Annotated in this window: 48 protein-coding genes (1 of these 48 running past the window's edge); 23 read left to right on the forward strand and 25 right to left on the reverse strand. The window is 60.8% G+C overall.

Annotation, left to right across the window (positions count from 1 at the left end; translation table 11 throughout):
* Window positions 1-188 precede the first annotated feature (188 nt).
* The 6 genes from fhuB to hrpB all read right to left on the reverse strand — a co-directional run bounded on the left by fhuB (window position 189) and on the right by hrpB (window position 11,420).
* Window positions 189-2,177, reverse strand: coding sequence for a Fe(3+)-hydroxamate ABC transporter permease FhuB (gene fhuB / locus GT753_RS15930; RefSeq protein ID WP_160125762.1), 1,989 nt, complete (start codon window positions 2,175-2,177; stop codon window positions 189-191).
* Window positions 2,174-3,082, reverse strand: a complete 909-nt coding sequence (gene fhuD, locus GT753_RS15935) for a Fe(3+)-hydroxamate ABC transporter substrate-binding protein FhuD (protein WP_160125763.1) — start codon at window positions 3,080-3,082, stop codon at window positions 2,174-2,176. The genes fhuB and fhuD overlap by 4 nt, the downstream gene beginning before the upstream one ends.
* Window positions 3,082-3,879, reverse strand: a complete 798-nt coding sequence (gene fhuC, locus GT753_RS15940; protein WP_015379019.1) for a Fe3+-hydroxamate ABC transporter ATP-binding protein FhuC — start codon at window positions 3,877-3,879, stop codon at window positions 3,082-3,084. The genes fhuD and fhuC overlap by 1 nt, the downstream gene beginning before the upstream one ends.
* 47 nt (window positions 3,880-3,926) lie before the next feature.
* On the reverse strand, window positions 3,927-6,119 hold the full coding sequence (gene fhuA, locus GT753_RS15945; protein ID WP_015379020.1) for a ferrichrome porin FhuA: 2,193 nt from the start codon (window positions 6,117-6,119) through the stop codon (window positions 3,927-3,929).
* A 251-nt stretch (window positions 6,120-6,370) separates the two neighbouring features.
* The gene (mrcB, locus tag GT753_RS15950; RefSeq protein ID WP_015379021.1) at window positions 6,371-8,863 is read right to left on the reverse strand and encodes a bifunctional glycosyl transferase/transpeptidase; all 2,493 of its coding nucleotides are present in this window, start codon (window positions 8,861-8,863) and stop codon (window positions 6,371-6,373) included.
* 118 nt (window positions 8,864-8,981) lie between these two features.
* Window positions 8,982-11,420, reverse strand: coding sequence for an ATP-dependent helicase HrpB (gene hrpB, locus GT753_RS15955; protein WP_174242149.1), 2,439 nt, complete (start codon window positions 11,418-11,420; stop codon window positions 8,982-8,984).
* Between the two features lie 190 nt (window positions 11,421-11,610).
* Here hrpB and thpR point away from each other — a divergent pair, with 190 nt between their 5' ends.
* The 6 genes from thpR to folK all read left to right on the forward strand — a co-directional run bounded on the left by thpR (window position 11,611) and on the right by folK (window position 16,712).
* Window positions 11,611-12,153: an RNA 2',3'-cyclic phosphodiesterase gene (thpR, locus tag GT753_RS15960; RefSeq protein WP_021504743.1), complete on the forward strand. Its 543-nt coding sequence runs from the start codon at window positions 11,611-11,613 to the stop codon at window positions 12,151-12,153.
* The gene (gene sfsA / locus GT753_RS15965; RefSeq protein ID WP_004937572.1) at window positions 12,150-12,857 is read left to right on the forward strand and encodes a DNA/RNA nuclease SfsA; all 708 of its coding nucleotides are present in this window, start codon (window positions 12,150-12,152) and stop codon (window positions 12,855-12,857) included. The genes thpR and sfsA overlap by 4 nt, the downstream gene beginning before the upstream one ends.
* Before the next feature lie 183 nt (window positions 12,858-13,040).
* Window positions 13,041-13,496 carry an RNA polymerase-binding protein DksA gene (dksA, locus tag GT753_RS15970; protein WP_004937569.1) on the forward strand — a complete coding sequence of 152 codons (456 nt, stop codon included), beginning with the start codon at window positions 13,041-13,043 and terminating at the stop codon, window positions 13,494-13,496.
* 195 nt (window positions 13,497-13,691) lie between these two features.
* On the forward strand, window positions 13,692-14,603 hold the full coding sequence (gene gluQRS / locus GT753_RS15975; protein ID WP_015379024.1) for a tRNA glutamyl-Q(34) synthetase GluQRS: 912 nt from the start codon (window positions 13,692-13,694) through the stop codon (window positions 14,601-14,603).
* A gap of 61 nt (window positions 14,604-14,664) precedes the next feature.
* Window positions 14,665-16,212, forward strand: a complete 1,548-nt coding sequence (gene pcnB, locus GT753_RS15980) for a polynucleotide adenylyltransferase PcnB (RefSeq protein ID WP_075201870.1) — start codon at window positions 14,665-14,667, stop codon at window positions 16,210-16,212.
* On the forward strand, window positions 16,212-16,712 hold the full coding sequence (folK, locus tag GT753_RS15985) for a 2-amino-4-hydroxy-6-hydroxymethyldihydropteridine diphosphokinase (RefSeq protein ID WP_015379025.1): 501 nt from the start codon (window positions 16,212-16,214) through the stop codon (window positions 16,710-16,712). The genes pcnB and folK overlap by 1 nt, the downstream gene beginning before the upstream one ends.
* 5 nt (window positions 16,713-16,717) lie before the next feature.
* Here folK and qseC read toward each other — a convergent pair whose 3' ends face one another.
* Entirely contained in the window at window positions 16,718-18,076 is a 1,359-nt protein-coding gene (gene qseC, locus GT753_RS15990) for a quorum sensing histidine kinase QseC (RefSeq protein WP_160125764.1), read from the reverse strand.
* Window positions 18,073-18,735 carry a quorum sensing response regulator transcription factor QseB gene (gene qseB, locus GT753_RS15995; protein ID WP_004937550.1) on the reverse strand — a complete coding sequence of 221 codons (663 nt, stop codon included), beginning with the start codon at window positions 18,733-18,735 and terminating at the stop codon, window positions 18,073-18,075. The genes qseC and qseB overlap by 4 nt, the downstream gene beginning before the upstream one ends.
* A 166-nt stretch (window positions 18,736-18,901) precedes the next feature.
* Between qseB and panB the strand changes: the two genes are divergently transcribed.
* The 3 genes from panB (at window position 18,902) to panD (ending at window position 21,100) form a co-directional block, all read left to right on the forward strand.
* On the forward strand, window positions 18,902-19,696 hold the full coding sequence (panB, locus tag GT753_RS16000) for a 3-methyl-2-oxobutanoate hydroxymethyltransferase (RefSeq protein WP_004937548.1): 795 nt from the start codon (window positions 18,902-18,904) through the stop codon (window positions 19,694-19,696).
* A 23-nt stretch (window positions 19,697-19,719) separates the two neighbouring features.
* Window positions 19,720-20,574, forward strand: coding sequence for a pantoate--beta-alanine ligase (panC, locus tag GT753_RS16005; protein ID WP_015379028.1), 855 nt, complete (start codon window positions 19,720-19,722; stop codon window positions 20,572-20,574).
* A 145-nt stretch (window positions 20,575-20,719) separates the two neighbouring features.
* The gene (panD, locus tag GT753_RS16010) at window positions 20,720-21,100 is read left to right on the forward strand and encodes an aspartate 1-decarboxylase (RefSeq protein WP_004937544.1); all 381 of its coding nucleotides are present in this window, start codon (window positions 20,720-20,722) and stop codon (window positions 21,098-21,100) included.
* A 34-nt stretch (window positions 21,101-21,134) separates the two neighbouring features.
* Here the strand turns inward: panD and GT753_RS16015 are convergent, their stop codons facing one another.
* The 3 genes from GT753_RS16015 to GT753_RS16025 all read right to left on the reverse strand — a co-directional run bounded on the left by GT753_RS16015 (window position 21,135) and on the right by GT753_RS16025 (window position 24,283).
* Complete coding sequence (locus GT753_RS16015) at window positions 21,135-22,415, reverse strand: polysaccharide deacetylase family protein (protein ID WP_015379029.1); 1,281 nt, start codon at window positions 22,413-22,415, stop codon at window positions 21,135-21,137.
* A 177-nt stretch (window positions 22,416-22,592) separates the two neighbouring features.
* Window positions 22,593-23,363, reverse strand: coding sequence for an ABC transporter permease (locus tag GT753_RS16020; protein ID WP_004937535.1), 771 nt, complete (start codon window positions 23,361-23,363; stop codon window positions 22,593-22,595).
* A complete protein-coding gene (locus GT753_RS16025) occupies window positions 23,360-24,283 on the reverse strand; it encodes an ABC transporter ATP-binding protein (RefSeq protein WP_004937534.1) in 924 nt (307 codons plus the stop codon). Before GT753_RS16025 ends, GT753_RS16020 begins: the two co-directional genes overlap by 4 nt.
* A gap of 210 nt (window positions 24,284-24,493) precedes the next feature.
* Here GT753_RS16025 and can point away from each other — a divergent pair, with 210 nt between their 5' ends.
* Complete coding sequence (gene can / locus GT753_RS16030) at window positions 24,494-25,150, forward strand: carbonate dehydratase (RefSeq protein WP_160125765.1); 657 nt, start codon at window positions 24,494-24,496, stop codon at window positions 25,148-25,150.
* 38 nt (window positions 25,151-25,188) lie between these two features.
* Here the strand turns inward: can and hpt are convergent, their stop codons facing one another.
* Entirely contained in the window at window positions 25,189-25,725 is a 537-nt protein-coding gene (gene hpt / locus GT753_RS16035; protein WP_048234659.1) for a hypoxanthine phosphoribosyltransferase, read from the reverse strand.
* A gap of 98 nt (window positions 25,726-25,823) precedes the next feature.
* Complete coding sequence (cueO, locus tag GT753_RS16040) at window positions 25,824-27,491, reverse strand: multicopper oxidase CueO (RefSeq protein WP_015379033.1); 1,668 nt, start codon at window positions 27,489-27,491, stop codon at window positions 25,824-25,826.
* A 217-nt stretch (window positions 27,492-27,708) separates the two neighbouring features.
* Here cueO and GT753_RS16045 point away from each other — a divergent pair, with 217 nt between their 5' ends.
* The 3 genes from GT753_RS16045 to speD all read left to right on the forward strand — a co-directional run bounded on the left by GT753_RS16045 (window position 27,709) and on the right by speD (window position 29,867).
* Complete coding sequence (locus GT753_RS16045) at window positions 27,709-28,056, forward strand: YacC family pilotin-like protein (protein ID WP_004937515.1); 348 nt, start codon at window positions 27,709-27,711, stop codon at window positions 28,054-28,056.
* A 125-nt stretch (window positions 28,057-28,181) separates the two neighbouring features.
* The gene (gene speE / locus GT753_RS16050; protein ID WP_004937512.1) at window positions 28,182-29,045 is read left to right on the forward strand and encodes a polyamine aminopropyltransferase; all 864 of its coding nucleotides are present in this window, start codon (window positions 28,182-28,184) and stop codon (window positions 29,043-29,045) included.
* 27 nt (window positions 29,046-29,072) lie between these two features.
* On the forward strand, window positions 29,073-29,867 hold the full coding sequence (speD, locus tag GT753_RS16055; protein ID WP_004937510.1) for an adenosylmethionine decarboxylase: 795 nt from the start codon (window positions 29,073-29,075) through the stop codon (window positions 29,865-29,867).
* Window positions 29,868-29,899: 32 nt separating this feature from the next.
* Here the strand turns inward: speD and yacL are convergent, their stop codons facing one another.
* From yacL to pdhR, 6 genes are all read right to left on the reverse strand, one after another.
* Window positions 29,900-30,262: a protein YacL gene (gene yacL / locus GT753_RS16060; RefSeq protein ID WP_004937507.1), complete on the reverse strand. Its 363-nt coding sequence runs from the start codon at window positions 30,260-30,262 to the stop codon at window positions 29,900-29,902.
* A gap of 139 nt (window positions 30,263-30,401) precedes the next feature.
* Complete coding sequence (gene acnB / locus GT753_RS16065) at window positions 30,402-32,999, reverse strand: bifunctional aconitate hydratase 2/2-methylisocitrate dehydratase (RefSeq protein ID WP_004937504.1); 2,598 nt, start codon at window positions 32,997-32,999, stop codon at window positions 30,402-30,404.
* Between the two features lie 513 nt (window positions 33,000-33,512).
* Window positions 33,513-34,937 (reverse strand): dihydrolipoyl dehydrogenase, encoded by a 1,425-nt coding sequence (gene lpdA / locus GT753_RS16070; RefSeq protein WP_004937500.1) that lies wholly within the window; start codon window positions 34,935-34,937, stop codon window positions 33,513-33,515.
* A gap of 233 nt (window positions 34,938-35,170) precedes the next feature.
* Entirely contained in the window at window positions 35,171-37,054 is a 1,884-nt protein-coding gene (gene aceF / locus GT753_RS16075) for a pyruvate dehydrogenase complex dihydrolipoyllysine-residue acetyltransferase (protein WP_004937497.1), read from the reverse strand.
* Between the two features lie 13 nt (window positions 37,055-37,067).
* Window positions 37,068-39,731 carry a pyruvate dehydrogenase (acetyl-transferring), homodimeric type gene (gene aceE / locus GT753_RS16080; RefSeq protein WP_004937495.1) on the reverse strand — a complete coding sequence of 888 codons (2,664 nt, stop codon included), beginning with the start codon at window positions 39,729-39,731 and terminating at the stop codon, window positions 37,068-37,070.
* 165 nt (window positions 39,732-39,896) lie between these two features.
* The gene (pdhR, locus tag GT753_RS16085; RefSeq protein ID WP_004937490.1) at window positions 39,897-40,661 is read right to left on the reverse strand and encodes a pyruvate dehydrogenase complex transcriptional repressor PdhR; all 765 of its coding nucleotides are present in this window, start codon (window positions 40,659-40,661) and stop codon (window positions 39,897-39,899) included.
* A gap of 631 nt (window positions 40,662-41,292) precedes the next feature.
* On the opposite strand from pdhR, the gene GT753_RS16090 reads away from it, so the two are divergent.
* Window positions 41,293-42,669, forward strand: coding sequence for an amino acid permease (locus tag GT753_RS16090; RefSeq protein WP_004937488.1), 1,377 nt, complete (start codon window positions 41,293-41,295; stop codon window positions 42,667-42,669).
* A gap of 66 nt (window positions 42,670-42,735) precedes the next feature.
* Here GT753_RS16090 and GT753_RS16095 read toward each other — a convergent pair whose 3' ends face one another.
* From GT753_RS16095 to GT753_RS16105, 3 genes are read right to left on the reverse strand one after another with little or no spacing between them, the layout of a single operon-like run.
* On the reverse strand, window positions 42,736-43,971 hold the full coding sequence (locus GT753_RS16095; RefSeq protein ID WP_021504749.1) for a cytochrome c: 1,236 nt from the start codon (window positions 43,969-43,971) through the stop codon (window positions 42,736-42,738).
* Complete coding sequence (locus GT753_RS16100; RefSeq protein WP_015379038.1) at window positions 43,968-44,522, reverse strand: (2Fe-2S)-binding protein; 555 nt, start codon at window positions 44,520-44,522, stop codon at window positions 43,968-43,970. The genes GT753_RS16095 and GT753_RS16100 overlap by 4 nt, the downstream gene beginning before the upstream one ends.
* A complete protein-coding gene (locus tag GT753_RS16105; RefSeq protein ID WP_160125766.1) occupies window positions 44,519-47,308 on the reverse strand; it encodes a xanthine dehydrogenase family protein molybdopterin-binding subunit in 2,790 nt (929 codons plus the stop codon). The genes GT753_RS16100 and GT753_RS16105 overlap by 4 nt, the downstream gene beginning before the upstream one ends.
* A gap of 208 nt (window positions 47,309-47,516) precedes the next feature.
* Between GT753_RS16105 and GT753_RS16110 the strand changes: the two genes are divergently transcribed.
* The gene (locus tag GT753_RS16110; RefSeq protein ID WP_160125767.1) at window positions 47,517-48,101 is read left to right on the forward strand and encodes an NTP transferase domain-containing protein; all 585 of its coding nucleotides are present in this window, start codon (window positions 47,517-47,519) and stop codon (window positions 48,099-48,101) included.
* Window positions 48,102-48,109: 8 nt separating this feature from the next.
* Complete coding sequence (locus tag GT753_RS16115; protein WP_015379041.1) at window positions 48,110-49,162, forward strand: XdhC family protein; 1,053 nt, start codon at window positions 48,110-48,112, stop codon at window positions 49,160-49,162.
* Here the strand turns inward: GT753_RS16115 and GT753_RS16120 are convergent.
* Entirely contained in the window at window positions 49,086-49,952 is an 867-nt protein-coding gene (locus tag GT753_RS16120) for a helix-turn-helix domain-containing protein (protein ID WP_015379042.1), read from the reverse strand. The two genes, GT753_RS16115 and GT753_RS16120, sit on opposite strands and share 77 nt — an antisense overlap.
* Before the next feature lie 153 nt (window positions 49,953-50,105).
* Window positions 50,106-51,752: a class I fumarate hydratase FumA gene (gene fumA, locus GT753_RS16125; RefSeq protein WP_075684626.1), complete on the reverse strand. Its 1,647-nt coding sequence runs from the start codon at window positions 51,750-51,752 to the stop codon at window positions 50,106-50,108.
* 349 nt (window positions 51,753-52,101) lie between these two features.
* Here fumA and GT753_RS16130 point away from each other — a divergent pair, with 349 nt between their 5' ends.
* From GT753_RS16130 to ruvX, 6 genes are all read left to right on the forward strand, one after another.
* A complete protein-coding gene (locus GT753_RS16130) occupies window positions 52,102-52,614 on the forward strand; it encodes a SprT family zinc-dependent metalloprotease (protein WP_004937462.1) in 513 nt (170 codons plus the stop codon).
* Between the two features lie 101 nt (window positions 52,615-52,715).
* Window positions 52,716-53,411, forward strand: coding sequence for a deoxyribonuclease I (endA, locus tag GT753_RS16135; RefSeq protein ID WP_160125768.1), 696 nt, complete (start codon window positions 52,716-52,718; stop codon window positions 53,409-53,411).
* A gap of 69 nt (window positions 53,412-53,480) precedes the next feature.
* The gene (gene rsmE / locus GT753_RS16140; protein WP_015379044.1) at window positions 53,481-54,212 is read left to right on the forward strand and encodes a 16S rRNA (uracil(1498)-N(3))-methyltransferase; all 732 of its coding nucleotides are present in this window, start codon (window positions 53,481-53,483) and stop codon (window positions 54,210-54,212) included.
* Between the two features lie 10 nt (window positions 54,213-54,222).
* Window positions 54,223-55,173, forward strand: coding sequence for a glutathione synthase (gshB, locus tag GT753_RS16145; protein ID WP_016930084.1), 951 nt, complete (start codon window positions 54,223-54,225; stop codon window positions 55,171-55,173).
* Between the two features lie 133 nt (window positions 55,174-55,306).
* Window positions 55,307-55,870 (forward strand): YqgE/AlgH family protein, encoded by a 564-nt coding sequence (locus tag GT753_RS16150; protein WP_004937452.1) that lies wholly within the window; start codon window positions 55,307-55,309, stop codon window positions 55,868-55,870.
* Window positions 55,870-56,292, forward strand: coding sequence for a Holliday junction resolvase RuvX (ruvX, locus tag GT753_RS16155; protein WP_015379046.1), 423 nt, complete (start codon window positions 55,870-55,872; stop codon window positions 56,290-56,292). The genes GT753_RS16150 and ruvX overlap by 1 nt, the downstream gene beginning before the upstream one ends.
* On the opposite strand, the gene GT753_RS16160 is transcribed toward ruvX, so the two are convergent.
* The gene (locus GT753_RS16160) at window positions 56,289-57,311 is read right to left on the reverse strand and encodes a type IV pilus twitching motility protein PilT (RefSeq protein ID WP_075684624.1); all 1,023 of its coding nucleotides are present in this window, start codon (window positions 57,309-57,311) and stop codon (window positions 56,289-56,291) included. The two genes, ruvX and GT753_RS16160, sit on opposite strands and share 4 nt — an antisense overlap.
* A 20-nt stretch (window positions 57,312-57,331) precedes the next feature.
* On the opposite strand from GT753_RS16160, the gene GT753_RS16165 reads away from it, so the two are divergent.
* A protein-coding gene (locus tag GT753_RS16165; RefSeq protein WP_015379048.1) for a YggS family pyridoxal phosphate-dependent enzyme crosses the window boundary here: on the forward strand, window positions 57,332-57,671 show its 5' end (the start). The gene runs 368 nt beyond the window's last position; 340 of the gene's 708 nt are visible here — the first part of the coding sequence; it begins with the start codon at window positions 57,332-57,334; the stop codon falls past the right edge of the window.

Raw genomic sequence — 57,671 nt, forward strand, 5'->3', positions numbered from 1 at the left:
ACCCATGTTGGTGATTTCCTTCTTACTTGTGGTGAGTAAGCTGGAATATTCCGGCATGGGTTTCCTTCAGGCTAGAGCCTCACAGGTTCAATCACCACCTCCTTAGGAGGTGGTTTAAGGCTTACAATAAAAAAAGGCTCAGCGACGCTGAGCCTTTGATGGCAGAAAAAGCACGGCCGAAATGCCGATTACGACGTCTGCTTACGCAACAGATAAACGAAGTACGGCGCGCCGATAAAGGTCGCCAGTAACCCGGCGGGGATCTGATACGGGAACAGCAGCATCCGCCCGCACCAGTCGGCAAACACCATCAGCAAGCCACCCAACAGCGCGGCGATCACCATCTGCGGCAGCGCGCGGCGGAAGCCTAGCATGCGCGCCATATGCGGCGCCATCAGCCCGACAAAGCTCAGCGGCCCCACGGTCAGGGTCGCCATGGCGGTCAGCGTAGCGGCCAGCAACAGGATGGTCAATCGCGCAGGTGTCAAGGCGATCCCCACCGAACGAGCGGTAGCGCCGCCAAGCGGCAGGATGGTCAGCCAACGGCGGCACAGCGGCGCCAATACCATCAGGCAGGCGGCCACCAGCGCGGTGCGCAGCGCCTGCGCCGGCTCCACCGAATAGGTCGAGCCAGAGAGCCAGGTCAGCAAGCCCCCCATACGCGGATCGCCGCTGGCCAACAGCAGGAAGATGACGGTGGTAAAGGCGGTGCTGAGCGCGATACCGGCGAGCAGCATGCGTTCCGTCGAGAAACCGCCGCGGCCTGCGGCGATCATGATGATCAGCAGCGTAACGGCCGCCCCCAGACTGCCGGCGGGCAGCAGCCAAACGAAGGCGTCGCCCGGCACCATAAACAACATCATCACGACGCCAAAAGCGGCGCCGGAACTGATGCCCAACACTTCCGGGCTGGCCATCGGGTTGCCGGTCAGTTTCTGAATCAGCGTGCCGGCGACCGCCAGCATCATGCCCGCGGCCAACGCCGACAGCACCCGCGGCCAGCGCCACGGCAGCAGGGAGTCCAGTTCTGCCCCCAGGCTCCAGTGCCAGCCGCCGGCATTTTTACCCAGCATCAGCGCCAGCGTCAGGCCGATCAGCAATACGAGGCCACCCAGCAGGATCCAGCCGGGCAGATTCCCGCGCTCGGCAGGCACCTTATCGCCCAGGTTCATCGGCGGCGGCGTGGCGGCGCTGCGCAAACGCGGCAACAGCCACAGCAGCAGCGGCGCGCCGAACAGCGCGGTGGCCGCACCGGTCGGGATCTCGCGCCACACCTGCGTCACCCCGAGCATCACCTGATCGGTCAGCCACAGCAACAGCGCCCCCAGCAACGGCGCCAGCATCATGCGGTGCGCCAGACGGCGCGCGCCCAGCATCTTCGCCATCAGCGGCGCAAACAGGCCGATAAAGCCGATAACGCCCACGGCGCTCACCAACATGGCGCTGAAGATGATGGCCAGCCCCAGGGCGCAGAAGCGCGCCATCGACAGCCCCAACCCCAGGTTGCGCGCCACGCCGTCGTCCAGCCCCAGCAGCGTCAGCGGGCGCAGCAATAGCGCCGCCAGCGCACCGGCCACCAGCAAACGCGGCAGGATAAACTGCACCGTGCTCCAATCCTGTTGGTTCAGCGCGCCGGTGCCCCACAGGAACATGCCCTGCAGTTGATCGTAATGAAACAGCGCCAGCAGGCTGTTGACCGCGCCGCAGTAAAGTCCCAGCACCAGCCCGGCCAGAATCAGCGTCACCGGCGACATCCGCTTGCCCCAGGCGACGCCGAACACCAGCCCGCCCACCACAATCGCCCCCACCATAGCGGCCAACTGGCGGGTGAACTCGCCCCCCGGCAGCACCCACAGCGTGGCGATGGTCAGGCCGAGCTGCGCGCCGGCGGCCACGCCGAGCGTCGACGGTTCCGCCAACGGATTGCGCAACACCTGCTGGAACAGCACGCCAACCAACCCCAGACCGGCGCCGGCCAACAGCGACACCGTCAACCGCGGCAGCAGGCTGTAATGGAACAGCATTTGCCGCACGTCGTCGATGTTCGGCGCGCTGAGCGCCCGCACCCATTGCGCCGGCGGCAGCTGCTGCACCAGGTTATATATCGTCAAACCGCCTGCCGCCGCCAGCAACAGCAAGATCAGCGTCAGCGGCAATTTCCGGATGCCCGCATTCATGACGCACTCTCCTGAGCCTGCGCCAACAGGCGGCAAAACCGCATCGTCGACAGCGTAGCGCCATAGAACCACACCGCCGGCACCTGCCGCAGCTGGTTTTGCCGCACGAAGGGCAACGACTGCCACAAAGGCGTCGCGCTGACCTTGTCCATCATCGCCTGATTGCCGTGATCGAGATAAATGACCCGGGCGTTACGCACCGTGGCCAATCGTTCAATCCCCACCACCGCCGTGCCCCAAAAGTCGGTTGGCTCCTGCCAGGCATTGCGAATGCCGAGTTGATCCATCGCTTCCTGGAACAGACTTTTCTGGCCGATGATCAGCGCATGGCGGGTGTCGATCAGCGAAAACAACAGCAGCGGTTGCCGGGTGTAGCTTTGCAGGCGCTGACGCGCGTCCTGCATAAAGCTGTCGAACTGCGCCAGGTGGTTTACCGCCCGGCTTTCTATGCCCAACCGCTGGCCCAGCGCCAGCAGCGACTGGCGGGCGACGGTCAGCGGTTTGCCGCTGCCGTCGTTGAAGCCGAAGCTCATGGTTGGCGCGATGGGTTGGATTTTGCGCGGCGTCGGGCCATAGCCTTGCGACAGCAACACCAGCGAAGGCCGAAGCTGCTGCAGCAGTTCGAGGTTCGGTTCGGTGCGCTGGCCGACGTCGACCACCGTCGCCGGCAGCGTCGGCTCCGCCACCCACAGGTTGTAGTTATGCACATCGGCCACCGCCAGCGGCGTCACGCCCAATGCCAACAGCAGCTCGATCGGCAACCATTCCAGCGCCGCAACGCGCGCGATATCCGGCGGCGCATCCGCCGCTCGGCCGGGCAACGAACCCAACAGCGGCGACAGCGCCAGCGCCATCAACAAACGGCGGCGCAGCGGATCGTGAGAAGAAGTGAATGTAGAGGACATCAGTAGACAAAACTCACCGGCGCGCCGCCGCTCGGATGCGGCAACGTGCCCATAGGAATACCGTAAATTTGCTCCAGCACCGGCCCCTGCATCAGCTCCAGCGGGCCGCCCTGGGCGATCATTTCACCGCCGCGCAGCGCCACCAAATGGTCGCAGTAGCGCGCCGCCATGTTGATGTCGTGCAGTACGGCGATCACCGTAAGATCGCGTTCGCGGCTCAAGCGCTGGATCAGCGCCAGCACCTCGACCTGGTGCGCGATATCCAGCGCCGAGGTCGGTTCGTCGAGCAGCAGGCAGCGGCTGTCCTGCGCCACCATCATCGCCAGCCAGGCGCGTTGGCGCTCGCCGCCGGACAGGCTGTCCACCAGCCGGTTGGCGAACGGCTTCAAGCCCACCAGCGCGATGGCCTCTTCCACCTGTTGACGATCGTTGGCGCCAAAACGCCCCAGCGCGCCATGCCACGGATAACGGCCGACGGCCACCAGCTCGCGCACCGTCATGCCTTCCGCCGCCGGCAACTGCTGCGGCAGGTAGGCCACCTGGCGGGCGAAGGATTTGCTGTCCCACTGCGCCAACGGCTGCTGATTGAGCAAGACCTGGCCGCCGCTGGGCGCATGGTGCCGCCCGAGCAGTTTCAACAGGGTGGATTTACCGGAACCGTTATGGCCGATCAGGCCGCAGACTTTGCCCTGGGGAAAACTGAGCGACAGCGGTTGCAGCAGCACCCGGCCGGGGACGGCGAAACTGGCGTTATCCAGCGCGAAGGTCGCGCCGGGATTAAGAAGTTTGTCCTGCATAGATCCTGCTTTGTCCGGGGCGACGCGGTGCCGCCCCGGCTATCCGGTTAGAAACGGAAGGTTGCGGTGGCGACCACCTGGCGTTCTGCGCCCCAGTAGCAGGCGTAGTCGCGGTAGCAGCTCGACACGTAGGTCTTGTCGAACAGGTTGTTGATGTTGACGCCCACGGACGAACCCGGCAGGCCAAAGCGCGCCAGATCGTATTTAATGGTCGCGTCCACCAGCGTGTAGTCCGGCACTTTGAAGGTGGAGTTATCGCTGTTGAAGCTCGAGCTGGAGCCGACGTAACGCACGCCGGAACCCAGCGTCAGACCGCTCACCGCCGTTTCGTGGAAGGTATAATCCGCCCACAGCGACGCCATATGTTTCGGCACCTCGACGGTCGGTTTGCCCTGATAGGTATTGTCCTTGGTGTACTTCGCATCGGTATAGGTATAGGAGGCGATCAGGTTGACGTTGGCATTCAACGCCGCCTTGGCTTCCAGCTCCACGCCGCGCGAACGGATCTCGCCGCTCTGCACGCTGAACTGCGCGTTATCCGGATCCGGCGTCAGGTTGTTGTTCTTGGTCAGCTGATACAGGGCGCCGGTCAACACGATTGGGCGATCCTTCGGCACGTATTTCACACCGGCTTCATACTGCTTGCCGATCGAGGGCTTAAAGGTCTGGCCGTTGATTGACGTATCGAGGGTCGGTTCAAACGACTCGCTGTAGCTGAAATACGGCGTCACGCCGTTGTCGAACAGGTAATTCAATCCGCCGCGCCAGGTAAACTGCCCATCGGAGCGTTCGTTGGTGTACCCGAGAACGCGGTTATTGGCCGACGTTTTCGCCCAGTCATAGCGCCCGCCCAGCGTCAACAGCCACTGGTTCCACTCCCCTTGCTCCTGCACATACAGGCCGGTTTGCTCCTGACGGTTCAAATACTTGTATGGGAAGTTGATGTTGACCACATCATTGCCATACTGCGGCTGGGTCATGCTCAGGCCGTCTGCGGAACCATAGTCGGAATTGATATCGTTGCGCATACGCGAATAATCTACGCCAAACAACAGCGTATGGTCGATATCGCCGGTTTTCACCTTCGCCTGCGCCTGAGTATCAACCGCAAAATTGTTCAGGTGCTCTTTCGACTGAACATAAGCGCGATTGATCGTCGTCGGTGATGACAAGCCAAATCCGTAGATGCTCTTCATATCGGTGTCCACCTGCATATAACGCAGGTTCTGGCGCACCGCCCAGGTATCGTTGAAGGCGTGTTCGAAACTGTACCCAATCATCCGCTGCTTGCGCGCCATATAGTTGCTGGCTTCGCCTTCGTTGAAATCGGTCGGCAGTTTGCTGCCGTCCGGCAACGGGATCAGCGTGCCCTGCTTCGGCAGCCAGCCGTAATAACCGGTATAGGGATCGTTTTGAATGTTGGCCAGCAGCGTGAAGTTGGTTTTGTCATCCGGGCGCCAGCTAAAGGACGGCGCGATCGCATAGCGCTTCTCTTTGCTCATGTTTTGCTGCGTATCGCTGTCTTTCGCCAGGCCGGTCAGGCGATAGGAATAGATGCCCTGATCGTCCAGCGCGTCGCTGAAATCGAAACCGGTCTGGAACAGGTTGTCGCTGCCCATCTTGAACTGGATTTCGCGCAGCGGCTCGGTGGTTGGCCGCTTGCTGACCATCGAGACCAAACCGCCCGGGTTGCTTTTGCCGTACAGCACCGAGACCGGGCCGCGCAGCAGCTCGGCACGCTCGAGGAAATAAGGATCGATGGACGCTTCGCTGTAGTTGTCGCCCAGCAACCGCAGGCCATCCAGATACTGGGTGGTGTTGGTGGCCGGGAAGCCGCGGATTGCCACCGCGTCATAGGTCGTGGAGCTGCCACGGCTGGCGAATACGCCCGGCGCATAGGCCAGTGCGCCCTTCACCGTATCCGGCTGGCGCATGTCCATCTCTTCACGCGTTACCACGGAAACGGACTGCGGGTTCTTCTCGATCGGCGTATCGGTTTTGGTGCCGGTGGCGCTGCGCTTGGCGACATAGGTGCCGACCGGCCCCCAGGCGCTTTCCTGCTGGGCGGTGTTGCTACCGCCCACAACGGTAATCGTGTCTTCCTTGGCGGCCGGCTTGGCGTCGGCGGAAAAAGCCGGCATCGCCAGCGTGCCCAACGCCGCAGCGACGGTGATCGCTAACGCGTTGACGGGGAGACGGCCCTGCTTGGCCGCGGATGATGAAAGACGCTTGGTCAGCATGATTTATTTCTCTGATGAATTATTAAATGACGAATGTAAACGATAATAATTATTATAAGCGTCGCATTTTATGCAGAAGCCAAATTAAACTGCAAGCCGAATTCATAGGGCAAATAGGTTAAGGATTAGGCGCTTAGCCTTGCAGTTAACAGGGAAATAAAACGAGCGGAAAAATAAAAAAGCCCGCAACCAAGGTTACGGGCTTAATAACAAAGAAAAAACTTTCACCGGGGCCGACGCCCCGGTAGCGATTACTGGCCGAACATATCCTTGATCCAGCCGGCGACGCCATCGCCATCTTTTTGCTCACCCGCCGCCGGTTGTTGCTGTTGCTGCACCGCCGCCTGGCTGGCCTGGCACAATCCCTGCGGATTGTCGGTCCAGACCGGGATGGTGCGCCAACTGCCGCCGCCGCAGATAAAGTTGCCGGCGGAGTCGATGCTCATCTGGTTAATGCCTTCCGGCGGCTGCAGCATCAGCGGCAGCGGCGTCTGGTTTTCCAGATAGCGGCGATACAGGGTCAACGCGCCGTTGGCGCCGGTCAGCTTGGCCGGGCCGTTGTTATCGCGCCCGACCCAGGCGATCGCCACTTCCTTGCCGTCGATGCCGGCGAACCAGCTGTCGCGTAGATCGTTAGTGGTACCGGTTTTCGCCGCCAGGTTGTAGTTCGGGAACTTCACCGACAGCGATCGGGAGGTCCCGCGCGCCACGCCCTGCTGCATCGCGTACAGCGTCAGGTAAGCGGCCTGCGCCGGCACCATGCGCTCCGCCTGCGGGAAGCTCTGGTACAGCACCGTGCCGTCTTCGGCGATCACCGAACGCACCGCCGACAGCGGCGCACGGTTACCGCCGCTGGCGATGGTCTGGTACTCCTGCGCCACTTCCATCGGCGTCAGGCCGATCGCCCCCAGCAGCATCGAAGGCACCGGGTTGATCTCCGCTTTCGGGATGCCCAGGCGTTGCAGCGTGGCGCTGATCTGATCCAGCCCGACCGACAGGCCGAGGTTCACTGTCGGCACGTTCAGCGAGTTGGCCAACGCATCCACCAGCATCACCTGACCGCGGAATTTGCGATCATAGTTGTTCGGCTGCCAGACGGCGCCGTTCGGCTGTTTCAGCGACAGCGGCGCATCCGCCAGCCAGGTGTTGAGGCGGTATTTATCCGGTTCGGACAGCGCGGTCAGATACGTCGGCGGCTTGGCCAACGAGCCGACCAGACGGCGCGCCTGCATGGCGCGGTTGAAACCGGCGAACTGCGGGTTGGCGCCGCCGACCATGGCGCGCACTTCACCGCTGAAGCGATCGACAATCACCATCGCCGCTTCCAGATCCTGCAGGTGACGCGCGGCGCGCAGCGCCGGGATGCCGTCTTCGACCGCTTTTTCCGCCGCGTCTTGCGACACCGGATCCAGCGTGGTGAAGATCTTCACGCCGGACAGGTCATTGACCTTATCGCCCAGCCTGGTTTGCAGTTCCTGACGCACCATCTGCATAAACGCCGGCTGTGGCGTAATGACGCCGCCTTTCGGCTGTACGCCCAGCGGACGCGCGCTCAGCATGTCATACAGCTCGCCGTCGATCACACCCTGGTTCTGCAGCAGTTTGAGCACCAGGTTGCGGCGTTCCAGCGCCAGTTTCGGGTTACGCCACGGGTTGTACAGCGACGCGCCCTTGACCATGCCGACCAGCAGCGCCTGCTGATCGAGGCTCAGCTCGTCCACCGGGCGGCCAAAGTAATACAGGCTGGCCAGCGGGAAGCCGCGGATCTGGTCGCTGCCGCTCTGGCCGAGATACACCTCGTTCAGATACAGCTCCAGAATGCGATCCTTGCTGTAACGGTAATCGACCAACAGCGCCATATAGGCTTCGTTGGCCTTACGCCACAGCGAACGTTCGTTGGTCAGGAACAGGTTCTTCACCAGCTGCTGCGTCAGGGTACTGCCGCCCTGCACCGCGCGGCCGGCGGTCAGGTTGGCCAGCACCGCGCGGCCGATGGAGTACGGGCTGATGCCGTCATGCTCATAGAAGTGGCGGTCTTCCGTGGCGATCAGCGTATCCACCAACAGATCCGGGAAACCGGAGCGCGGCACGAACAGGCGCTGTTCACCGTTCGGCGACTGCAGCATGGTGATAAGACGCGGATCGAGGCGGAAGAAGCCGAAGCTGCGGCCGCTGTCCAGGTTTTCGATCTTCGCCAGGCGGTTGTTCTGGAAATCGAGGCGGGCGCGGATCTGCCCTTCTTTACCATCCGGGAAGTCGAACGGGCGGCGCAGCATCTCGATGCTGTTGGCCTGTACGGTAAACTCGCCCGGACGCGTCATGCGGCTGACCTGACGGTACTGCATGCCTTCCAGCAGGTTGACCATCTCCTTCTTGCTGTACGGCATGCCCGGTTCCAGGTTGACCATGCGGCCGTACACCGCCGCCGGCAATTGCCAGACTTTGCCGTCGATGCGGCTGCGGATCTGGGAATCCAAATAGACGCCGTAGATCGCCAACAGGACGGCGAGCACCAGGATCAGTTTGATAATCAGGCCGAGCCAGCGGCGTTTTTTACGCGGCGGAGTCGCTTTTACCTTACGCGGCATGCGTTCCTCCTCCTCTTCATACTCATCATCGTCATACTCGTCTTCTTCGTAATCGTCATAATCGTCGTCTCGGCGACGGCGCGGCGGCTTGCGCGACGCGGTGCTTTTTGGTTGTTTTCCTTTGCGCCCGATGGGCTCGCGGTCATCCCCAGCCATGGCTGTTGTTCTCCGAGCTTGCCGACACTGCCGGCCATGATTAGTCGCTTAATCTGTGCCGACGCCGCAGCGCTGACCAGAAGAAACATCTGAATTCCAAACCTTGAATGATCGCGACCTACTGATATTTCTTCGTTCGGCGCGTCGGTACCGCCGTGGCCGGATCGTCCGGCCACACGTGTTTCGGGTAGCGGCCCTTCATCTCTTTTTGCACCTCGCGGTAGGCGCCTTGCCAGAAGGCCGCCAGATCGCCGGTGATTTGCAACGGCCGGTGCGCCGGTGAGAGTAACTCAAGCACCACCGGGATGCGACCCTCCGCCAACATCGGGCTGCGCTGCTCGCCGAACATCTCCTGCAAACGCACCGCCAGCGCCGGCGGTTTGCCGGCCTCATAACGGATCGGCAGGCGGCTGCCGGTCGGCACAGTGTAATGAGTGGGTAGCGCATTATCCAGCCGCTGCTTTTGCTGCCAGTCCAGCAGGCGGGACAACGCCTCGGCGAGGTTGACCTGCTTCAAGCCGCGCAGATCGCGCACGCCGTTCAGCGACGGCAGCAGCCACTGATCCAGCGCCGCCAGCAGCGGCTCTTCATCCATCGCCGGCCACTCCGCCTCCGGCAGCCAGGCTTGCGCGCACTGCAGGCGCACCCGCAATTGTTCGGCGGCGCCCTCCCAGTTGAGCACCGCCAGCCCCTGCGCGCGCACCCAATCGAGCAGCGCCTGCTGCAGCTCTTCGTCCGCCGGCTTGGCCAGCGGCTGAGCGCGCAGCGTCAGACGGCCGATCTGCTGGCGCTTCCAGGCGCGCAGCGTGCCCTTCTCTTCATCCCATTCCACCGCCGTGCGCTGCATGACCATCGCCGGCAGCTGCGCCGCCAGCGCTTCGATGTCCACCGGCAACGCCAACAGGATACGCGCATCGGGGCTGTTGTGGCCCTGCAACAGGCTGGGGACGATCAGCCAGGGCGCGCGCGACAGCGCCTCATCCTGGTTCATCGCCGCCCCCATGCCGTTAGCCAGCAAGTAGCGACCGTCCTGGCCACGGCGCTGGGCGATGCGATCGGCAAATGCCGACGCCAACAGGTGCGGTGCCAACTCGACGTCGACTTGCCCCGCACGTTGCGGCAGGCGTTTGGCCAACTGCGCGGCGCGCTGCCGCCAGTTCGCTTGCGGGCGGCTCAGCCAATAACCGATATCCATCTGCCCGCCGCGCGGCGGTTCTTCCAGCAACGCTGCCAACAACGCCGCCGTCGCCAGGCCGTCGGCGCTCAGCGTCGCGCCGGCGACCAGCATCGCCGCCAGCCGCGGCTCGCATCCCAACGCGGCCATCTGGCGCCCCGGTGCGGTGAGTTTGTCGCCGTCATCCGTAGCCCCCAACCGGCGCAACAACGCCCTGGCCGCCGCCAATGCCGCCGCCGGAGGCGCATCAAGCCAGGTCAGCTGCGCCGGATCGTAGCAACCCCACTGCAACAGTTCGAGCCAGAAGCCGGTGAGATCGCTCTGTAAAATATCCGGTTCGGCATGTTCCGCCGCGCGTTCCGCCTGTTCTTTGGCGAACAGATGCCAGCAAAGGCCCTGCTCCAGGCGCCCGGCGCGCCCGGCGCGCTGCACCATCGAGGCCTGACTGATGCGCTGCGTCGCCAGCCGTGTCAAACCGTTGCGCACGTCGTAACGCGCCACGCGCTCCAGGCCGCTGTCCACCACCAGCCGAATGCCCTCGATCGTCAGGCTGGTTTCGGCGATGTTGGTCGCCAGCACCACCTTGCGGCGGCCAGGCGCCGCCGGCTGAATCGCTTTTTGCTGTTGCGCCAGAGGCAAGGCACCATACAGCGGGCAAAGATCGGTATCGCTCGCCACCTCGCCGGTCAATCGCTCCAGCACCCGATTGATCTCCGCCACGCCCGGCAGGAACAGCAGCAAAGATCCCGGCTGTTCGGCCAGCAACCGCTTCACCGCCGCCGCTACGCCGTCCTCCAGCCGCTGATGGCTGGCCAACGGCTGATACAGGCGTTCAACCGGGAAACTGCGCCCCTCAGACACCACTACCGGCGCTTCCGGCAGCAACTGCGACAGGCGAGCGTTATCCAAGGTGGCCGACATGATCAGCAGTTTCAGATCGTCGCGCAGCCCTTGCTGCACGTCGAGCAGCAACGCCAGCGCCAAATCGGCCTGCAGGCTGCGTTCATGGAACTCATCGAGGATCACCAACGACACGCCCTGCAGCTCGGCATCCTGCTGCAGCATGCGGGTGAGAATGCCTTCCGTCACCACTTCCAGTCGGGTTTGCGGCCCGCTTTTGCTTTCGGCGCGCATGCGGTAGCCCACGGTCTGACCAGGCTCCTCCCCCAGTTGCTGCGCCAGGCGATAGGCGACGTTTTTCGCCGCCAGCCGCCGCGGCTCCAACATGATAATGCGCCCCGGCAACCCGGCCTTAGCCAGGATCTGCAGCGGCAACCAGGTGGATTTACCGGCGCCGGTCGGGGCGTGCAACAGCACCTGCGGGGCAGACTGCAGCGCAGCCAGCAACTCATCGAGCACCGCGCTGACGGGCAATGAAGACACTGAATTCTCCGTAGTGGTTAGCGTTAAACGGCGTACAGTGTAGCATTAGCTTTGTCCCCGTAACCTTTCAAACTGCGGCGGCGTTAGCTATAGTACGGAGCTCATTCGTGCGCCGCGCCGCTCGCGGGGCCGCTGCCAGTAACGTTTACCGCTGTTCCCGACCGTTTTGTCATGCATTTGCCGAGTCCTTATGTCCAATTCGCGCCGCCTGTTTTTCGCCCTGTCCTTGCCTGACGCCCTGCAACAGCAGGTGATCCGCTGGCGCGCCGAGGCGTTTGCGCCGGAGGCCGGCCGGCCGGTGGCGGCGGCCAATTTGCACCTGACGCTGGCGTTTCTCGGCGAGGTCAGCGCGCAGAAAGAACTGGCGCTGCGCAAACTGGCCGGCCGTATCGTGCAACCCGGCTTCAGCATGCGGCTCGACGATCTCGGCCATTGGCCGCGCCCCGGCGTGGTCTGGCTCGGCACCCGCCGCGCGCCGCGCGGGCTGCTGCAGCTGGCCGAGCTGCTGCGTTCGCAGGCCGCACGCAGCGGCTGCCATCAAAGCGCGCTGCCGTTCCATCCGCACATCACGCTGCTGCGCGCCGCCACTCAGCCGGTGGCGATCCCGCCGGCGACGCCGGGCTGGGCGTTCAGCGCCGACGCCTTTTCCTTATATGAGTCGGTGTTCGAAAACGGCCGCACCCGCTATCAACACCTCGAACAGTGGCCGCTGGCCAAACAGGCATCCGCATGATTTTCTCTCCACCGCTGCGTTCCGCTACGCTGATCAAACGTTACAAACGCTTTCTGGCGGACGTGATCACCCCGGAAGGGGAAACCTTTACGCTGCACTGCGCCAATACCGGCGCCATGACCGGCTGCGCCACGCCCGGCGACACCGTTTGGTACTCCACCTCGGACAATCCCAAGCGCAAATACGCCCACAGTTGGGAGTTGACCCATACCCAACAGGGGCACTGGATCTGCGTCAATACCCTGCGCGCCAACGCGCTGGTGCGCGAGGCGATTGAACATAATTTAATCAATGAATTATCCGGTTACAGTAAAATCAGCGGCGAGGTGAAATACGGCGGTGAAAACAGCCGTATCGATTTGTTATTACAGGCAGAAAATCGGGTTAACTGCTATATTGAAGTTAAGTCAGTCACATTACTGCAACAACAACGTGGTTACTTTCCTGATGCGGTAACGCTCAGAGGGCAAAAGCACCTGCGTGAGTTGCTCAGCGTGGTTGAAAGCGGGCAACGGGCGGTGTTGTTCTTTGCCGTGTTACACAGCGGTATTGAGCAGGTCGCACCGGCACATCATATAGATGAGCGCTATGCGGCGCTGTTGGCACAGGTCCGGCAGTTGGGAGTGGAAGTGGTTTGCTACGGGGCAAAGTTATCACCTGACGGTATTTATCTCTGCGATAAGCTGCCGTTTTTTATCGATTAGCGCAGTCGGGTCCCTATAAATAGACAACCGGCCAGCACGATCGCCAAATACGCCCTCCTTCACACGATTGTCAAGCGGGCGACAGGAATAATTGCCAACCTACCTTCCTTCTGTTATTTATAGCGGCCTGTTTTTCCCCCGCATTGGGGATTCGATAGTGCGTGTGTATGTAGGAGAAGCAACATGCAAGAAGGGCAAAACCGTAAAACCTCGTCCTTGAGCATTCTCGCCATCGCTGGGGTGGAGCCGTACCAAGAGAAGCCGGGCGAAGAGTACATGAACGACGCCCAGTTGTCGCATTTCAAGCGCATTCTTGAAGCGTGGCGCAACCAGCTCAGGGACGAAGTGGACCGTACTGTATCGCATATGCAAGAAGAGGCAGCCAACTTCCCTGATCCGGCCGACCGTGCCACTCAGGAAGAAGAGTTCAGCCTTGAACTGCGTAACCGTGACCGTGAACGCAAACTGATCAAAAAGATCGAGAAAACGCTGAAGAAAGTGGAAGACGATGATTTCGGCTACTGCGAATCTTGTGGCGTGGAGATCGGTATTCGTCGCCTCGAAGCGCGTCCGACCGCCGATCTGTGCATCGACTGCAAGACGCTGGCTGAGATCCGCGAAAAGCAGATGGCCGGCTAATACCGCTACTCTACATGATTGGAGCTGCATCAAGGCGGCAAGAATGCGCATCCCGATGAGCTTACTCAAGTAAGTGATTCGGGTAAGCAGGCGCAGCTAACACAGATGCAGTTTCAAGCATAACGAGTATGTTATCGCTGCGGCGTGCGCACCCGCGTGCGCCGCACAGAGAAAAGGGAACCTCTCCCCTCTGATATGCAAGAAAGTCATTATGTGGGGCGCTTTGCCCCATCGCCTTCCGGGGATCTGCATTTCGGTTCGCTGATTGCCGCTCTGGGAAGCTACCTTCAGGCTCGCGCCCAACGCGGGCAGTGGCTGGTTCGCATCGAAGATATCGACCCGCCGCGCGAAGTCCCCGGCGCCGCCGCTCGCATCCTGTCCGCGCTGGAACATTATGGTCTCCACTGGGACGGCCAGGTCATCTATCAATCCCAACGTCACGACGCCTATCGTGCCGCGCTGGATCTGTTGCAGCGCCAGGGGCTCAGCTATTACTGCACCTGCACCCGCAGCCGCATCCAGCACATCGGCGGATTGTACGACGGCCACTGCCGCGATTTGCAGCTCGGCCCGCAGGGTGCCGCTATCCGCTTGCGTCAGACCGCCCCCGTTTACCGGTTCAACGATCTCCTGCAGGGAGAATTGCACGCCGATCCGGCGCTGGCGGGGGAAGACTTTATCATTCGCCGCCGCGATGGGCTGTTCGCCTACAACCTGGCGGTGGTGATCGACGACCATTTTCAGGGCGTGACCGAGATTGTCCGCGGCGCCGATCTGATCGAACCGACGGTGCGCCAAATTGCCCTCTACCGCCAGCTGCAGGCGCCGGTGCCCGCCTATGTGCATCTGCCGCTGGCTCTGGGCGCCAACGGCATCAAGCTGTCGAAGCAAAATCATGCGCCGGCGTTGCCCGCCGGCGATCCGCGCCCGGTGCTGATCGCCGCGCTGAAATTTCTGCGCCAACCGCTGCCGGAAAGCTGGCAAGATCTTGACCTGCCATTATTATTGAGCTGGGCGATCGAACACTGGCGGTTGGAAAACGTGCCGCGTCAGGAGGCTATCCCTCTGGATGAAAACACGCCGGCATTCTCAAAGGAGCCATGGTGAGCTATGATTAGCCGCTATTTTTTGTTAGCTCCATTTTTATCAGTCACTATCGAGGTGTACCATTTTTACCCGAGTAGCCAACTTCTGTCGTAAGGTACTGACCCGCGATGACAAGCTGCCCCGCGACGACGCGGCGGCCGGCGATAAAAACGTAGTCCGCGAAGAGCGTGCCGCGGCGCCAAGCCGCCCTGCGCCGCAGCCGCGCGCCGCCGATAACGGCAGCAACGCCCCTGCCCGCCGCTCAACGCCGCGCAAGCGTCCGCCTTTTCCTATCGCCGAGAGCAACGACTCGATGACCGTGATCCCGCGCGAACAGCACGCGATCTCCCGTAAAGACATCAGCGAAAATGCGCTGAAAGTGCTTTATCGCCTGAACAAGTCCGGCTACGAGGCTTATCTGGTCGGCGGCGGGGTGCGCGATCTGTTGCTCGGCAAAAAGCCGAAAGACTTCGACATCACCACCAACGCCACGCCGGAGCAAGTGCGCAAGCTGTTCCGCAACTGCCGCCTGGTCGGCCGCCGTTTCCGCCTGGCGCACGTGATGTTCGGGCCGGAGATCATCGAAGTGGCCACCTTCCGCGGTCACCACGAACAGAATCAGGAATCCGACAAGAATTCCTCCCAGCAGGCGCAAAACGGCATGCTGCTGCGCGACAATATCTTCGGTTCGATCGAGGAAGACGCCCAGCGCCGTGATTTCACCATCAACAGCCTGTACTACGGCGTGGCGGATTTCACCCTGCGCGATTACGTCGGCGGCCTGAACGATCTGAAGCAAGGCGTGATCCGCCTGATCGGCGATCCGGAAACCCGCTACCGCGAAGATCCGGTGCGTATGCTGCGCGCGGTGCGCTTCGCCGCCAAGCTGGACATGCGCATCAGCGAAGAGACCGCCGAGCCGATCCCGCGCCTGGCCTCGCTGCTGCATGAGATCCCGCCGGCGCGTCTGTTCGAAGAATCCCTCAAGCTGCTGCAGGCGGGTTACGGTTTCCAGACCTACCTGAAGCTGTGCGAATACCAGCTGTTCCAACCGCTGTTCCCGCTGATCGCCCGTAACTTCACGCCGAACCACGATACGCCGATGGAGCGCATTCTGGTGCAGGTGCTGAAGAACACCGATCACCGTCTGCAGAACGACATGCGCGTCAACCCGGCGTTCCTGTTCGCCGCCATGCTGTGGTACCCGCTGCTGGAGCACGCGCAGAAGCTGGCGCAGGAAAGCGGCCTGGCCTACTACGACGCCTTCGCGCTGGCAATGAACGACGTGCTAGACGAGCAGTGCCGCTCGCTGGCCATCCCGAAACGCATCACCACGCTGGTGCGCGATATCTGGCAGCTGCAGCTGCGCCTGTCCCGCCGCCAGGGCAAACGCGCGCACAAACTGATGGAACATCCGAAATTCCGCGCCGCCTATGATTTGCTGGCGCTGCGTGCGGAAGTGGAAGACAATCAGGAAATGCTGCGTCTGGCCGAGTGGTGGGGCGAGTTCCAGGACGCCACGCCGGCGCGGCAGAAAGCCATGCTGAGCACCCTGGGTGACGATCCGGCGCCGCGCCGCGCGCGCCAACGCCGCCCTCGCCGCCGGGCACCGCGTAAAGAAGGGGCATAATGATCCGCGTTTATATCGCGCTGGGCAGCAACCTGGCGCAGCCGCTGCAACAGGTTAACGCCGCGCTGGAGGCGCTGGAGCATCTCCCGCGCACCCGGCTGGTCACCTGTTCTTCGTTTTACCGCACCAAGCCGCTGGGGCCGCAAAACCAGCCGGACTTTCTCAATGCGGTGGTGGCGCTGGATACCCTGTTGCCGCCCGAACAGCTGCTCGACCATACCCAGGCGATAGAACGCAATCAGGGGCGCGTGCGCAAGGATGAACGCTGGGGGCCGCGCACGCTCGATCTGGACATCATGCTGTACGGCGACCAGGTGATCCATACCGATCGCCTGACGGTGCCGCATTACGGCCTGAAAGAGCGCGAATTCATGCTCTACCCGCTGGCGGAAATCGCCCCCGATCTGATTTTCCCCGATGGCGAACCGCTCGCCAGCTGCCTCAAGCGCGTGCCGGAAAACGGCATGGCGCTGTGGCACTCGCCAAAACCGAAATCCTGACCCGCCTACAGCGCCAACCGCGCGACAAATCCCCCCGCCGGGCGATTGGCGAAACTGATCTGTAAACCATGCAAGCCGGCAATACGCTGTACGATCGAGAGCCCCAGCCCGCTGCCGGTCTGTTCCTGCCCCGGCGGGCGATAGAAGCGCTCTCCGAGCCGCGCCAGATGCTCCGTGGTGACACCCGGACCGTCGTCCTCCACCGTCAGCGAACGTTCGCTCAACGTCACGGTGACGACGCCGCCCTGCGGGGTATAGCGCACCGCGTTGTCCAGCAGATTGCGCAACAGCAGCGACAGCAGCAAGGTTTCTCCCTGACGCGGCGGCGGCGTTCCCCGATGTTCATAGCGTAGCGTCACGCCCGCCACATGCGCCTGCCGGTCCTGTTCCGCCAAGGTCATCGTCACCAGATTGTTCCAGTCGATCGGCGCCAGTTCGGCCAGATCCGACAGCGAATCCAGCCGCGACAGCGTGAGCAGCTGATCCACCAGCCGGGTGGCGCGATCGATGCCGAGCGTCAGATTGTCCAGCGCGTGCTCGCGCATCGGCGCATCGTCCCCCGCCAGCTGCACCACTTCGGTCTGCACCCGCAATGCCGCCAGCGGGCTGCGCAATTCGTGCGCGGCATCGGAGGTGAAACGCCGCTCCCGTACCAGCAAAGCGTTGATGCGGGCAAACAGCGCATTGAGCGCATCCACCAGCGGGCGCACCTCGGGCGGCACCTGGCGCGCGTCCAACGGCGTCGCATCATCGGGCGCGCGCCGGCGCAAACCGGCCGCCACCGCGCGCAGCGGCCGCAGCTCGCGCCCGACCATCAGCGCGATCAGCAGCATCAGCACCGGCAGCGTCGCCAGCCAGGGCACCAGTTGGCCGGTCACCATGCCCAGCGCCATATCGCGCCGGTAATCCCACTCCTGGCCGACCACGATGCGGTAGCGCCCGTCCGGGCTGGTCAGCCACACCAGGCGCCAGCTGTCGTCATCGCCTTTGCGCTCGCCGTCGGTAAAACCCTCACGCTCTCCGTCAAACAGGAAGTCGGCACCGTTCTCGCCGTCGTTGAGCAGCATCTTGCCCTGGCGATCGAAGATGGCGAACGCCAGCGCGTCGTCGTCCTGCTCGCCGCGCTTGCCGTGATGCACCAGCTTCTTGGTTTTCGGCAGGCTGCGCGCGCTTTCATCGGCCAACAGATCGCCGAGGTTAGCGGTCGCCAGCCGCTTGGCGAACAGCATCTGCTGGGTGTCGAACACTTCGTTGATGGTGTTGCGCGACATCACCCAGGCCACCACGCTGGCGGTGCTCCAGGTCAGCAGCGCCAGCAGGCTGAAGATCAGGATCAGGCGCAGCCGCAGGCTGAGACGCTTCACGGCGCATCCCCCAGCGTGTAACCCACGCCGTGGATGGTACGGATGAAGCCGTTGCCCAGCTTGCGCCGCAGGTGGTGAATATGCACCTCCACCGCGTTACTGCTCACTTCGTCGTCCCAGTTGTACAGTTTCTCCTGAATCAACGGCCGCGCCAGCACCCGCCCTTTGTTGTGCAAAAACAGCTCCAGCACCGCCAATTCGCGCGGCGTCAGCGTCACCGGTTCGCCGTTGCAGCTCACGCTGCGGGTGGCGCTGTCGAACACCACGTTGCCGTGCGTCAGCTGCGGCATCAGTTGGCCGTGGCGACGGCGGATCAGCGCCTGCAGGCGCGCCGCCACTTCGGCCAGCGCGAACGGCTTGCACAGGTAATCGTCGGCGCCGCTTTGCAGCCCGCTGACCCGCTGCTCCAGCGCATCGCGGGCGGTGAGGATCAGCACCGGCACGTCCTGCCCGGCCTGGCGCCACTGGCGCAGCAGATCCAGGCCGTCGAGGCCCGGCAGGCTGAGATCGAGGATCACCGCGTCGTACGGCGCGCTGTCCAGCGCATTTTTGCCGACGGCGCCGTCGGTGAACCAGTCCAGATTGAAGCCGAGTTTGGTCAGCCCGGCCTTGATGCCGTCCCCGATCAGTTTGTCATCTTCGATCAACAGAATTCGCATGAGTATCCCTTTTGAGTCTTGGCGCCATTGCACCACAAGGTTCTTAAGAACCGCTTAAGCATGGCGATCCGCGCTACCCACCCCGATCGGGTTACAGTAGAATGACTGCACTTTTTTGCAGCCTGGGCCTGCGTACGCCGCACGGCCCGTTTCAGGAGACGTTGTGATGAAACCCACCACCGTGACCCACTTGCGCCAGTGGAAACAGGAGCAACGCAAGTTTGCTACCCTTACCGCCTACGATGCCAGCTTTGCCAAACTGTTTGAAGAGCAAGGCATCAAAGTCCTGTTGGTGGGCGATTCGCTGGGCATGACGCTGCAGGGCCACGACTCCACGCTGCCGGTCACCGTCGCCGACGTGGCCTATCACACGCGCGCCGTGCGCCGCGGCGCGCCGGCCTGTCTGCTGCTGGCCGATCTGCCGTTCATGAGTTACGCCACCCCCGAACAAACCTTCGCCAACGCCGCCGAGCTGATGCGCGCCGGCGCCAACATGGTGAAACTGGAAGGCGGTAGCTGGTTGTGCGACACGGTGAAAATGCTCGCCGAGCGCGCGGTGCCGGTATGCGGCCACCTGGGCCTGACGCCGCAGTCGGTCAACGTGTTCGGCGGCTATAAGGTACAAGGGCGCGACGAACTGGCCGCCAAACAGCTGCTGCAGGACGCGCAGAATCTGGAGCTGGCCGGCATTCAGCTGCTGGTGCTGGAGTGCGTGCCGACCGAGCTGGCGCGCCAGATCACCGAAGCGCTGTCCATTCCGGTCATCGGCATCGGCGCCGGCAACGGCACCGACGGCCAGATCCTGGTGATGCACGACGCCTTCGGCATCACCGGCGGCCACACGCCGAAGTTCGCCAAGAACTTCCTGGCGCAGAGCGGCGATATCCGCACGGCGGTGCAGCACTACATTCAGGAAGTGGAGCAAGGCCTCTACCCGGCGGCTGAACACTCTTTTAACTAAGCGATGGTTCCAGGAGTCACCCAATGATTATTATCGAAACCCTGCCGATGCTGCGTCAGCAGATCCGCCGCTGGCGCCAGGAAGGCAAACGCATCGCGCTGGTGCCGACCATGGGCAACCTGCACGACGGCCACATGACGCTGGTCGATGAAGCGCGCGCCCGCGCCGACGTGGTGGTGGTGAGCATCTTCGTTAACCCGATGCAGTTCGATCGCCCGGACGATCTGGCGCGCTACCCGCGCACGCTGCAGGAAGACAGCGAAAAGCTGACCCGCCGCGGCGTCGATCTGGTGTTCGCGCCGGCCCCGGCCGCGGTTTATCCGCAGGGCCTGGAGCAGCAGACCTACGTCGACGTGCCGGGCATCTCCACCATCCTGGAAGGCGCCAGCCGGCCGGGCCACTTCCGCGGCGTTTCCACCATCGTCAGCAAGCTGTTCAACCTGGTGCAGCCTGATTTGGCCTGTTTCGGCGAGAAGGATTACCAACAGCTGGCGTTGATCCGCAAAATGGTGGCGGACATGGGTTACGACATCGATATCGTCGGCGTGCCGACCGTGCGCGCCAAAGACGGCCTGGCCCTCAGCTCGCGCAACGGCTACCTGACCGCCGAAGAGCGCAAGGTAGCGCCGCAGCTGAGCAAGATCATGAACGCGCTGGCGCAACAGCTGGCCAATGGCGAGCGCCAGATCGAAGCGCTGCTGGAGCAGACCGCCGAGCAGCTGCGCGCCGCCGGCTTTACGCCGGATGAGCTGTTTATTCGCGACGCCGACAGCCTGCAGCCGCTGACGGTGGACAGCCAGCGAGCGGTGGTGCTGATGGCAGCCTGGCTGGGCAAGGCGCGTCTTATCGACAACCAGCAGGTCGACCTGACGCTGTAAGCCGTTTTTTATACTGTCGTCACCCTACCGCCCTGACCATAGGTAGACAATGGCGGGGCAATCGGTGACGATAGAGATTGCAGGGATGCAGGAGAGATGTTCAACCCCAGCGCCTGTGAAGGCCGATATTCAGTTAGGTAAAGCTATGATACGTACTATGCTGCAAGGCAAGCTGCATCGCGTCAAAGTCACTCAGGCTGACTTGCACTATGAAGGATCCTGCGCCATCGACCAGGATTTCCTGGAAGCGGCCGGCATTCTGGAATATGAAGCGATCGATATTTACAACGTGGATAACGGCCAGCGCTTCTCCACCTACGCCATCGCCGCCGAGCGCGGTTCGCGCATCATTTCGGTCAACGGCGCCGCCGCGCGCTGCGCCTGCGTCGGCGACAAACTGATCATCTGCTCCTATGTGCAAATGACCGACGCCGACGCCCGCCAACACCACCCGAAAGTCGCCTATTTCGAAGGTGACAACAACCTGCAGCGCAAGGCGAAAGCCGTGCCGGTTCAGGTCGCCTGACAATAAAACGGGCGCCTTGCGCGCCCGTTCTTCCTTATTGCACCACCACCGTGCCCGGCTTGTTGGCTATCCGATCCGCCATGGTCTGGATCGAGTCGGTGCGCAGAATATACAGCCGCTTTAGCGTATAGGGGTTATCCCCCGGCTTTACCTTGCCCTGCACCGTGGTCACCGCCAGATGGAAACCGGCGTCCTGCGCCGCCTGAATCGCCCGTTGGTTATAGCCGCCGAACGGGTAAGACAGATACAGCACGTGCGGATTGAACTGCGACAGCGCGCGGCGAGAGCGCTCAAAATCAAACTCGATATTGTGCAGCGAACGGCTCAGCAAAATCGGCTGGCGATTACCGTCGGTGCGGTGCAGGAAATGGGTATGCGACTGCACGTCGAACACGTCCTGAATCTGCTTGAGCTCCGAGACGCTCATAAACTGCAACGAGTCCGGGTTCCATTTCTGCGGATGGCGTTTGATGCGCGAAGAGATGATGAACGCCGTGGCGCGGAAACCGTAATCCTTCAATACCGGGTAAGCGTAGCGATACACCGATTTCAGCCCGTCGTCGAAGGTCAGCACGACCGCCTTGCCCGGCAGGTTGATCTGATTTTTCAGGTAGGCTTCCAGCTGGTACAGCGAAATGGTGTCGTAGCCCGCCTGCTTCAGGTAGGTCATCTGGTTGCTGAACGCCACGTCTGAAGTGGTGGTCGAGGTGTGGCGGAAGCGTTTGTTCTCTTCGTTTTTCAGCAGGTGGTGGTAAGTCAGCACCGGTATGCCGTTATCGATCTCGCAGTCCAACTCATTAATGAACCCCAGCCGCTCGCCGATGTTGACCTCGTACCAGGTGTTGTTCAGGCGATCCTTCAGCTTGCCGATGATCGGATAGCGCAGGTTGCCTTCCAGCGTGCCCAATACCTCGCTGTCCTTGTCCGCTGCGGTGTATACGTCGATCGTTTTTTGCGTGATCAGATTCTGGTTGGTCAGCGGTTTGTTCAGCTCGCCCAGATCGTCTTGCACCTTGCGCGACTTCTTCAATTCACGCACGTCGTCTTTATCGATAAAGCCGGTACCGTGCCCGAATTTGAATTCGTAGTATTCCGCATCCGCCGGGAAGACTTGGAGCAGTTGCCCGCGCTTCACTTCCCCTACCGGGATCACATGCTCGCCCACCAACGCATAGACTTCGCTATCGCGCTGCGCTTCCATGTATTCAGATTTAACCGCGCTGTCTTCCGACAGCAGACTAGCCAGGCTCACAGGGGAAACCAACGACATCAGAATGCCGAGCAACCCAGCCGTTAACGTGTATTGAGACCGCATGATGATGTTCTGCTTACGAGTGCGTAATGACAAAAGTGGAGGAAATGTGGAGCGCCAGCATAGCACGATTTGAACAGCGGGGAACTAGCGGTTATTTGAGCAATTCTATTGATTTACGCGCCGCCTGCGCCAAATCAAGAAAAGCGCCCCCGCCGGGAAAGCGAGGGCGCGATACGATCAGCTGCGCAGGCCGCGGCCGCGCTCGATCAGGTACCAGGACAGCAGGTAAAACACCGCGATAAACGCCACCAACACCGCCATGGTGAACGCCAGCGGCACGTCGTTGATGCCGAGGAAACCGTAGCGGAAGCCGCTGATCATATAAACGATGGGGTTCAGCTTGGACACCGCCTGCCAGAATGGCGGCAGCAGCGACAGCGAGTAGAACACCCCGCCCAGGTAAGTCAGCGGCGTCAGCACGAAGGTCGGGATCAGGCTGATGTCGTCGAAAGTGGTGGCGAACACCGCATTGATCAGCCCCGCCAGCGAGAACAGGATCGCCGTCAGCAGCAGCGTCAGCGCAATCACCCACCAGGCGTGCACCTGCAGCGGCACGAAGAACAGTGAGATGATGGTCACCAGTACGCCGACGCAGATGCCGCGCGCCACGCCGCCGCCGACATAGCCGGCGATCACCACGTGGGTCGGCACCGGCGCCACCAGCAGTTCCTCAATGTTGCGCTGAAACTTGGCGCTGAAGAACGACGAGGCGACGTTGGCATAGGAGTTGGTGATCACCGCCATCATGATGAGGCCGGGCACGATGAACTGCATGTAGCTGAAGCCGTGCATATCGCCAATGCGCGAGCCGATCAGGTTACCGAAGATGATGAAGTACAGCGTCATGGTGATCACCGGCGGCACCAGGGTCTGGATCCAGATGCGCGCGAACCGGTTTACCTCTTTGGCCCAGATGCTCTGTAAGGCCACCCAATACAAACGCGTCATGCTTTCTCTCCATTGCCGTTAACCAGGGTGACAAACAGCTCTTCCAGGCGGTTCGCCTTATTGCGCATGCTCAGCACCTGCACGCCCTGCGCGCTCAGCTGGGCGAACAGGCCGTTCAGCCCTTGCTCGCGCATCACCTCCACTTCCAGCGTCGAGGTATCCGTCAGGCGGCTGCGGTAACCGTCCAGCTTCGGCAGCGGGCTCTTCGCCGCCAGATCGAGGATGAAGGTTTCCGACTTCAGCTTGGCCAGCAGCCCCTTCATCGAGGTGTTTTCCACCAGTTCTCCGTTCTGGATGATGCCGATGTTGCGGCACAGCATTTCCGCCTCTTCCAGATAGTGGGTGGTGAGGATAATGGTGGTACCCTGGGCGTTCAGATCTTTCAGGAAGCCCCACATCGAGCGACGCAGCTCAATATCCACCCCGGCGGTCGGCTCATCGAGAATCAGCAGCTTCGGCTGATGCATCAGCGCGCGGGCGATCATCAGGCGGCGCTTCATGCCGCCGGACAGCATGCGGGCGCGCTCGTTGCGCTTGCCCCACAGATCCAGCTGATTGAGGTATTTTTCGGCGCGCGCCATCGCTTCACGCCGCGTGACGCCGTAGTAACCCGCCTGATTCACCACGATCTGCAACACGGTCTCAAACGGATTGAAGTTGAACTCCTGCGGCACCAGGCCGAGCTGGCGCTTGGCGTTGACGATGTCTTTATCGATGTCGTAACCGAACACCCGCACGCTGCCGGCGGTTTTGTTCACCAGCGAGCTGATGATGCCGATGGTGGTGGACTTTCCGGCGCCGTTTGGCCCCAGCAGGGCATAAAAGTCCCCCGCTTCGACGCTCAGGTCGATGCCGCGCAGCGCCTTGACGCCACCGGCGTAAGTCTTGGTCAGCTGCGCTAATTCCAGTGCATAATTCATATGTAAAATAGTACCTTATAACGATGAGTATGCCGCCGCGCCCCTGTTTGCGAGGCTTGAAACACTAACAATAATCCTAGCATCGACGGCGTTTTCACTGCGTCGAATCCGTGCGCTAAATGAGGCTGCACCACTGTTCCGATTTCCAAATTGTGACGCTTACCCTATATTACCCCAACGCAATCTGTCCGTTACGGGTCAATCACCTTCATGAAAGAAATCGAAGAGCTTATCGCCAACAACCAGGCCTGGTCGGCCAATATCAGTCAGGAAGACCCGGATTTTTTTGAACGTTTAGCCCAGGCGCAAAAGCCCCGCTTCTTATGGATTGGTTGCTCTGACAGCCGCGTTCCCGCAGAACGCCTGACCGGCCTCGAGCCGGGTGAACTGTTCGTCCATCGCAACGTGGCGAACCTCGTTATCCACACCGATCTTAACTGCCTGTCGGTGGTGCAGTATGCGGTAGATGTGCTGGAGGTCGAACACATCATCATCTGCGGCCACCTGGGCTGCGGTGGCGTGCAGGCCGCGGTGGAAAACCCGGAGCTGGGACTGATCGACAACTGGCTGCTGCACATTCGCGATCTGTGGTACAAGCACAGTTCGCTGCTGGGCGAGCTGCCGCCGGAACAGCGTTTCGACATGCTGTGCGAGATCAACGTCATTGAGCAGGTGTACAACCTGGGCCACTCCACCATCATGCAATCGGCCTGGAAACGCGGCCAAAAGGTGATGATCCACGGCTGGGTGTACGGCATTCAGGACGGCCGTCTGCGCGATATGGAAGTGCTGGCGACCAGCCGCGAGAGCCTGGAGATGGGCTACCGCAAAGCGATAGCCAAACTGAAGCAGGATAAAGGCATATAACCCCGCCGCGGGCGCGGCTTGCCGCGCCCCACATCCAATTACTCGTCCAGCAGCACCACTTTGCCGACGTACGGCAGGTGACGGTAGCGCTGGGCGTAGTCGATGCCATACCCCACCACGAACTCATCCGGGATCGAGAAGCCGACGTATTCGACCGGCACCTGCACTTCACGGCGCTCAGGCTTGTCCAGCAAGGTGCAAATCGCCAGCGACTTCGGCCCACGCAGCGCCAAAATCTCGCGCACTTTGTTCAGCGTATTGCCAGAATCGATGATGTCTTCCACGATCAGCACGTCTTTGCCGCGAATGTCTTCGTCCAGATCCTTGAGGATCTTCACGTCGCGAGTGGTGGACATGCCGCTGCCGTAGCTGGAAGCCGTCATGAAGTCGACTTCGTGCGGCACGTCAATCGCGCGGCACAGATCGGCCATGAACATGAAGGAGCCGCGCAGCAGCCCGACCAGCACCATGTCACTGCCGCTGTCGCGGTAATGTTCGGTGATCTGGCGGCCAAGTTCGGCGATACGGGTCTTAACTTCCTGCTCGGAAATCATTACGTCTACAGTGTGTTTCATAGTATTCAGGTCAGTTGCCGGAAGAAAGGTGCGGAGTTTAGCATAGCCTTTCGCCGGTGGCGACGCGAGCGCGCCGCCACATGAGCGCCGGGCCGCGATCATTCGTCGACGGTAAAGCCCATCATCATGCCGGTATCTTCGTGTTCCAACAGGTGGCAGTGGGCCATATACGCATGTTCGCTGCTTGCCGGATGATCGAAGCGCACCAGCACTTCGCTGCGCCACCCTTCGACGCGCACCGTGTCCTTCCAGCCGCTGCGATGCGCCGCCGGCGGTTTGCCGTTTTCCGACAAGATACGGAACTGGGTGCCGTGAATGTGGAACGGGTGCAACATCATGTCGCCCTCGCCGGAAATGGTCCATTTCTCATACTGGCCCCGTTTGGCGGCGAACATCGGCTTGGTCATGTCGAAGGCCTTGCCGTTGATCATGTTGCCGTGGCTGAAGTCGAACGGTTTGGCTTTGCCCTGCGCGCCGCCGTGATCCATCCCGGCCATCTTGCCATGATCCATGCCTTTCATGTTGCCGTGATCCATGCCCTGCATGCCGCCCTTTTCCATGCCTTTCATGTTACCGTGGTCCATGCCTTTCATGTCGCCACCGCCCATCGCGCCATGATTCATGCTCATGCCGGCCATCGCCTGGTGGCCATAACGATCCATCAGCGCCTGCATGCCGAGCATATCCAGCTGCGGATCCATCATCAGCTGCAGCCAACGCTCCTGGATGCCGGCGGTGGCAGGCAATGTCGGCAGCTTCACCAGGCTGTCCGGCATGGCTTTAATGCCCTGCGCCAACGACGGCTGAATGCGCAACACCGGCAGCGGCCGATCGAACGGCGCCAGCGTCATGCCCATCTGTTTCACCGGCAACGTCACGATATCGAATGCTTTCCCGTCGGAGGCATCGACCAGCACTTCAAAACGCTCGCCCATCAGCATCGGCAGCTCGGTCAGCTTCACCGGCTCCGCCAGGAAACCGCCGTCGCTGGCGATGACGTACAGCGGACGGTTGTCACTGGCCGCCAGATTCAGCGAGCGGGCGTTACAACCGTTGAGGAAACGCAGACGCAGCCAGCCGCGCGGCGCCAGATGTTGAGGATACTGCGCGCCGTTGGTGAACATGCGATCGCCAAACCAGCCCACCGCCGCGCTCATCACGTCCAGGCGGTATTCGATCTGCGCGTCTTTGCCCAGCCGCTTATCCTGCAGGATCACCGGAATATCATCCTGCCCCCAGGTTTTCGGCAGCGGCAGTTTGGCGCTTTCGTCGTCTTCCAGCAGCACCAGCCCCGCCAGCCCCATCATCACCTGGCTGCCGGTTTTACCGTGTGTATGCGGGTGGAACCAGCAGGTGGCCGCCGGTTGATCAACGGTGAAATTCACCGTGCGCGTCGCGCCGGGATGGATCAGCGCCTGCGGGCCGCCATCGACGTCGCCGGGAATTTCCAGACCGTGCCAGTGGACGGTACTGGCCTCCGCCAGGCGGTTTTTGATATCGACCGTCACCGGTTGGCCACGCTGCAGCTTCACCGCCGGCCCGAGCAGCGCGCCGTTGAATCCCCAGGTTTTGGTCGCGGCGCCGGGCAACCAGCGGGTTTCCCCCGCCTGCAGCGCCAGCGCAATCTTTCCCTGCGCGTCCGGCATCAACAGCGGCGGTACCGGCAGGGCCGGCCTATCGGCCGCCCAGGCGGCTCGGCTCCATAACGGCAATGCGCTCGCCGCGCCCAGCGCGGCGGTTAATTTAATAAAATCACGGCGTAACATCGCTGACTCCCTTTTCTCAGTGACATAACTCAATGCCGCCAGCCTAAACCTTCCCCCTGGCGGAAGGTCAAGCCTTTCCTGGCGGTATTTTAAGCTATGCCTCACAATCAAGAGAGTGTGACTGGCAAGCGCGACGCCGGCCCGCCGGCAATAAAATTTGGTGCCTTTACAGACAAGTGTGGTAACGTCAGCAGACGACAAACAGGCCTATTTCATGATGAAAAAAACAACGTTATCGATGCTGTTGCTGGCGATGCTGGGCTTCTCCAACGCCAGTCTGGCGCTGAATGAATCCGAGGCGGAAGATCTGGCCGATCTTACGGCGGTATTTATTTATTTGAAAAATGATTGCGGCTACAACGATTTGCCAAACGCGCAAATCAAACGCGCCATTGTCTATTTCGCGCAACAAAACCGCTGGGATTTGAGCAACTACAACAGTTTCAATATGAAGGCGCTGGGCGAAGACAGCTATCGCGATCTCAGCGGCATCGCCATTCCAACGCCCAAGAAGTGCAAATCGCTGGCGCGTGACTCGTTGAGCCTGCTGGCCTACGCCAATTAATTCTTTCCCCTTCTCCCATCCGCTTAACGCTCTCTCTGTCTGAAATTCAACCGTGCATCGCCAGGCAGAGTTAGCTATGATGTTGCGCCGATTTTTCATGGCTGTTATTACGGAGTTTCCCGCACATGACCCAGAAAGAAATTTGGTACGAAACGCTGCATACGGGCTTCGGCCAGTACTTCTCGGTAGAGAAGGTGCTGTACCGCGAGAAGACCGATCATCAGGATCTGGTGATCTTCGAGAACCCGGAGCTGGGGCGCGTGATGGCGCTCGACGGCGTGGTGCAAACCACCGAGCGTGACGAGTTCATCTATCACGAAATGCTGACCCACGTGCCGTTGCTGGCGCACGGCCGGGCGAAGAAAGTGCTGATTATCGGCGGCGGCGACGGCGGTATGCTGCGTGAAGTCAGCCGGCACCCTGGCGTGGAGCAGATCACCATGGTCGAGATCGACGCCGGCGTCGTCGAGTTCTGCCGCCAATACCTGCCCAACCACAGCGCCGGCGCCTATGACGATCCGCGCTTCAAGCTGGTGATCGACGACGGCGTCAACTTCGTGAATCAAACCGACGAAACATTCGATGTGATCATCTCCGACTGCACCGATCCGATCGGCCCCGGCGAAAGCCTGTTCACCTCGGCGTTTTATGAAGGCTGCGCCCGCTGCCTGAATGAGGGCGGCATTTTCGTCGCGCAGAACGGCGTCTGTTTTCTGCAGCAGGACGAGGCGGTCAACAGCCACGCCAAACTGAGCCGCTACTTTAGCGACGTCAGCTTCTATCAGGCGGCGATCCCGACCTATTACGGCGGCATCATGACCTTCGCCTGGGCGAGCCAGGACCCGGCGCTGCGCCAGCGCGATCTGCCTGCCCTGCAACAGCGCTTTAACCAAAGCGGCCTACACTGCCGTTATTACAACCCGGCAATTCACGTCGGCAGCTTTGCCCTGCCGCAATATTTGCTCAATGCCCTGAACGTAACACGTTAAGCGAGAAGATAAAGGAGGTGGCCCAAATTGCATAAGCTAAAACTGCACGGCTTCAACAACCTGACCAAGAGCCTGAGTTTTTGTATTTACGATATTTGTTACGCCAAAACCGCGGACGATCGCGATGGCTATATCGCCTACATAGACGAACAATATAACGCCAACCGGTTAACCGAGATCCTGAGCGAAACCTGCTCGATCATCGGCGCCAATATTCTGAACATCGCGCGTCAGGACTACGAGCCGCAGGGCGCCAGCGTCACCATCCTGGTCAGCGAAGAGCCGATCGATCCGAAAGACGTCGATACGTCGGAACACCCCGGTCCGCTGCCGAATACGGTCGTCGCGCACCTGGACAAAAGCCATATCTGCGTACACACCTACCCGGAAAGCCATCCGGAAGGCGGGCTGTGCACCTTCCGCGCCGATATCGAGGTTTCGACCTGCGGCGTCATTTCGCCCCTCAAGGCGCTGAACTATTTAATTCACCAGCTGGAATCCGACATCGTCACCATGGACTATCGCGTGCGTGGTTTTACCCGCGACGTGAACGGCGTGAAACATTACATCGATCATGAGATCAATTCGATCCAGAACTTTATGTCGGAAGACATCAAGGCGCTGTACCACATGATGGACGTGAACGTTTACCAGGAAAATATCTTCCATACCAAGATGTTGCTGAAGGATTTCGATCTGAAGCACTACCTGTTTAACGCGGAGCCGGAGGCGTTGAGCGCCGCCGAGCGCAAGCAGATCACCGATCTGTTATGGAAAGAGATGCAGGAAATCTATTACGGCCGCAATATTCCGCATCTGTGATGGAAAGGGCGCGGCACGCCGCGCCCTGATGCTTAGTACTTCAGCATGAAAGAACGATAGGCTTTCAACACCAGCAGGAAATCCTCAACGCCGCAGAATGAGAGGCTTTCTTCGTCGTAATAGTTCATCCCCTCTTCCATTTCATCGCCCTCGAACTCCAGCTGATTGGCGCGGATCATCACTTCTTCACCGTCCATCAGCAGCGTATATTCATGGCCTTCCAGCTGCCATTGACGCTCGCTGCCTTTGACCTCGGCCGCACCGGCTTCAATGCGGTCCAGCAGGTTGAAATCGCCTTTGACTTCTTCGTTGATCCAGTGGCCAATCGCTTCATGCCCCATCGAAAATCTGACGATCACCTGACCGGTGACGTCACGCAGAAATTCGTAATCCATAGCATGCCCTCCTGAGCCCTTTTTCTTAGTGTAAACATAAATGGCGGACTAACTCAGTGAGCGCTCGCAAAGTTGGCAACTGAGTAAAATAAAACGGGAGGCCAAGGCCTCCCGTTAAACAGTTGCGCAATATAGCGGCTTACACGGCGGTTTGGAAGATCACGCCGTCGGCTTTTTCGGTGTACTGCCCCAGCTGGTCAAAGTTCAGGTAGCGGTAGGTATCCGCCGCCGTCTTGTCGACCTGCGCCATATAGGTCTGGTACTCGTCCGGCGTCGGCAGGCGGCCCAGCAGGGACGCTACCGCGGCCAGTTCGGCAGACGCCAGATAGACGTTGGCGCCGGTGCCCAAACGGTTCGGGAAGTTACGGGTTGAGGTGGAAACCACCGTCGCGCCGTCCGCCACGCGCGCCTGGTTGCCCATGCACAGCGAGCAGCCCGGGATCTCGATACGCGCGCCGCTCTTGCCGAAGACGCTGTAGTAGCCTTCTTCGGTCAGCTGAGCCGCATCCATCTTGGTTGGCGGCGCCACCCACAGACGGGTCGGCAACTGGCCCTTGTGCTGATCCAGCAGCTTGCCCGCCGCGCGGAAGTGGCCGATGTTGGTCATGCAAGAACCGATGAACACTTCATCGATCTTGCTGTTGGCCACGTCGGACAGCAGGCGCGCGTCGTCAGGATCGTTCGGCGCGCACAGGATCGGCTCTTTGATCTCGTTCAGATCGATGTCGATCACCGCCGCGTATTCCGCATCCGCATCGCCTTCCAGCAGTTGCGGATCCGCCAGCCATTTTTCCATGCCCTGAATACGGCGCTCCAGCGTACGGCGATCGCCGTAGCCTTCGGAGATCATCCACTTCAGCAGCACGATGTTGGAGTTCAGGTACTCTTCGATCGGCGCCTTGTCCAGCTTGATGGTACAACCGGCGGCGGAACGTTCGGCGGACGCATCGGTCAGCTCAAACGCCTGCTCGACCTTCAGATCCGGCAGGCCTTCGATCTCCAGAATACGGCCGGAGAAGATGTTTTTCTTGCCCTTCTTCTCGACGGTCAGCAGACCTTGCTGGATCGCGTAGTAAGGGATGGCGTGCACCAAATCGCGCAGGGTGATGCCCGGCTGCATTTTGCCTTTGAAGCGCACCAGCACCGACTCAGGCATATCCAGCGGCATCACGCCGGTCGCGGCGGCAAACGCCACCAGGCCAGAACCGGCCGGGAAGGAGATGCCGATCGGGAAGCGGGTGTGGGAATCGCCGCCGGTGCCGACGGTGTCAGGCAGCAGCATACGGTTCAGCCAGGAGTGGATCACGCCGTCGCCCGGGCGCAGCGAGACGCCGCCGCGGTTCATGATGAAATCAGGCAGCGTGTGGTGCGTGGTCACGTCAACCGGTTTCGGGTACGCAGCGGTGTGGCAGAACGACTGCATGACCAGATCGGCGGAGAAGCCGAGGCAGGCCAGGTCTTTCAGCTCATCGCGGGTCATCGGGCCGGTGGTGTCCTGAGAGCCGACGGAGGTCATCTTCGGTTCGCAGTATTCGCCAGGGCGAATGCCGGCGACGCCGCAGGCGCGGCCGACCATTTTCTGCGCCAGCGAGAAGCCTTTGCTGCTGGCGGCTACCGGTTTGGCGATGCGGAACACGTCGCTGTGCGGCAGACCCAGCGCTTCGCGCGCCTTGGTGGTCAGGCCGCGGCCGATGATCAGCGGGATACGGCCACCGGCGCGCACTTCATCCAGCAGCACGTCGGTTTTCAGCTCGAAGTTGGCAATCAGCGCGCCGGTCTCGTGGTTGCGCACTTCACCTTTGTACGGGTAAACGTCGATCACGTCGCCCATGTTCAGCTCGGACACGTCCACTTCGATCGGCAAGGCGCCGGCATCTTCCATGGTGTTGAAGAAGATAGGCGCAATCTTGCCGCCCAGCACCACGCCGCCACCGCGCTTGTTCGGCACGTGCGGGATGTCGTCGCCCATGAACCACAGCACCGAGTTGGTGGCGGATTTACGGGAGGAACCGGTGCCGACCACGTCGCCGACGTAGGCCAGCGGGAAGCCTTTCTTGTTCAGCAGCTCGATCTGTTTGATCGGGCCGACGCTGCCAGGCTGATCCGGCACGATGCCTTCACGTTCGTTTTTCAGCATCGCCAGCGCGTGCAGCGGGATGTCCGGGCGCGACCAGGCGTCCGGCGCCGGAGAAAGGTCGTCGGTGTTGGTTTCGCCGGTGACTTTGAACACGGTGACGGTGATCTTTTCCGCCAGCTCCGGGCGCGACAGGTACCATTCGGCGTCGGCCCAGGACTGCATGATCTGTTTGGCGTGCGGGTTACCGGCCTTGGCCTTCTCTTCCACGTCGTAGAAGTTGTCGAACATCAGCAGCGTGTGGGACAGCGCTTTGGCGGCGATCGGCGCCAGCTTTTCGTTGTCCAGCGCTTCGATCAGCGGGTGAATGTTATAGCCACCCTGCATGGTGCCTAACAGTTCAATGGCTTTCTCGGGGGTAACCAGGGGGGATGTCGCTTCACCTTTGGCGATGGCCGCCAGGAAACCTGCTTTGACGTAGGCGGCTTCGTCGACGCCCGGTGGAACACGGTTAATCAGCAGGTCTAACAGGAATTCTTCTTCGCCTTTTGGCGGATTCTTCAGTAGTTCGACCAGCGCGGCCATTTGGGTGGCGTCTAGCGGCTTAGGGGCGATGCCCTCAGCAGCACGCTCGGCTACGTGCTTACGGTATTCTTCTAGCACGACGTTCTCCTCGCTCTCATTGTCATTTATTGTGCCTGGCGTATATGCAAACCGGGTTTATACCCTTTGGGTTTCACTCTGTGGCTAGGCGATCGGCCCGTAAAGGCCCCGAAACGGTGATTGGGGCAAACAAGCACGGTCAAACAGCGTTACAGCATGAAAGACTGATGGGTAGAGCGCACGGCGATATTGATGCCATCTATCCTGACGGGGCACTGCTGTCGATGTCCTGGACTGTAAGGTACAGTGCCCGGTTCCGCTCAGCCAGCATATCAGGATTTGAAACGGTTGTTAATTCGTTCACATAAAAGCAACATTAAATCTTTGCTGAATCGTTGAGCGCAGCGTAATCGGCTGCCGGACTAGCAGGACATTATATCCATATAATTAGAGTGGACATAAGCATAAGGATCGGAATTTGGCGCAGCGGCCACAAAAAACCGCGTTCTGCATCTGAGCAAAAAAAACGGCCCCTTCTCAGGAGCCGCTTGATGACCGGTCAAACCAGCAGAATTACTTCTTCTTGGCTTTCGGGTTAGGCAGATCGGTGATGCTGCCTTCGTAGATTTCCGCCGCCAGACCCACGGATTCGTGCAGGGTCGGGTGAGCGTGGATGGTCAGCGCGATGTCTTCCGCGTCGCAGCCCATCTCGATAGCCAGACCGATTTCACCCAGCAGCTCGCCGCCGTTGGTGCCGACAATCGCGCCACCGATGATGCGGTGAGTTTCTTTGTCGAAGATCAGTTTGGTCATGCCGTCTGCACAGTCGGAAGCGATCGCACGGCCGGAAGCCGCCCACGGGAAGGTGGAGGTTTCGTAGCTGATGCCTTTCTCTTTCGCTTCTTTCTCGGTCAGACCCACCCACGCCACTTCCGGCTCGGTGTAAGCGATGGATGGGATCACTTTCGGGTCGAAGTAGTGCTTCATGCCGGCGATAACTTCTGCGGCGACGTGGCCTTCGTGCACGCCTTTGTGCGCCAGCATCGGCTGACCGACGATGTCGCCGATGGCGAAGATGTGCGGCACGTTGGTGCGCAGCTGTTTGTCGACGTTGATGAAGCCACGCTCGTCAACTTCAACACCGGCTTTGCCGGCATCCAGCAGTTTGCCGTTCGGCACGCGGCCGATCGCCACCAGCACCGCGTCGTAACGCTGTGGTTCTGCCGGCGCTTTTTTACCTTCCATCGTGACGTAGATGCCGTCTTCTTTGGCTTCTACCGCGGTCACTTTGGTTTCCAGCATCAGGTTGAACTGCTTGCTGATACGTTTGGTGAAGACTTTCACCACGTCTTTATCTGCCGCCGGGATAACCTGATCGAACATTTCAACGACGTCGATCTGTGAACCCAGCGCATGGTATACGGTGCCCATTTCCAGGCCGATGATGCCGCCGCCCATAACCAGCAGACGCTCTGGGACGGTTTTCAGTTCCAGCGCATCGGTAGAATCCCACACGCGTGGATCTTCATGAGGAATGAATGGCAGTTGGATCGGACGAGAACCTGCGGCGATGATGGCGTTGTCGAAGTTGATGGTGGTTGGGCCGTTTTCGCCTTCCACAACCAGGGTGTTAGCGCCGGTGAACTTGCCCAGGCCGTTGACCACTTTCACTTTACGGCCTTTGGCCATGCCAGCCAGACCGCCGGTCAGCTGAGTGATGACTTTTTCTTTCCAGACGCGCACTTTGTCGATGTCGGTTTTCGGCTCGCCGAAAACGATGCCGTGTTCGGCCAGCGCTTTGGCTTCTTCGATCACTTTGGCAACGTGCAGCAGTGCTTTGGAAGGGATACATCCCACGTTCAGGCAAACCCCGCCCAGAGTGGAATAACGTTCAACCAGAACGGTTTCAAGACCTAAGTCAGCGCAACGAAAGGCTGCAGAGTAACCTGCCGGGCCCGCCCCAAGTACCACGACCTGAGTTTTAATTTCAGTACTCATCATGACCTCTTAATTGATTGTCCGGCGGGTCAGACGTCATTTTTATTGCTAATCGATCTCATAACGCCCTTCATCCACCGGGACGCTTACACCGCGAGCAGTTTACAGAATTGTTAATAATCTGCAAAGCGTGTTCGAGTGACCCGTGTCTCAACAATTTTGTCGAGTTATGCAAAATCCGACAAAACTGCTACAGAATCGTCAGGGGCGCAGCATGCTGCGCCCCTTTTGCATTACATCACCAGACGGCGAATGTCGGACAACATGTTGTTGATGATGGTGATGAAGCGCGCACCATCGGCACCGTCGATAACGCGGTGGTCGAAGGACAGCGACATCGGCATCATCAGGCGCGGCATGAACTCTTTACCGTTCCAGACCGGCTCCATCGCAGACTTGGAGACGCCCAGGATAGCCACTTCCGGCGCATTGACGATCGGCGCGAAGTGAGTCGTCCCGATACCGCCCAGGCTGGAGATGGTGAAGCAGCCGCCCTGCATCTCGCCCGCGGTCAGCTTGCCGTCGCGCGCTTTCTTGGAGATGGTCATCAGCTCGCGAGACAGCTCGGTGATGCTCTTCTTGTTCACGTCCTTGAACACCGGAACCACCAGGCCGTTCGGGGTATCTACCGCCACGCCGATGTTGATGTATTTCTTCAGCGTCAGCTTCTGACCGTCTTCGGACAGCGAGCTGTTGAAGCGCGGCATCTGCTCCAGAGCGGCAGCAACGGCTTTCATGATGAACACGACAGGCGTGAACTTCACGTCCAGCTTGCGCTTGGCCGCTTCTTCGTTCTGCTGCTTGCGGAACGCTTCCAGATCGGTGATATCGGTTTTGTCGAAGTGAGTCACGTGCGGGATCATCACCCAGTTGCGGCTCAGGTTCGCACCAGAGATCTTCTGGATGCGGCCCATTTCGACTTCTTCGATCTCGCCGAACTTGCTGAAGTCCACTTTCGGCCATGGCAGCATGCCCGGCAGACCGCCGCCGGCAGCAGCCGGAGCCGCTTCAGCGCGTTTCACCGCGTCTTTCACGTAAGCCTGAACGTCTTCGCGCAGGATGCGGCCTTTACGACCGGTGCCTTTCACTTTCGCCAGGTTAACGCCGAATTCACGCGCCAGACGACGAATGACCGGGGTCGCGTGCACGTAGGCCGCGTTCTCGGCGAACTCGCCTTTGTCTTCAGCTTTCGCAGCCGGAGCGGCGGCTTTAGCGGCGGCCGGCGCCGGCGCAGCGTCCGCTTTAGCGGCTGGCGCGGCGGCAGCGGCAGGCGCAGCGCCTTCCACTTCGAACACCATGATCAGGGAGCCGGTTTTCACTTTGTCGCCGGTCGCGATCTTGATCTCTTTCACGGTGCCCGCGAACGGCGCTGGCACTTCCATGGAGGCCTTGTCGCCTTCCACGGTGATCAGAGACTGCTCGGCGGCAACCTTGTCGCCTACCTTGACCATCACTTCGGTCACTTCGACTTCGTCACCGCCGATGTCCGGCACGGCGACGTCTTTGGCCGCAGAGGCCGCAGGCGCTGCAGCGGCAGCCGGTGCTTCAGCCGCAGCCGGAGCAGCAGCGGAAGCGGCGCCGGCCACTTCGAACACCATGATCAGGGAACCGGTTTTCACTTTGTCGCCGGTCGCGATCTTGATCTCTTTCACGGTACCCGCGAACGGCGCAGGGACTTCCATGGAAGCCTTGTCGCCTTCCACAGTGATCAGGGACTGCTCGGCTTCCACCTTGTCGCCCACTTTCACCAGGATCTCGGTCACTTCGACTTCGTCGGCGCCGATGTCCGGCACGGCAACGTCTTTGGCCGCAGCGGCAGCCGGGGCAGCTGCTGCTGCTGCCGGTTTTTCTTCCGCTTTCGCCGCCGGAGCAGCTTCCGCTGCGCCTGCCGCTTCGAAGATCATGATCAGTTTGCCGGTTTCGGTTTTATCGCCGACCGCCACTTTGATCTCTTTCACCACGCCCGCCTGCGGGGAGGGCACTTCCATGGAAGCCTTGTCGCCTTCCACGGTGATCAGCGATTGTTCCGCTTCAACTTTATCGCCGACCTTCACCAGAATCTCGGTGATTTCGACTTCATCTGCACCGATGTCCGGTACGTTGATTTCGATAGACATTATTCAGTACCTCTTAGGCCAGACGCGGGTTAACTTTTTCCGGGTTGATGTCGAATTTCTTGATTGCGTCAGCAACCACAGAAGCTTCGATCTCACCGCGTTTAGCCAGTTCACCCAGAGCAGCAACCACCACGTAGGACGCATCGACTTCAAAGTGGTGACGCAGGTTTTCGCGGCTGTCCGAACGACCGAAGCCGTCGGTGCCCAGTACGCGATAATCGCTGGCCGGCACATAAGTACGAACCTGTTCGGCGAACAGTTTCATGTAGTCGGTAGAGGCTACCGCCGGCGCGTCGCTCATCACCTGAGCGATGTAAGGCACGCGTGGCGTTTCGGTTGGGTGCAGCATGTTCCAGCGCTCGCAATCCTGGCCGTCGCGCGCCAGTTCGGTGAACGAGGTCACGCTGTAGGTGTCGGAACCCACGCCGTAGTCCTTCGCCAGGATTTGCGCAGCTTCGCGCACGTGGCGCAGGATGGCGCCGGAGCCCAGCAGCTGCACCTTGCCTTTGCTGCCTTCCAGCGTTTCCAGCTTGTAGATACCCTTGCGGATACCTTCTTCCGCACCCTGCGGCATCGCAGGCATGTGGTAGTTTTCGTTCAGCGTGGTCAGGTAGTAGTACACGTTTTCCGGGTTGTCGCCATACATGCGCACCAGACCGTCGTGCATGATCACCGCCACTTCGTACGCGTAAGCCGGATCGTAAGAGATGCAGTTAGGGATGGTCAGAGACTGAATGTGGCTGTGGCCATCTTCGTGCTGCAGACCTTCGCCGTTCAGGGTAGTACGGCCCGAGGTCCCGCCGATCAGGAAGCCGCGCGCCTGTTGGTCGCCCGCTGCCCAGCACAGGTCGCCGATACGTTGGAAACCGAACATCGAGTAGTAGATGTAGAACGGAATCATCGGCAGATCGTTGGTGCTGTAGGAGGTCGCTGCGGCCAGCCAGGAAGAGGCTGCGCCCAGTTCGTTGATGCCTTCCTGCAGGATTTGGCCTTTCTCGTCTTCTTTGTAGTAAGCAACCTGCTCACGGTCCTGCGGGGTGTACTGCTGGCCGTTCGGGCTGTAGATACCGATCTGACGGAACAGACCTTCCATACCGAAGGTACGCGCTTCGTCGGCGATGATTGGCACCAGGCGATCTTTGATCGACTTGTTCTTCAGCATCACGTTCAGGGCACGCACGAAGGCGATAGTGGTGGAGATCTCTTTGTTCTGCTCTTCCAGCAGCGAGCTGAAATCTTCCAGCGCCGGCATTTCCAGCTTCTGGGTGAACTCCGGCAGACGGGTAGGCACGTAGCCTTTCAGCGCCTGGCGACGTTCGTGCAGGTATTTGTACTCTTCGGAATCTTTCTCGAAGGTGATGTACGGCAGTTTTTCGATGTCAGCATCGGCAACCGGCACGTTGAAACGATCGCGGAAGTGGTGAACCCCTTCCATGTTCATTTTCTTCACCTGGTGAGCGATGTTTTTACCTTCCGCGGTTTCACCCATGCCGTAACCTTTGATGGTGTGGGCCAGGATAACGGTCGGTTTGCCTTTGGTGTCCTGCGCTTTTTTCAGTGCAGCGAAGATTTTCTTCGGATCGTGACCACCACGGTTCAGCGCCCAGATTTCGTCGTCGGTCATGTCTTTGACCAGCGCCGCGGTTTCCGGGTAACGGCCGAAGAAGTGCTCGCGCACGTAAGCGCCGTCTTTGGATTTGAAGGTCTGGTAGTCGCCGTCCAGGGTCTCGTTCATCAGCTGAACCAGTTTACCGCTGGTGTCTTTGCGCAGCAGCTCGTCCCAACGGCCGCCCCAGATCACTTTCAGCACCTGCCAGCCTGCGCCGGAGAAGATGCCTTCCAGTTCGTTGATGATCTTGCCGTTACCGGTGACCGGGCCGTCCAGGCGCTGCAGGTTGCAGTTGATGACGAACACCAGGTTGTCCAGCTTCTCGCGGGTGGCGATGGTGATGGCGCCTTTGGATTCCGGCTCATCCATCTCGCCGTCGCCCAGGAAGGCGTAAACGGTCTGCTCAGAGGTGTCTTTCAGGCCGCGGTGTTCCAGGTATTTCAGGAACTTCGCCTGATAGATGGCGCTGATTGGGCCCAGGCCCATGGATACGGTCGGGAACTGCCAGAATTCCGGCATCAGCTTAGGATGCGGGTAAGAGGACAGGCCGTTGCCGTGCACTTCCTGACGGAAGTTGTTCATCTGTTCTTCGGTCAGGCGGCCTTCAAGGAAGGCGCGCGCGTAAACGCCCGGAGAGATGTGGCCCTGGAAGTAGACCAGGTCGCCGCCGTCTTTCTCGTTGCGTGCGCGGAAGAAGTGGTTAAAGCAGACTTCATAGAAGGTCGCGGAAGACTGGAAGGAAGCCATGTGGCCGCCCAGCTCCAGGTCTTTCTTGGATGCGCGCAGAACGGTCATGATCGCGTTCCAACGGATCGCAGAGCGAATGCGGCGTTCCAGATCCAGGTTGCCTGGGTAAGCCGGTTCGTCTTCTACCGCGATGGTGTTGACGTAGTTGTGCGCTGCAGCACCGGCCGCAACGTTAACGCCGCCTTTGCGGGCTTCTCCCAATACCTGATCAATCAGAAACTGAGCTCGCTCAACACCCTCTTCACGGATGACCGATTCGATCGCCTGCAGCCAGTCGCGGGTTTCGATCGGATCCACGTCATTGTTTAAACGTTCTGACATGGTGGTATTCCTTATCTGTCTAATGGTTTGTTTGGAGCCTGTCTTCCTGTGTTCTGTGCCAAAACACACGAAGACAGGCCCATCAGTTTAGTTGCCGCTTAAGTACTTAACTAAGTACCTCGAACTTAACCCCCGCAGGCTGGTGTACCCTGAAGAGGACAGCTCTTAATCCTTGCGTTGCTGGAGACGCCGCAGCGATCTCTCGCGCCGAGTATGCTCCCGGCTGAGATCCAGCAAGATTTCCTCGATAAACGCCAAGTGGCGATGCGAGGCTTCACGGGCCTTTTCCGGCTCGCGTGCCACAATCGCCTCAAAAATTCCGGCGCGGTGGCTGCTCACTTTTGCCAACATCTCACGGCGCGAGTAGAGCAATTCAAAGTTCTGACGCACGTTCTGTTCCAGCATCGGCCCCATGCAGCGTAGCAGGTGAAGTAACACAACGTTGTGAGCGGCTTCGGTCACGGCGATTTGATACTGCATGACCGCATCGGCTTCGGCGTCGAGATCGCCGCTGTCTTGAGCCTGTTGAATCACGATGTGGCAGTCGCGGATGCGCGCCAGATCTTCATCGGTGCCGCGCAGCGCCGCGTAATAGGCGGCAATGCCTTCCAGCGCGTGACGGGTTTCCAGCAGATCGAACTGTGATTCGGGATGGTCGGCCAGCAGCTCGGCCAGCGGATCGCTGAAGCTCTGCCACAGATTAGTTTGCACGAAGGTGCCGCCGCCCTGACGGCGCAGGAGCAGCCCTTTCGCTTCAAGGCGCTGAATGGCCTCTCTCAGAGAAGGACGGGAGACATCAAATTGTTTCGCCAGCTCGCGCTCCGGAGGCAGTTTTTCGCCTGGGCGCAGTGTCCCCTCGAGGATCAGGTATTCGAGCTGTTGCTCGATAACATCTGACAACTTGGGTTGGCGGATTTTGCTGTAGGCCATGAGTGAATTCTTCTCTGCGAATGGCGCGGAGTCAATTGGTAATACCAATTTCAAAAACGTGACGGTAAAGTAACAAAGTATTCACCTCCTGTCCATACGGGCCTTGATCGAAATCAGGTTACCCGCACATTTTAACACCCCGCTGAAAACCCCGCTGCAAACCGGTAACGCCGTGATGGTATTACCATTTACGCGGCAGGTTGGGGATTTAACTTTTACCAAACCTTACGCAAGGCAGAGTGCAAACTTTTTGCCCGAGTTTTATTGCATGGTTATTACGCTTTAATGAATGGCTATTTGGCGAGCAGCGCAACGGCGGTTCGTTCATTATTTGAACGCAGCCCACCGTTCAGATCTACGTTATTTTTGCGCATTATGTGATTTGTTGCTTATTTCATGCACTGAATCCCTCCTGCCGTCACACAACCCGCATTTTGTTTCCTAAACTGCTGCAATCTTAATCACTCACACGACAAAGCAGGTGCAAACCGACGCGCATAACATTATTCTCTGCCAAACGGTAGCGGCGCCGTGGAATTAATAGCTATAACGCCGTAAATAAAACAAAACACACATCGTAACCACTGCTTTACAGGCAGGTGGGCATTCACAACGACAGAGGGTTAGATTGATGGATGGTCAACAGCATGGTGACCAGCTGAAGCGCGGCCTGAAAAACCGCCATATTCAGCTCATCGCCTTAGGTGGCGCAATCGGCACCGGGTTATTTCTCGGTATCGCTCAAACAATAAAAATGGCCGGCCCGTCAGTGCTTCTCGGCTACGCCATCGGCGGCTTCATCGCGTTTCTGATCATGCGCCAGCTGGGGGAAATGGTGGTGGAAGAGCCGGTCGCCGGCTCCTTCAGCCACTTCGCCTACAAATACTGGGGCAACTTCGCCGGCTTCGCCTCCGGCTGGAACTACTGGGTGCTGTATGTCCTGGTGGCGATGGCGGAGCTGACCGCAGTCGGCATCTACGTGCAGTACTGGTGGCCGGAGATCCCCACCTGGGTTTCCGCCGCGGTGTTCTTCCTGGCGATCAACGCCATCAACCTGGCCAACGTCAAAGTTTACGGCGAGATGGAGTTCTGGTTCGCCATCATCAAAGTGGTGGCGATTATCGGCATGATCGTGTTCGGCGCCTACCTGCTGTTCAGCGGCATGGGCGGCCCGGAAGCCACCGTCACCAACCTGTGGGCGCAGGGCGGGTTCTTCCCGAACGGCGTCATGGGCCTGGTGATGGCGATGGCGGTGATCATGTTCTCCTTCGGCGGCCTCGAGCTGGTCGGCATCACCGCCGCCGAAGCCGACAACCCGCAAAAAAGCATTCCGAAAGCCACCAATCAGGTGATCTACCGCATCCTGATCTTCTATATCGGTTCACTGGCCATTCTGCTGTCGCTGTACCCGTGGGGCAAAGTGGTCGAAGGCGGCAGCCCGTTCGTGCTGATCTTCCACGCGCTGAACAGCAACCTGGTAGCGACCGTGCTGAACATCGTGGTGCTCACCGCCGCGCTGTCGGTCTACAACAGCTGCGTCTACTGCAACAGCCGCATGCTGTACGGCCTGGCGCAGCAGGGCAACGGCCCGAAAAGCCTGCTGAAGGTCGATGGCCGCGGCGTGCCGGTGGTGGCCATCGGCATTTCCGCCCTCGCCACCGCGCTGTGCGTGCTGATTAACTACCTGATCCCGGGCCGCGCCTTCGAACTGCTGATGGCGCTGGTGGTGTCGGCGCTGGTGATCAACTGGGCGATGATCAGCCTGGCGCACCTGAAGTTCCGCGCCGCCAAAAACCGCGAAGGCGTGGTGCCGAAGTTCAAAGCGTTCTGGTACCCGTTCAGCAACTACCTGTGCCTGCTGTTCATGGCCGGCATCCTGGTGATCATGTACCTGACGCCGGGTATTCAAATCTCGGTGCTGCTGATCCCGGTGTGGGTAGCGATCCTGGCCGTCGGTTACGCCATCAAACAGCGCAGCCAGCGCGTCGACGGCGTCACCAGCCGTTGAATCCCGTGACCGCGCAGTAAACAAAACGGCCCGCAGATGCGGGCCATTTTTTTGCCTGAACGCCGCTTACTTGCGCAGCGCTTTCACCTGCTCGGCGGTGATGTCCGCCGGCAAACCGCCCCAGGTCACCCGCAGGTAATTTACCAGTTCCGCCACGTCGGCATCGCTCAAACGCTCGCCGAAGCCCGGCATGCTCTGCATGCTTTCACCGTTCGGGAACTGCTGGGCCGGCAGGCCGTCCAGCACCGACACGATCAGGTTCTTGCCGTCCGCCTGGCGCAGCGTGGCGTTATCGCGCATCGCCGGCGCGACGTGCGGTTTGCCCTCGCCTTCGCGCGCGTGGCAGCCGGCGCACTGATCCAGATAGGCCATGCGCCCAGCATCGCTGCCCTGCCCCATTTTCACCGGCACAGCCGCCGGCGGCTGCTCGCCCATCAGATACAGCGCCAGCGCTTGATGATCTTCCGGCGTCAAATGACGGGTGCTGAGATCCACCACCATATGCATCTCACTGAAGGCCGAACCCTGCGGCGCAAGGCCGGTGCCGAGGAAGCGGCTGACGTCCTGCGGCGTCCAGCCGCGCTGCGCCAGACCGTGCGGCGTAATGTCCGGCGCCATGAAGCGGCCGAGATCGCCGCCCTGCATCGGCTTGCCGAGATCCATCTGCCCCAGCGCGCCGCGCGGCGTGTGACATTCGCCACAGTGGCCCAGCACATCGGCCAGATAGCGGCCGCGCTGCCATTGCGGCGAGCTGCCCTGCGAGCTGGCCGGCAGCGGATCCTGGCTGCGGAACAGCAGGTTCCAGCCGATCAGCGCCATGCGCTGGTTGAACGGGAACGGCATCTCGTTAGCCGGAATGGCCACATCCACCGCCGGGCGCGTCATCAGGTAAGCGTAGATGTCGTCGGCGTCCTGACGCGACATGCCCTTATACGAGGTGTAAGGCATCGCCGGGTACAGGTGCCGCCCGCCCGGCGCCACTCCCTGCGTCAGCGCCAGGAAGAAGTCGTCCTTGCTCCAGCGCCCGATGCCGTGGTCGGCCGACGGCGTCAGGTTGCTGCCGTAAATCGTGCCGAACGGCGTTTCCAACGGATAGCCGCCGGCCAACGGCGCCCCGCCGCTGGCGGTATGGCAGGCGGCACAGTCGGCGGCCTGCGCCAGATAGCGGCCGCGGGCGATCTGTTCGGCGCCGGCGGTCACCTGCTGCACCGGGCCGTCGTAACGGCGGTTTTCCCGCCACCACAGCAGCGCGATCACCACGATCGCCACCAGCACAATCAACACTGCGAGACGTTTTTTCATTGCGCCGTCTCCTTCAGCAGGCCCGGCGTTTTCAGCACCACGTCGCGCACCGCTTCGTAATAGCGCACGTAGCCGGTGCAGCGGCAGATGTGGCTGTCCAGCGCCTGCTCGATGGCGTTCTCCAGCTGATCGCGGGCGATCGGCTCACGCTTGAGCTTTTCCACGAAAATGGTGGCGGCGTTGACGAAGCCCGGCGTGCAGTAGCCGCACTGGAAGCTGTAGTGCTCCAGAAACGCCTGCTGGATCGGCGACAGCTCAACCACCTCCCCCTGTTCGTCCACCCTGGCGTGGCCTTCGACGGTGCGCACTTTCTTGCCGTTGAAGAAATGCGCGCCGGTGATGCAGGTGCGCACCTCTTCGCTGGTGCCGCTCGGGTGATCGACAATCGCCACGCAGGCATGGCAAATGCCCTGCCCGCAGCCGAGGCGCGAACCGGTCAAATCGAGATACTCGTGCAGGAAATCGATCATCATCAAGCCTTCCGGCACCTCGATCGGGCCGTACTGTTTCTCGTTGATGGTCAGGGAAATCGGCTGGGTTTTAATGCTCATTGTAATACCTCACGAATATTTTCTGCACGAACGGGCAAATCACGGAAACGGTGGCCGGTGGCGTCGGCAATGGCGTTGACCAGTGCGGCCACGATCGGGATCATCACCACCTCCGCCATGCCTTTCGGCGGATCGGTTTCCGACAGCGCCGGCAGGATGTCGCCGCTCTGTTTCCACACCGCCACGTCGCTGGCGCGCGGCAGGTGGTAACGGTTGAAGTTCCAGGTGCCGTTGCCCGGGCCGTCTTCGTACAGCGGTAAATATTCGTGCAGCGCATGGCCGATGCCCATCGCCAGCCCGCCCTGCAGCTGGCCGGAAACCAGTTCCGGCACGATCAGGTTGCCGCACTCCATGATCGAATGGTGATTCAACAACTCCACCTGGCCGGTGGCGATATCCACCGCCACTTCCGCCAGCGTGCCGACGGCGCTGTAGTAGGTCACTGCCGCATTGTTGCGCTGGGTCGGCGGGTAGTAGACCTGCCCGCGCGCCAGCGGCTTGAATTCACCGTTGGCATTGCGCAGCGCCATGCCGTCGATCGGCAGGCGCTCGCTTTTGCCGTTCAACGTGAAATCGGCCTCCGCCCACTGCCAGCGGTTGAAGACGTGCACCGCCGCGCCGGTGACGCCGCCCATCTGATAAGCCGTCTTGGCCAGCAGCTCGAGGCTCAGCACCGACATGCCCGCCGCCGTCAGGCCGCCTTCGACCCAACGCGCATCTTCGCGCCGCACCACCAGCGGCGCCGCCTGGCCGCCGCCGATGCCGGCCTGCCACAGCGCCATCGCCGCCGGCCACAGGCCGTGATCGAAGATCAGGCGCGCCGCTTCGCGGGTACTGTGCGAGAAGTAATAGGCCGAGTTGCTGGCGCTCGACGGCGAACAGTAGCTCGGCGTCCAGTTGGGGTTGGTTTGCAGCTTATCCTGCTCTTCCTGCGACATCAGGTAAGGATCGCCGCTGGTGACCATCGGCAATACCGACCAGTCGGTGACCGAGAAGTGGGCTTCGTCGGCCGGTTTGCCCAGCCACTGCGCGCACAATACCGACTGCGAGGTCGACATGCCGGTGCCCATCTCCGCGCCGCTGTGATGCAGCGTGATGCGGCCATCTTCGCTCAGCTCCACCCGGGCGAACGAGGTTTCCGCCCCGGTGCCGAAGTCTTTCTGCACGCAGCCGAAGCCGACGCCATAGCGCTTGCCGGGATGGCGGCTCTCAAACTCGGCCTTGCGTTCGGCGCGCTTGAGCCACATCTCGTGCTTCGCCGCCTTCTCCAGCACTTCATCAGCGCGGATCGCACCGGCCGGGATCGCCCCCTGGGTGTTTTTCATGCCGGATTTCAGCACGTTGCGCAGGCGAAACTCGATCGGGTCGATCTTCAGCTCGGCGGCCAGCTCATCCACCATCATCTCGGTGGCGGCCATGCTCTGCAGCGTGCCGTAACCGCGCGCCGAGCCGGCATCGATGGCGCGTGAGGCCAGCCCGACCGACGACAGATCGCTTTTCGGGAAGTAGTAAATCGACTGGGCGGCGGTCGCGCCGACCATCACCACCGAAGGGGTGAAGTTGCTGCGGCCGCCGCCGTCCGCCGTCATGTCACCGAGGAACGACTGCATGACGCCGGTCTGCTTATTCACCGCGATGCGGTAGTTCATGTCGAACGCGTGGCGCTTCAGCGCCGTCTGGAACTGTTCGAAGCGATCGTTGGCCAGGCGCACCGGGTGGCCGTCGCCGTACATCGCCGCCACCGCGCCGTAATACGGGAAGTTGTAGTGGTCTTTCGAGCCGTAGCCCACGGTGTAGCACGGGTGCAGGATCAGCTGTTTCACCGGCGGATTGCGCTTGGCCAGCATGCGCGGCATCTCGTCGGCCACTTCCTGCGGCGACTGAGTCGGCACCACCAGATGCAGGGTTTGCGTCTGCGCGTCGAACCAGCCATTGGCGTTGTCCGGCTCCAGCGCCGAGGTGTCGATCGACTGCGTGGTGTAGCGGCGCGACATTACCAGCCAGTCGGCCGGCGGATTCGCCAACTCGTCGGCGATCATCCCTGCATAGCGCATGCCTTCCTGATCCAGCTTGCCGCCCTCGCGCCCTTCCGGCCACACCGGCAGATGTTTTTTCATCGATACCGGGAAGATCGGCGTATCCTTCAGGCTGGAGAAGCGATCGTCGTCGAACGGCTGTTCTCCCCCCACCCGCACGTAACGGAAACTGCCCCAGGGATCGCGCTCCAGCGGGCCGGTGACCGCGCCGTATTTGATGGTTTCCTCACGGAATTTCAGCTTGTCCTTGGCGAAGCGGAAACGGGCGAAGTCGTGATAGATCAGGATCGCCACTGCCTGGCCGAGATAGGCAGGGGTTTTGCCGTTCGGCAGCAGCATGTCGTCACCGTAGAACGCCGGAAAGGCCAGGCCATCGCGCGCCAGATCTTCCGCCGTCACCAGGCGATCGGGCTGCAGATCGTCCCCCAGCAGCGACAGATCGACCCCCTCGAACAGCCGGTCGGCTTTGGTCACGCGCAGAATGAAGGCGTGCGCCTGTTTCTGCGGCCAGTGCGGCATGTCCACCGCACGGATATCGCGTGCGAACACCTTCTGCCCCATGACCTTGGCGCGGCCGTCGATACGGAAACGCACGCGCTTGGCCTGCGGATCCCAGTTGGGTGACTGGAGGATTTTTTGCTCGAACAGCGCGGCGTAGGCGCGGCTGTACAGGGGGGCGAGGTACACGGAGACCCCCGCAATCACGGCGCTTTTGATGAAGCGGCGCCGCGACGGGTTGAAATTGCTCATAAATAAGTCCTTCACGTCTTTCTTGTAATTGGTTTTTGTTCGCGGTGTTGTTGCGCAAACGCTGACGACCTTGCCGTAGACGTCATAAGCATATGCTTATAACTAAAATTATGTGATGATTAACAGGCTGTTTTCAACAAAAAAACATTTACAAAACACAGGTAGTTTGTAGGCTAATAAATAATTTGCGCAAACGCGGACTTCAACCATGACCACGGGCATTGTCATTACCGCCGCCGGACGCGGAGAGCGCTTTATTCAGGCCGGCGGCCAGGGCAACAAATTGAACGCCGGGTTTGCCGATGCGGCGGGCGAGCGGCGTTCGCTGTTCGAGCACACCCTATGCCAGGCGCTGGCCTCCGGCCTGCCGGTACAGGTGGTGACCCGGCCGGATAATCTGCCGGTACTGGCAGCCTGCGCCGCCAACCAGGTGCCGGTCACCCTGCTCGCCAGCGCGGGCCTCGGCGACTCGATCGCCGCAGGCGTTGCGGCCACGCCGCACTGGCAAGGCTGGCTGATCCACCTGGCCGATATGCCATTCGTCGGCGCCGACGTTTTCCGACAGGTGGCGGATGCCTTACGGCAGCACCCGATCGTGCGCCCCTGTTATGCGCAACAGCCCGGTCACCCGGTCGGCTTTTCCGCCCGATTGCGCAAACCACTTTGCCAACTGCGCGGCGATAATGGCGCCCGTGGGCTGCTGCAAGGCGCAGCAGCCCACCTGCTGCCGCTTGAGCACCCCGGCGTCGTGCGGGATATTGATCTTCCATCGCAACTCCCGGCCAGCGAGTAAATTCACCTATGCAACATCTTGATGTCACCGTGGTCAGCCAGGCGATAAGCTGGCTGCAACAACAGCCGGTTTGGTTATGCACCGTGCTCAGCACCTATGGCTCTTCGCCGCGCTCGCCGGGCGCGTTGATGGCGGCGACCCGCGACGGCCGCTACAGCGGCTCATTGTCGGGCGGATGCGTGGAGGAGGACTTTCTGCGGCGCGTGGCCGCCGGGGAGTATCAGGCGGCCAGCCAGGTGATTCGTTACGGCGAAGGCGGCATGACGCCCAATGTAGCGCTGCCGTGCGGCGGCGTGCTGGACGTGCTGATCGAGTATCTGCCGGCGGGAGAAGCCAGCGTCGCTTACCTGCAGCGCATCGCCGGCGCGCTGGAAGGGCATCACGCGTTGCTCAAACGCCTGACGCTGCCCAACGCCTGCCACAGCCTTGAGCAGAGCCACTTCACCAGCGCCACTCAGGTCGAACGCCGGCTCGAGCAGATCACCCTGCACATCGCGGCCGCGCCGCGCCTGCTGATCGCCGGGCTGTCCAGCGTGGCGCTGTACTGTGCCGATTTCGCCGTGGCGCTGGGGTTTGAGGTGCTGGTGTGCGAGAACCGCCCGGAGGCGCTGGACAACTTCGCCGCCGAGCTGAAGCCCGGCGTGACGCTGCTGCGCCAGTTTCCGGCCAAGTTCATCGAAGAGGGGGGCTGCCACGCCAATACCGCCGTCGTGGCGCTGACCCACGATCCGCGTATGGACGATCTGACGCTGATGGAAGCGATCCACACCCCGGCGTTTTATATCGGCGCCATGGGCTCGCTCAGAAACAGCGCGCGCCGGCGCCAGCGGTTGCAGCAGATCGCCGAGTTCACGCCGCAGGAGCTGGAACGCATCCATGCGCCGATCGGCCTGCCGCTCGGCAGCAAAACCCCGGCGGAAATCGCCCTGGCGGTGATGGCGGCGATCGTGCAGCAAAAAAACCGGCTGCCGGCCGCCGACGGGATCAATGCAGCGGCACCACCGGCACCAGATGCTGCAGCTCCAGGTGCAACTCCTCTTTCCCGCTCAGCGAATAGCTGAACACCGTCATGTCCGGCCCGTCGCCGCGGGCCAGCCCCATTTCGGGCAGCACCTGCGTGTAGATTTGAATGATGTGATCATTGAGCGCCACCGGCTTGCCGGAATAGCGAAAACGGCAAAACTCGCCGTGGATCTCCGGCAGCGGCTCCAGCGCCACGCCCTCACGCAGCGGATAGTCCGCCGTCACGCCCAGGGTATAGTCGACCCTGACCCGCTCGCCGTCCGGCACCAGTTGGGTAAACGAATAGATTTGCGCCGGACGCTCGCCCAACAAGGTGTAGAACTGCGCCCGCAGCGCGCTGCGCTGCGGCAGATGCGACTTATCCAACTTTTCGATATCCAGGTGATAAGCGTACTGTTTGCCGTGAAAGGCGTATTGCCCTCTGGCGATGCTGACGCGTTCGACCTGAATATCGCCGGGCTGGCTGGCCGCCAGCGAACGCACCAGATTGCTGAAGTCCTGTTTGCGGGCATGACGATACACGCTGGGCGATTCGGCGAAATGTTTCTTGAAACAGCGCGAGAACGTCTGCTGGTTATCGAATTGATATTCGACCGAAATATCGAGGATGCTCTTCTGCGTGAAACGCAAGGCGAAGGCGGCGATGTAGAGGCGGCGAGCGCGAATGTAGGAAGCTAACGATAATCCGGTCTGCTTCTTGAACATGCGCTGCAGGTACCATTTCGTATAGCCTGACTTGGCGGAAACGATATCCAACGACAGCGGATTGGTCAGGTTATCTTCAATCCAGACCAGCAGTTCCCTGATATGATTTTCCTGCGTTCCCATGTGCTTGCTGAAACCTTCTGTTGCCGATATTCCATTAGTCGAATTTTAGTGCTATCCACGTAGGGTATACAGGTTAAAACTCGGCGTCCAGCAAGCTACAGGACTTTACACAACCCCCTCCACCGCCCGCGGGCGGTGGAGGGGGAGAGGCGATTATTTCAGGCAGTTGGAACACTGACCGGCCTGGATCTTCTGGAAGAAGTCATTGCCTTTGTCATCCACCAGGATAAACGCCGGGAAATCTTCCACTTCGATTTTCCAGATCGCTTCCATGCCCAGCTCAGGGTACTCCACGCACTCCAGGCTCTTGATGCTCTGCTGCGCCAGCACCGCCGCCGGGCCGCCGATGCTGCCGAGGTAGAAGCCGCCGTGCTTGTGGCAGGCATCCGTCACCTGCTGGCTGCGGTTGCCTTTCGCCAGCATGATCATGCTGCCGCCGTGGGATTGCAGCAGGTCGACGTAGGAATCCATACGCCCGGCGGTGGTCGGCCCCAAGGAACCGGACGCATAGCCTTCCGGCGTTTTAGCCGGGCCGGCGTAGTAGATCGGGTGATCCTTGACGTACTGCGGCAGGCCTTCACCGCGATCCAGGCGCTCTTTCAGCTTGGCGTGCGCGATATCGCGGCCAACGATGATGGTGCCGCTCAGCGACAGGCGGGTGGAAACCGGATACTGCGACAGCTGTTTGAGGATCTCGGCCATCGGGCGGTTGAGATCGACCTTGATCGCCTCGCCCTCCCCCGCCTGGCGCAGCTCCTGAGGAATGAATTTACCCGGATTGTGCTCCAGTTTTTCCAGCCAGATGCCGTCGCGGTTGATCTTGCCTTTGATGTTGCGGTCCGCCGAGCAGGAGACGCCCATGCCAACCGGGCAGGAGGCGCCGTGGCGCGGCAGGCGCACGACGCGGATATCATGTGCGAAGTATTTGCCGCCGAACTGTGCGCCCAGCCCCAGGTTTTGCGCTTCTTGCAGCAGTTCCGCTTCGAGTTCCAGATCGCGGAATGCCTGGCCATGCTCGTTACCTTCCGTCGGCAGGCCATCGTAATACTTGGTCGAGGCCAGTTTGACGGTTTTCAGCGTCGCTTCCGCCGAGGTGCCGCCGATGACGAACGCCACATGGTACGGCGGGCAAGCCGCGGTGCCCAGAGTACGCATCTTGTCGACCAGGTAGTTTTTCAGCTTGCCCGGCGACAGCAGCGCCTTGGTTTCCTGATACAGATAGGTTTTGTTGGCGGAGCCGCCGCCCTTGGCGATGCACAGGAATTTGTACTCTTCGCCGTCCACGCTGTAGAGATCGATCTGCGCCGGCAGGTTGCTGCCGGTATTGACCTCTTTGTACATATCCAGCGCGGCGTTCTGCGAATAGCGCAGGTTCTCTTCGATGTAGGTGTTATAAACCCCGCGCGACAGCGCCTCTTCATCGCCGCCGCCGGTCCAGACGCGCTGGCCCTTTTTGCCGACGATGATCGCCGTGCCGGTGTCCTGGCAGGTCGGTAAAATACCCTTGGCGGCGATTTCTGAGTTACGCAGAAATTGCAGCGCAACGTACTTGTCGTTTTCGCTGGCGTCCGGATCTTTGAGGATATCGGCCACCTGCTGTTGGTGCGCCGGGCGCAGCATGAACGAGGCGTCGTGGAACGCATGCTGGGCAAGCAGGGTTAACGCTTCAGGGGCAACTTTCAGAATTTCCTGGCCTTCAAATTCGCTCACGGAAACATGGTCGCGGCTCAGCAGGTAGTATTCGGTATCGTCTTTCTTCAGCGGGAACGGATCTTGATAGTGGAACGGTTTATTCGACATTGATCTCTCACTTGCAACATCAGCTGCGTTAAATTCACACTTGCGGCGCGCGACGCGGCGCCTTGTCAAAAAACTGCCTCCACCTTACGTATTTTTAATCAGTCAGTTATTGCGCCAAATCGCAAAATAACCGCTCTTTGCGTAAGGGATTACCACAGGCGGCGTTTCAACCTTGCTCGGTGAGAACTGCGGGTACAGGCTCATCATGCACGCTTTATTATCCCGCAGTTAACACATTGATTACAATCCATCGGCGGCGATCGTCTTATCAATGTGGTGAAAAAGCGCCGGATGCGATTTGCGCCGGGGCATATTGTCAGCCGCCGCGCCATTGCTTAAGCTAGCCGCAATGAACAAACCGAGAATCCCCATCGCGCTGCAACAAGCGGTGATGCGCTGCCTGCGAGAAAAGCTGCAGTTGGCCCGCCAGCATTTTGCCGTCGAATTCCCCGAACCCAGCATCGTCTATCAGCAACGCGGCACCAGCGCGGGCACCGCCTGGCTGCAAAGCTGGGAAATCCGTCTGAACCCGGTGCTACTGCTGGAAAACCAACAGCCGTTTATCGATGAAGTGGTGCCGCACGAACTGGCGCACCTGCTGGTGTTTCGCCAATTCGGCCGGGTAGCGCCGCACGGCCGCGAATGGCGTTGGATGATGGAAAGCGTGCTGCTGACGCCCGCCAGCCGCACTCATCGTTTCGAAACCGCCTCGGTGCAAAGCAAAACCTTCCCCTACCGCTGCGGCTGCGGGCAGCACCAGCTCACCATTCGCCGCCATAACCGCGTGCTGCGCGGCGAAAGCGAATACCGCTGCCGCCGGTGCGGCGAAAAACTGAAATTTCTTGCTAGCGAGAACCTTTAGTTAAACGATTTATACGTTAAAACAAGTAAATATCGCCATTTGCCACTGCCGACAAGTTCCGTTACCCTGCCTGCTTTTCCAATTTTGAGCTGTTTTGGAATATGCTTCGCAGAATTTTGTTTATGGCGGTTTTCGCCGCAGGCGCCGCACAGGCGCACGGCATCAATAACTTCTCTCAGGCCAAGACGGCGGCGGCCAAGATTAACCAGGATGCGCCGGGCAGCTTTTACTGCGGCTGCCGCATCGACTGGCAAGGCAAGAAGGGCATTCCCGATCTCGCCGGCTGCGGCTATCAGGTGCGTAAAAACGCCCAACGCGCGCAGCGCATCGAGTGGGAACACGTGGTGCCGGCCTGGCAGTTCGGCCACCAGCTGCAGTGCTGGCAAGACGGCGGGCGCAAAAACTGCAACAAGGACGCCACCTATCGCCAGATAGAAACCGATCTGCACAACCTGCAGCCGGCGATCGGCGAAGTGAACGGCGACCGCAACAACTTCATGTACAGCCAATGGAACGGCGGCGCAGGCCAGTACGGGCAATGCCCAATGAAGGTGGACTTCAAGAATAAACAGGCGGAGCCGCCCGCCCGCGCCCGCGGCGCCATTGCCCGCACCTACTTCTACATGCGCGATCGCTACCAGCTGCGGCTGTCACGCCAGCAAACCCAGCTGTTCGAGGTGTGGAACCGGCAATATCCGGTGAGCCAATGGGAATGTCAGCGCGAAGCACGTATCGCCAAGGTGCAGGGCAACCACAATCCCTATATTCAACAGGCTTGTCAGCAGCGGAAAAGCTAACCTACTATAGCCTTTATCTTTCATGGCGCCGCCAACCCGCGGCGCCGTTTCGTCAGGATCAGACTACCCATGCGCATACCCCGCATTTACCATCCGCAACCGTTGACCGACCGGGCGGAGATCGCCCTCAGCGAGGACGCCGCCAACCACGTCGGCCGCGTGCTGCGCATGAGCGCCGGCCAGGCGCTGCAGCTGTTCGACGGCAGCAACCAGGTGTTCGACGCCGAAATAATCCGGGTGGACAAAAAGAGCGTGCTGGTGCGCCTCGGCGACGGCCGCGTGGATGACATCGAATCGCCGCTCAACCTGCACCTGGGCCAGGTGATCTCGCGCGGCGAGAAAATGGAATTCACCATCCAGAAATCCATCGAGCTGGGCGTCAACGTCATCACCCCGCTGTTTTCCGAGCGCTGCGGCGTGAAGTTGGACGGCGAGCGTCTGGCGAAGAAAATCCAGCAATGGCAAAAGATCGCCATCGCCGCCTGCGAACAGTGCGGCCGCAACCGCATTCCCGAAATCCGCGAGGCGATGTCGCTGGAGGCCTGGTGCGCCGAGCAGGACGGCAGCCTGAAGCTCAACCTGCACCCGCGCGCCAGCCACAGCATCAACACGCTGCCGCAGCCGGTGGATCGCGTTCGCCTGCTGATAGGCCCGGAAGGCGGTTTGTCCGCCGACGAAATCGCCATGACCACCGACCACGGATTTACTGATATTCTGCTGGGACCACGCGTTCTGCGTACCGAAACCACAGCGCTCACCGCCATTACCGCTCTGCAGGTTCGCTTCGGCGACCTGGGTTAAAGGAGAAAAGATGATTAAGCTCGGCATCGTGATGGACCCTATCGATTCCATCAACATCAAGAAAGACACCAGCTTCGCCATGCTGCTCGAAGCGCAGCGCCGCGGTTACGAATTGCACTACATGGAGATGAACGATCTCTATCTGCATGCCGGTGACGGGCGCGCCCGCACCCGCCTGCTGAGCGTGAAGGAAGACAAGGAGAGCTGGTTCAGCTTCGGCGCCGAGCAGGATCTGGCGCTGCACGAGCTGGACGTGATCCTGATGCGCAAGGATCCGCCGTTCGATACCGAATATATCTACGCGACCTACATTCTGGAACGCGCCGAAGTCAAAGGCACGCTGGTGGTCAACAAGCCGCAAAGCCTGCGCGACTGCAACGAGAAGCTGTTCACCGCCTGGTTCTCGGAACTGACGCCGGATACGCTGGTCAGCCGCAGCGCCGCGCACATCCGCAAATTCCACCAGCAGCACGGCGACATCATCCTGAAACCGCTGGACGGCATGGGCGGCGCGTCGATCTTCCGCGTGAAGCAGGACGATCCTAACCTGTCGGTGATCATCGAAACCCTGACCGAACACGGCAGCCGTTTCTGCATGGCACAGAACTTCCTGCCGGCGATCAAGGACGGCGACAAGCGCATTCTGGTGGTGGACGGCGAGCCGGTGCCTTACTGCCTGGCGCGCATTCCGGCGCAGGGTGAAACCCGCGGCAACCTGGCGGCCGGCGGCCGCGGCGAAGCGCGCCCGCTGAGCGAAAGCGACTGGAAAATCGCCCGCGCCGTCGCCCCGACGCTGAAAGAGAAAGGGCTGATCTTCGTCGGCCTGGACGTGATCGGCGATCGCCTGACTGAAATCAACGTCACCAGCCCGACCTGCGCGCGCGAGATCGAGGCGGCATTCCCGATTTCGATTACCGGCATGCTGATGGACGCCATTGAAAAGCGCCTGGCGGCGAAGTAATGCGCAATGCGGGCGGCATACCGCCCGCTGTTCTGCATGGCGCCCGCCAAAGCGCGCCTTGAAAGGCGGCGGGTATAGCCGCATACTGGCGGCTGTTTATTTTCTCACCCATTGATTACCTTATACTAACGCCATGAATTTACAGCACCATTTTCTGATCGCCATGCCAACGCTGCAGGATCCTCGCTTCAAACGCTCGGTGATTTACATTTGCGAGCACAATGAAGAAGGCGCCATGGGTTTGGTGATCAATAAACCGGTGGAGCAGTTCACGGTAGCCACGGTGCTGAGCAAGCTGAAGATCATGCCGCCTGCGCGCGATCCGGCCATCAGCCTGGACAAGCCGGTGTTCGCCGGCGGCCCCCTGGCGGACGATCGCGGATTTATCCTGCATACGCCGCGCCACGGCTTTGGCGCCAGCATTCAAATTTCCCCCAACACCATGATCACCACCTCGAAAGACGTGCTGGAAACGCTCGGCACGCCGGAGCAACCGGACGACGTGCTGGTGGCGCTGGGTTATGCGGGTTGGGAAAAGGGCCAGTTGGAGCAGGAAGTATTGGAAAACGCCTGGCTGACCATCGAAGCCAACACCGACATTTTGTTCCGCACGCCGATCGCCAGCCGCTGGCGCGAGGCGGGGAACCTTTTGGGTATCGACATTCGCAGCATCGCCAACCACGCAGGACACGCCTGATGAGTAACCGCACCATTATCGCCTTCGACTTTGGCACCAAAAGCATCGGCGCGGCCGTTGGCCAGGAGTTGACCGGCAGCGCCCGCGCCCTGCCGGCTTTCAAAGCGCAGGACGGTTCGCCGGACTGGCTGAAAATCGAAAAGCTGCTGAAGGAGTGGCAGCCGGATTTGGTGGTGGTCGGCCTGCCGCTGAACATGGACGGCACCGAACAGCCCGTTACCGCCCAGGCGCGCAAGTTCGCCAACCGCCTGCACGGTCGCTTCGGCATCCAGATCGATCTGCATGACGAGCGCCTGAGCACCGTGGAGGCGCGCGCCAACCTGTTCGATCGCGGCGGCTTCCGCGCCCTTGATAAAGGCAGCGTGGATTCCGCCTCCGCGGTGGTTATCCTCGAAAGCTGGTTCGAACGGCAGCTGGGTTAACCCCTCGTTCCCTCCCCCGCGCACTCCCCCAACACGCCGGCGTCGATCCGCTGCTGCAAACCCTGCTCAAAGGTTTGCATGCCGGACTGCGCGCCGGTTTGCAACACGCTCGCCAACTGATGGGTTTTCCCTTCGCGGATCAGGTTGCTGACCGCCGCCGTCGCCGTCAGCACTTCAAAGATCGCCACGCGTCCGCCGCCGGGGCGCCTCATCAGCTTTTGCGCGATCACCGCTTGCAGGCTGCCCGCCAGCTGGGCGCGCACATAGGGTTTCTCTTCCGCCGGAAACACATCCACCAGCCGTTCCACCGCCTGCGGCGCGCTGCGGGTATGCAGCGTCGCCAGCACCAAGTGGCCGGTCTCCGCCGCGGTGAGCGCCAGCCGGATGGTGGCGGTATCGCGCAGCTCGCCCAGCAGGATCACATCCGGATCTTCGCGCAGCGCGGCGCGCAACGCCGCATCGAAGCTGTGGCTGTCGCGGCCGATCTCCCGCTGCTGGATCAGCGATCGCCGGCTGCGGTGCAGGAATTCGATCGGATCCTCCAGCGTCAAAACGTGCCGCGGCTGGTGCCGGTTGATCTCGTCGATCATCGCCGCCAGCGTGGTGGACTTGCCGCTGCCGGTGGCGCCGGTGACCAGGATCAATCCGTCGGCGCGCCGCAGCAGCGCCGGGACGATGGCCGGCGCCGCCAGCGCGGCAAGCGAAGGCGACTGCCCGGCGATACGCCGCAACGCGAGAGAAATTCCCGCGCTTTGCTGAAAAACGTTGGCCCGCAGCCGTTCCCCGCTCGGCCGGTGCAACGCCAGATCGACCTGCCCCAGCCGCCGCAGGCTCTCGCGCTGCTGCGCATTCAGCAATCCGTCGCAGAGCGCTTGCACGCCTTGCGCCGTCAGCGTTGGCGCCGCCGCCAGCGGCTGCAGTTCACCGTCGATGCGCAACATCGGCGGATGACCGGCACAAAGGTGCAGATCGGAAGCATTATGCTTTACACTAAGGGCCACGAATTCATCGATATCCATATCACTCTCCCGGGTCAATAATGAGCACTATCCAACAGAACCTGCAGGATGTCAGAAACCGCATTGCGGCCGCCGCGCGAAATTGTGCGCGGGCGCCAGAAGAAGTTGCCCTGCTTGCCGTCAGCAAAACCAAACCTGTGGCGGCGATCGAAGAAGCCATCGCCGCCGGCCAGCGCGCCTTCGGCGAGAACTACGTGCAGGAAGGGGTAGACAAGATCCGGCATTTCGCCGAGTCGCCGCAAAGCGGCGAGTTGGTGTGGCACTTTATCGGCCCGCTGCAATCCAATAAGAGTCGGCTGGTGGCGGAACACTTCGCCTGGTGCCATACCGTGGATCGGCTGCGCATCGCCCAGCGCTTGA

It is taken from the genome of Serratia sp. Z4, assembly GCF_009900725.1.
In the GTDB taxonomy this organism is placed as follows: domain Bacteria; phylum Pseudomonadota; class Gammaproteobacteria; order Enterobacterales; family Enterobacteriaceae; genus Serratia; species Serratia nematodiphila.

Excerpts from the sequence above, each read along its gene's own strand:
- gshB (WP_016930084.1), top strand. The coding sequence starts at position 54,223 with ATGATTAAGCTCGGCATCGTGATGGACCCTATCGATTCCATCAACATC.
- aceE (WP_004937495.1), bottom strand. The coding sequence starts at position 39,731 with ATGTCAGAACGTTTAAACAATGACGTGGATCCGATCGAAACCCGCGAC.
- speE (WP_004937512.1), top strand. The coding sequence starts at position 28,182 with ATGACCCAGAAAGAAATTTGGTACGAAACGCTGCATACGGGCTTCGGC.
- fhuC (WP_015379019.1), bottom strand. The coding sequence starts at position 3,879 with ATGCAGGACAAACTTCTTAATCCCGGCGCGACCTTCGCGCTGGATAAC.
- GT753_RS16025 (WP_004937534.1), bottom strand. The coding sequence starts at position 24,283 with ATGAATTATGCACTGGAATTAGCGCAGCTGACCAAGACTTACGCCGGT.
- fhuA (WP_015379020.1), bottom strand. The coding sequence starts at position 6,119 with ATGCTGACCAAGCGTCTTTCATCATCCGCGGCCAAGCAGGGCCGTCTC.
- GT753_RS16105 (WP_160125766.1), bottom strand. The coding sequence starts at position 47,308 with ATGAGCAATTTCAACCCGTCGCGGCGCCGCTTCATCAAAAGCGCCGTG.
- fumA (WP_075684626.1), bottom strand. The coding sequence starts at position 51,752 with ATGTCGAATAAACCGTTCCACTATCAAGATCCGTTCCCGCTGAAGAAA.
- cueO (WP_015379033.1), bottom strand. The coding sequence starts at position 27,491 with ATGTTACGCCGTGATTTTATTAAATTAACCGCCGCGCTGGGCGCGGCG.
- lpdA (WP_004937500.1), bottom strand. The coding sequence starts at position 34,937 with ATGAGTACTGAAATTAAAACTCAGGTCGTGGTACTTGGGGCGGGCCCG.
- GT753_RS16095 (WP_021504749.1), bottom strand. The coding sequence starts at position 43,971 with ATGAAAAAACGTCTCGCAGTGTTGATTGTGCTGGTGGCGATCGTGGTG.
- dksA (WP_004937569.1), top strand. The coding sequence starts at position 13,041 with ATGCAAGAAGGGCAAAACCGTAAAACCTCGTCCTTGAGCATTCTCGCC.
- GT753_RS16090 (WP_004937488.1), top strand. The coding sequence starts at position 41,293 with ATGGATGGTCAACAGCATGGTGACCAGCTGAAGCGCGGCCTGAAAAAC.
- GT753_RS16045 (WP_004937515.1), top strand. The coding sequence starts at position 27,709 with ATGAAAAAAACAACGTTATCGATGCTGTTGCTGGCGATGCTGGGCTTC.
- GT753_RS16115 (WP_015379041.1), top strand. The coding sequence starts at position 48,110 with ATGCAACATCTTGATGTCACCGTGGTCAGCCAGGCGATAAGCTGGCTG.
- gluQRS (WP_015379024.1), top strand. The coding sequence starts at position 13,692 with ATGCAAGAAAGTCATTATGTGGGGCGCTTTGCCCCATCGCCTTCCGGG.
- GT753_RS16100 (WP_015379038.1), bottom strand. The coding sequence starts at position 44,522 with ATGAGCATTAAAACCCAGCCGATTTCCCTGACCATCAACGAGAAACAG.
- hpt (WP_048234659.1), bottom strand. The coding sequence starts at position 25,725 with ATGAAACACACTGTAGACGTAATGATTTCCGAGCAGGAAGTTAAGACC.
- panD (WP_004937544.1), top strand. The coding sequence starts at position 20,720 with ATGATACGTACTATGCTGCAAGGCAAGCTGCATCGCGTCAAAGTCACT.
- GT753_RS16150 (WP_004937452.1), top strand. The coding sequence starts at position 55,307 with ATGAATTTACAGCACCATTTTCTGATCGCCATGCCAACGCTGCAGGAT.
- thpR (WP_021504743.1), top strand. The coding sequence starts at position 11,611 with ATGTCCAATTCGCGCCGCCTGTTTTTCGCCCTGTCCTTGCCTGACGCC.
- rsmE (WP_015379044.1), top strand. The coding sequence starts at position 53,481 with ATGCGCATACCCCGCATTTACCATCCGCAACCGTTGACCGACCGGGCG.
- sfsA (WP_004937572.1), top strand. The coding sequence starts at position 12,150 with ATGATTTTCTCTCCACCGCTGCGTTCCGCTACGCTGATCAAACGTTAC.
- yacL (WP_004937507.1), bottom strand. The coding sequence starts at position 30,262 with ATGGATTACGAATTTCTGCGTGACGTCACCGGTCAGGTGATCGTCAGA.
- panB (WP_004937548.1), top strand. The coding sequence starts at position 18,902 with ATGAAACCCACCACCGTGACCCACTTGCGCCAGTGGAAACAGGAGCAA.
- endA (WP_160125768.1), top strand. The coding sequence starts at position 52,716 with ATGCTTCGCAGAATTTTGTTTATGGCGGTTTTCGCCGCAGGCGCCGCA.
- aceF (WP_004937497.1), bottom strand. The coding sequence starts at position 37,054 with ATGTCTATCGAAATCAACGTACCGGACATCGGTGCAGATGAAGTCGAA.
- GT753_RS16120 (WP_015379042.1), bottom strand. The coding sequence starts at position 49,952 with ATGGGAACGCAGGAAAATCATATCAGGGAACTGCTGGTCTGGATTGAA.
- GT753_RS16130 (WP_004937462.1), top strand. The coding sequence starts at position 52,102 with ATGAACAAACCGAGAATCCCCATCGCGCTGCAACAAGCGGTGATGCGC.
- GT753_RS16110 (WP_160125767.1), top strand. The coding sequence starts at position 47,517 with ATGACCACGGGCATTGTCATTACCGCCGCCGGACGCGGAGAGCGCTTT.
- can (WP_160125765.1), top strand. The coding sequence starts at position 24,494 with ATGAAAGAAATCGAAGAGCTTATCGCCAACAACCAGGCCTGGTCGGCC.
- ruvX (WP_015379046.1), top strand. The coding sequence starts at position 55,870 with ATGAGTAACCGCACCATTATCGCCTTCGACTTTGGCACCAAAAGCATC.
- GT753_RS16015 (WP_015379029.1), bottom strand. The coding sequence starts at position 22,415 with ATGCGGTCTCAATACACGTTAACGGCTGGGTTGCTCGGCATTCTGATG.
- mrcB (WP_015379021.1), bottom strand. The coding sequence starts at position 8,863 with ATGGCTGGGGATGACCGCGAGCCCATCGGGCGCAAAGGAAAACAACCA.
- qseB (WP_004937550.1), bottom strand. The coding sequence starts at position 18,735 with ATGCGAATTCTGTTGATCGAAGATGACAAACTGATCGGGGACGGCATC.
- pdhR (WP_004937490.1), bottom strand. The coding sequence starts at position 40,661 with ATGGCCTACAGCAAAATCCGCCAACCCAAGTTGTCAGATGTTATCGAG.
- GT753_RS16020 (WP_004937535.1), bottom strand. The coding sequence starts at position 23,363 with ATGACGCGTTTGTATTGGGTGGCCTTACAGAGCATCTGGGCCAAAGAG.
- fhuB (WP_160125762.1), bottom strand. The coding sequence starts at position 2,177 with ATGAATGCGGGCATCCGGAAATTGCCGCTGACGCTGATCTTGCTGTTG.
- GT753_RS16160 (WP_075684624.1), bottom strand. The coding sequence starts at position 57,311 with ATGGATATCGATGAATTCGTGGCCCTTAGTGTAAAGCATAATGCTTCC.
- fhuD (WP_160125763.1), bottom strand. The coding sequence starts at position 3,082 with ATGTCCTCTACATTCACTTCTTCTCACGATCCGCTGCGCCGCCGTTTG.
- panC (WP_015379028.1), top strand. The coding sequence starts at position 19,720 with ATGATTATTATCGAAACCCTGCCGATGCTGCGTCAGCAGATCCGCCGC.
- folK (WP_015379025.1), top strand. The coding sequence starts at position 16,212 with ATGATCCGCGTTTATATCGCGCTGGGCAGCAACCTGGCGCAGCCGCTG.